The 57,671-nt window shown below is 34.3% G+C and carries 48 protein-coding genes (1 of these 48 running past the window's edge); 28 read left to right on the top strand and 20 right to left on the bottom strand.

Annotation, left to right across the window (positions count from 1 at the left end; all coding sequences use genetic code 11):
• On the top strand, nt 1-99 hold the 3' portion of the coding sequence (locus B0A81_RS19790) for a C40 family peptidase (RefSeq protein ID WP_089059613.1). 663 nt of this gene lie to the left of the window's left edge; the window shows 99 of its 762 coding nt (coding positions 664-762); the start codon falls outside the window, past its left edge; it ends in the stop codon at nt 97-99.
• Nucleotides 100-194: 95 nt separating this feature from the next.
• On the opposite strand, the gene B0A81_RS19785 is transcribed toward B0A81_RS19790, so the two are convergent.
• Entirely contained in the window at nt 195-1,040 is an 846-nt protein-coding gene (locus B0A81_RS19785) for an AraC family transcriptional regulator (protein ID WP_089052768.1), read from the bottom strand.
• Between the two features lie 120 nt (nt 1,041-1,160).
• Here B0A81_RS19785 and B0A81_RS19780 point away from each other — a divergent pair, with 120 nt between their 5' ends.
• From B0A81_RS19780 to B0A81_RS19765, 4 genes are all read left to right on the top strand, one after another.
• Nucleotides 1,161-2,147: an aldo/keto reductase gene (locus B0A81_RS19780; protein ID WP_089059612.1), complete on the top strand. Its 987-nt coding sequence runs from the start codon at nt 1,161-1,163 to the stop codon at nt 2,145-2,147.
• 335 nt (nt 2,148-2,482) lie between these two features.
• Nucleotides 2,483-3,085 (top strand): NAD(P)H-dependent oxidoreductase, encoded by a 603-nt coding sequence (locus B0A81_RS19775; RefSeq protein WP_089059611.1) that lies wholly within the window; start codon nt 2,483-2,485, stop codon nt 3,083-3,085.
• Between the two features lie 2 nt (nt 3,086-3,087).
• Nucleotides 3,088-3,366 carry a putative quinol monooxygenase gene (locus B0A81_RS19770; protein WP_089052765.1) on the top strand — a complete coding sequence of 93 codons (279 nt, stop codon included), beginning with the start codon at nt 3,088-3,090 and terminating at the stop codon, nt 3,364-3,366.
• A gap of 135 nt (nt 3,367-3,501) precedes the next feature.
• On the top strand, nt 3,502-3,960 hold the full coding sequence (locus B0A81_RS19765; RefSeq protein WP_089059610.1) for a DUF3291 domain-containing protein: 459 nt from the start codon (nt 3,502-3,504) through the stop codon (nt 3,958-3,960).
• Nucleotides 3,961-3,993: 33 nt separating this feature from the next.
• On the opposite strand, the gene B0A81_RS19760 is transcribed toward B0A81_RS19765, so the two are convergent.
• Nucleotides 3,994-4,701, bottom strand: a complete 708-nt coding sequence (locus B0A81_RS19760; RefSeq protein ID WP_089059609.1) for a class I SAM-dependent methyltransferase — start codon at nt 4,699-4,701, stop codon at nt 3,994-3,996.
• Nucleotides 4,702-4,964: 263 nt separating this feature from the next.
• Between B0A81_RS19760 and B0A81_RS19755 the strand changes: the two genes are divergently transcribed.
• Nucleotides 4,965-5,846, top strand: coding sequence for a LysR family transcriptional regulator (locus tag B0A81_RS19755; RefSeq protein ID WP_089059608.1), 882 nt, complete (start codon nt 4,965-4,967; stop codon nt 5,844-5,846).
• A gap of 369 nt (nt 5,847-6,215) precedes the next feature.
• Complete coding sequence (locus B0A81_RS19750) at nt 6,216-7,496, top strand: DUF2130 domain-containing protein (protein ID WP_089059607.1); 1,281 nt, start codon at nt 6,216-6,218, stop codon at nt 7,494-7,496.
• Between the two features lie 258 nt (nt 7,497-7,754).
• Here B0A81_RS19750 and B0A81_RS19745 read toward each other — a convergent pair whose 3' ends face one another.
• Nucleotides 7,755-8,534, bottom strand: a complete 780-nt coding sequence (locus B0A81_RS19745; RefSeq protein ID WP_089059606.1) for an META domain-containing protein — start codon at nt 8,532-8,534, stop codon at nt 7,755-7,757.
• Between the two features lie 267 nt (nt 8,535-8,801).
• On the opposite strand from B0A81_RS19745, the gene nirB reads away from it, so the two are divergent.
• The 9 genes from nirB to B0A81_RS19700 all read left to right on the top strand — a co-directional run bounded on the left by nirB (nt 8,802) and on the right by B0A81_RS19700 (nt 20,121).
• A complete protein-coding gene (gene nirB / locus B0A81_RS19740; RefSeq protein ID WP_089059605.1) occupies nt 8,802-11,315 on the top strand; it encodes a nitrite reductase large subunit NirB in 2,514 nt (837 codons plus the stop codon).
• A 366-nt stretch (nt 11,316-11,681) separates the two neighbouring features.
• Nucleotides 11,682-12,059, top strand: a complete 378-nt coding sequence (nirD, locus tag B0A81_RS19735; protein WP_089059604.1) for a nitrite reductase small subunit NirD — start codon at nt 11,682-11,684, stop codon at nt 12,057-12,059.
• Nucleotides 12,060-12,213: 154 nt separating this feature from the next.
• The gene (locus B0A81_RS19730) at nt 12,214-12,798 is read left to right on the top strand and encodes a DUF4202 domain-containing protein (RefSeq protein ID WP_089059603.1); all 585 of its coding nucleotides are present in this window, start codon (nt 12,214-12,216) and stop codon (nt 12,796-12,798) included.
• 9 nt (nt 12,799-12,807) lie between these two features.
• Nucleotides 12,808-14,625, top strand: a complete 1,818-nt coding sequence (locus tag B0A81_RS19725) for a PAS domain-containing sensor histidine kinase (RefSeq protein WP_089059602.1) — start codon at nt 12,808-12,810, stop codon at nt 14,623-14,625.
• 447 nt (nt 14,626-15,072) lie between these two features.
• A complete protein-coding gene (locus B0A81_RS19720; RefSeq protein ID WP_089059601.1) occupies nt 15,073-15,732 on the top strand; it encodes a response regulator transcription factor in 660 nt (219 codons plus the stop codon).
• Nucleotides 15,733-15,829: 97 nt separating this feature from the next.
• The gene (locus B0A81_RS19715) at nt 15,830-17,308 is read left to right on the top strand and encodes an MFS transporter (protein WP_089059600.1); all 1,479 of its coding nucleotides are present in this window, start codon (nt 15,830-15,832) and stop codon (nt 17,306-17,308) included.
• 99 nt (nt 17,309-17,407) lie between these two features.
• Entirely contained in the window at nt 17,408-18,667 is a 1,260-nt protein-coding gene (locus B0A81_RS19710) for an alginate export family protein (protein WP_089059599.1), read from the top strand.
• 148 nt (nt 18,668-18,815) lie between these two features.
• Nucleotides 18,816-19,412, top strand: coding sequence for a hypothetical protein (locus B0A81_RS19705; RefSeq protein WP_089059598.1), 597 nt, complete (start codon nt 18,816-18,818; stop codon nt 19,410-19,412).
• Between the two features lie 85 nt (nt 19,413-19,497).
• A complete protein-coding gene (locus tag B0A81_RS19700; protein ID WP_089059597.1) occupies nt 19,498-20,121 on the top strand; it encodes a class I SAM-dependent methyltransferase in 624 nt (207 codons plus the stop codon).
• Between the two features lie 125 nt (nt 20,122-20,246).
• On the opposite strand, the gene B0A81_RS19695 is transcribed toward B0A81_RS19700, so the two are convergent.
• Nucleotides 20,247-20,951, bottom strand: coding sequence for a Crp/Fnr family transcriptional regulator (locus B0A81_RS19695; RefSeq protein WP_089059596.1), 705 nt, complete (start codon nt 20,949-20,951; stop codon nt 20,247-20,249).
• Between the two features lie 176 nt (nt 20,952-21,127).
• On the opposite strand from B0A81_RS19695, the gene B0A81_RS19690 reads away from it, so the two are divergent.
• Nucleotides 21,128-24,646: a nitrate reductase gene (locus B0A81_RS19690; RefSeq protein WP_089059595.1), complete on the top strand. Its 3,519-nt coding sequence runs from the start codon at nt 21,128-21,130 to the stop codon at nt 24,644-24,646.
• Nucleotides 24,647-24,849: 203 nt separating this feature from the next.
• Nucleotides 24,850-26,280, top strand: coding sequence for a rubredoxin (locus B0A81_RS19685; protein WP_089059594.1), 1,431 nt, complete (start codon nt 24,850-24,852; stop codon nt 26,278-26,280).
• A gap of 338 nt (nt 26,281-26,618) precedes the next feature.
• On the opposite strand, the gene B0A81_RS21875 is transcribed toward B0A81_RS19685, so the two are convergent.
• On the bottom strand, nt 26,619-27,152 hold the full coding sequence (locus B0A81_RS21875) for a hypothetical protein (protein WP_244281443.1): 534 nt from the start codon (nt 27,150-27,152) through the stop codon (nt 26,619-26,621).
• 4 nt (nt 27,153-27,156) lie between these two features.
• Between B0A81_RS21875 and B0A81_RS21870 the strand changes: the two genes are divergently transcribed.
• Nucleotides 27,157-27,378 (top strand): hypothetical protein, encoded by a 222-nt coding sequence (locus B0A81_RS21870; protein WP_233207029.1) that lies wholly within the window; start codon nt 27,157-27,159, stop codon nt 27,376-27,378.
• 310 nt (nt 27,379-27,688) lie between these two features.
• Here the strand turns inward: B0A81_RS21870 and moaA are convergent, their stop codons facing one another.
• From moaA to B0A81_RS19605, 15 genes are all read right to left on the bottom strand, one after another.
• Nucleotides 27,689-28,696 (bottom strand): GTP 3',8-cyclase MoaA, encoded by a 1,008-nt coding sequence (gene moaA, locus B0A81_RS19675; protein WP_089059592.1) that lies wholly within the window; start codon nt 28,694-28,696, stop codon nt 27,689-27,691.
• On the bottom strand, nt 28,683-29,597 hold the full coding sequence (gene moaCB, locus B0A81_RS19670) for a bifunctional molybdenum cofactor biosynthesis protein MoaC/MoaB (protein WP_089059591.1): 915 nt from the start codon (nt 29,595-29,597) through the stop codon (nt 28,683-28,685). Before moaCB ends, moaA begins: the two co-directional genes overlap by 14 nt.
• On the bottom strand, nt 29,597-30,028 hold the full coding sequence (locus B0A81_RS19665) for a molybdenum cofactor biosynthesis protein MoaE (protein WP_089059590.1): 432 nt from the start codon (nt 30,026-30,028) through the stop codon (nt 29,597-29,599). Before B0A81_RS19665 ends, moaCB begins: the two co-directional genes overlap by 1 nt.
• Before the next feature lie 145 nt (nt 30,029-30,173).
• Entirely contained in the window at nt 30,174-31,244 is a 1,071-nt protein-coding gene (gene moeB / locus B0A81_RS19660; RefSeq protein ID WP_089059589.1) for a HesA/MoeB/ThiF family protein, read from the bottom strand.
• A gap of 4 nt (nt 31,245-31,248) precedes the next feature.
• Nucleotides 31,249-31,485: a MoaD/ThiS family protein gene (locus tag B0A81_RS19655; protein ID WP_089059588.1), complete on the bottom strand. Its 237-nt coding sequence runs from the start codon at nt 31,483-31,485 to the stop codon at nt 31,249-31,251.
• 2 nt (nt 31,486-31,487) lie between these two features.
• Nucleotides 31,488-32,276 (bottom strand): uroporphyrinogen-III C-methyltransferase, encoded by a 789-nt coding sequence (gene cobA, locus B0A81_RS19650; RefSeq protein WP_089052740.1) that lies wholly within the window; start codon nt 32,274-32,276, stop codon nt 31,488-31,490.
• Between the two features lie 5 nt (nt 32,277-32,281).
• The gene (locus B0A81_RS19645; RefSeq protein ID WP_089059587.1) at nt 32,282-32,854 is read right to left on the bottom strand and encodes a molybdenum cofactor guanylyltransferase; all 573 of its coding nucleotides are present in this window, start codon (nt 32,852-32,854) and stop codon (nt 32,282-32,284) included.
• 233 nt (nt 32,855-33,087) lie between these two features.
• Nucleotides 33,088-34,260 (bottom strand): molybdopterin molybdotransferase MoeA, encoded by a 1,173-nt coding sequence (locus tag B0A81_RS19640; protein WP_089059586.1) that lies wholly within the window; start codon nt 34,258-34,260, stop codon nt 33,088-33,090.
• A 165-nt stretch (nt 34,261-34,425) separates the two neighbouring features.
• On the bottom strand, nt 34,426-34,674 hold the full coding sequence (locus B0A81_RS19635; protein WP_089059585.1) for a DUF6755 family protein: 249 nt from the start codon (nt 34,672-34,674) through the stop codon (nt 34,426-34,428).
• 24 nt (nt 34,675-34,698) lie between these two features.
• On the bottom strand, nt 34,699-35,211 hold the full coding sequence (locus B0A81_RS19630; protein ID WP_089052736.1) for a Rieske (2Fe-2S) protein: 513 nt from the start codon (nt 35,209-35,211) through the stop codon (nt 34,699-34,701).
• A gap of 9 nt (nt 35,212-35,220) precedes the next feature.
• Nucleotides 35,221-35,790, bottom strand: a complete 570-nt coding sequence (locus tag B0A81_RS19625; protein WP_089059584.1) for a 4Fe-4S dicluster domain-containing protein — start codon at nt 35,788-35,790, stop codon at nt 35,221-35,223.
• 17 nt (nt 35,791-35,807) lie between these two features.
• Entirely contained in the window at nt 35,808-38,024 is a 2,217-nt protein-coding gene (locus B0A81_RS19620) for a molybdopterin oxidoreductase family protein (protein ID WP_089059583.1), read from the bottom strand.
• Nucleotides 38,025-38,122: 98 nt separating this feature from the next.
• Nucleotides 38,123-39,175, bottom strand: a complete 1,053-nt coding sequence (locus tag B0A81_RS19615) for an MFS transporter (protein WP_089059582.1) — start codon at nt 39,173-39,175, stop codon at nt 38,123-38,125.
• 28 nt (nt 39,176-39,203) lie between these two features.
• Nucleotides 39,204-40,796: a magnesium transporter MgtE N-terminal domain-containing protein gene (locus B0A81_RS19610; protein ID WP_089059581.1), complete on the bottom strand. Its 1,593-nt coding sequence runs from the start codon at nt 40,794-40,796 to the stop codon at nt 39,204-39,206.
• 26 nt (nt 40,797-40,822) lie between these two features.
• Nucleotides 40,823-42,298 (bottom strand): MFS transporter, encoded by a 1,476-nt coding sequence (locus tag B0A81_RS19605; protein WP_089059580.1) that lies wholly within the window; start codon nt 42,296-42,298, stop codon nt 40,823-40,825.
• A gap of 1,174 nt (nt 42,299-43,472) precedes the next feature.
• On the opposite strand from B0A81_RS19605, the gene B0A81_RS19600 reads away from it, so the two are divergent.
• The 9 genes from B0A81_RS19600 (at nt 43,473) to B0A81_RS19565 (ending at nt 57,278) form a co-directional block, all read left to right on the top strand.
• Nucleotides 43,473-46,604 (top strand): SusC/RagA family TonB-linked outer membrane protein, encoded by a 3,132-nt coding sequence (locus tag B0A81_RS19600; RefSeq protein WP_089059579.1) that lies wholly within the window; start codon nt 43,473-43,475, stop codon nt 46,602-46,604.
• A gap of 16 nt (nt 46,605-46,620) precedes the next feature.
• The gene (locus tag B0A81_RS19595) at nt 46,621-48,093 is read left to right on the top strand and encodes a RagB/SusD family nutrient uptake outer membrane protein (protein ID WP_089059578.1); all 1,473 of its coding nucleotides are present in this window, start codon (nt 46,621-46,623) and stop codon (nt 48,091-48,093) included.
• Between the two features lie 29 nt (nt 48,094-48,122).
• Nucleotides 48,123-50,048 carry an arylsulfatase gene (locus B0A81_RS19590; protein WP_089059577.1) on the top strand — a complete coding sequence of 642 codons (1,926 nt, stop codon included), beginning with the start codon at nt 48,123-48,125 and terminating at the stop codon, nt 50,046-50,048.
• Between the two features lie 195 nt (nt 50,049-50,243).
• Nucleotides 50,244-51,308 (top strand): sterol desaturase family protein, encoded by a 1,065-nt coding sequence (locus B0A81_RS19585; RefSeq protein ID WP_089059576.1) that lies wholly within the window; start codon nt 50,244-50,246, stop codon nt 51,306-51,308.
• Between the two features lie 69 nt (nt 51,309-51,377).
• Nucleotides 51,378-52,094, top strand: coding sequence for a thioredoxin domain-containing protein (locus B0A81_RS19580; protein WP_089059575.1), 717 nt, complete (start codon nt 51,378-51,380; stop codon nt 52,092-52,094).
• A 191-nt stretch (nt 52,095-52,285) separates the two neighbouring features.
• Entirely contained in the window at nt 52,286-53,905 is a 1,620-nt protein-coding gene (locus B0A81_RS19575; RefSeq protein ID WP_089059574.1) for a sulfatase-like hydrolase/transferase, read from the top strand.
• 83 nt (nt 53,906-53,988) lie between these two features.
• The gene (locus tag B0A81_RS21685) at nt 53,989-54,135 is read left to right on the top strand and encodes a hypothetical protein (protein WP_165768101.1); all 147 of its coding nucleotides are present in this window, start codon (nt 53,989-53,991) and stop codon (nt 54,133-54,135) included.
• Between the two features lie 11 nt (nt 54,136-54,146).
• Nucleotides 54,147-55,409: a YeiH family protein gene (locus tag B0A81_RS19570; RefSeq protein ID WP_089059573.1), complete on the top strand. Its 1,263-nt coding sequence runs from the start codon at nt 54,147-54,149 to the stop codon at nt 55,407-55,409.
• 213 nt (nt 55,410-55,622) lie between these two features.
• Nucleotides 55,623-57,278, top strand: coding sequence for an arylsulfatase (locus B0A81_RS19565; RefSeq protein WP_089059572.1), 1,656 nt, complete (start codon nt 55,623-55,625; stop codon nt 57,276-57,278).
• Nucleotides 57,279-57,671: the final 393 nt, after the last annotated feature.

The raw sequence follows: 57,671 nt of genomic DNA, 5'->3' as shown, positions 1-57,671 counted from the left end.
GGAAAAGTACGTATTGATCGTTTAGACCATACTGGAATTTACAATCCCGAAATAAACAAACACACACATAAATTACGTGTGATTAAGAAAATCATTTAAAAACACGAATTGCACTAATTATCACAAATTAAAAATCCTTTTAATCTGTGTAATCTTTGGCTAAAAAAATTCGTGCAAATTTGCGTAATCCTTGTTTAAGCACTCAATCGAATCGTCTTTCTAAACTCTGACGGACTATTACCCTTTTGCTTTTTAAAGAATTTATTGAAGTGACTTTCGTCCGTAAAACCAAATTCGTATGCAATTTCATTAATGCGCTTATCGCTGAATTGCAAACGATGCTCTATCAGTTTTGTTTTATAATTACTAATATATTGCTGCATCGTTTCATCGGCATGTTTCTTGAAATAACGTCCTAAATACGTATTCGAAATTCCGAAATAATCACTTATAGACTCCGCTTTAATTTTTTCTGGATAATAAATATTCGTTTGAATATATTGTAAAATATCCATTGCTTTAGCTTCAGTTCCCACATTTACTTGTTCCGGCAGATATTTAGCAATATTTCTGGCAACGATAATAATTAAGGTATTTACCAATTGTTGAATCAACTCCTGATTATAAACATCTTTGTCATTATGTTCTCGACAAATTGCTTCGATCATTACTTTGACTAAACATTTATCAGCATCATTTTTTAAAATACAACCTGGCTGATGATTTGCATTTTGCAGAATATATTCTAAACGCTGAATATTTTCATTTTGAAGACTCGAATTCTTCAAATAAATATCATTAAATCTCAAAAAGAAAAATTTCGTTTTCGTTTCAATAGTAAAATTATGACAATCCTCAGGTGTCAATAAAAACATATGTCCAGCATCATATTCAAAGATATTTTTATTGATACACTGCCTTCCTGTTCCGCTCAAAATGTAAACCAATTCAAAGAAATTATGACGATCTCCAACATCTGGATATTCATCCAATGTTTCAAAAGAAACAGTAAACGGTTCATATAAATTTTCTTTTTTCATAATCTTTAAAGAATCTATTGAAGTTGCAAATGTACCTAAAAAAGACAAAATTATACAATTTTACACTCATAAAAATGGTATAATTTTGTCAAAAATTTGTAAAACGTAATATTTAACATCATGGAATATAGAAAATTAGGCAACTCTGAACTAGAATTATCAACCATAACATACGGTGCATTTGCTATTGGCGGAAATATGTGGGGCGGAAACGAAAAGAAAGATTCAATCGACTCTGTTCGCGCTTCTATCGACCACGGCGTAACAACAATTGACACCGCTCCTTTTTACGGATTTAGCTTAAGCGAAGAAATGATTGGTGAAGCAATAAAATCTTACGATCGTTCAAAAGTACAATTGCTAACCAAATTTGGTCTAGTTTGGGACGGAAGCAACAACGGAAAAGGTGATTTCTTTTTTGATGCAGATGATAATGGTAAAAAAGTGCCAATTTATAAATACTCTTCAAAAAACAATGTCATAAAAGAAATTGAAGAAAGCTTAAAACGTCTTCAAACAGATTATATCGACTTATTGCAAATTCACTGGCCAGATTCAACAACACCAATTTCAGAAACAATGGAAGCCGTTGAAATCTTACTTCAGCAAGGAAAAATCAGAGCTTTTGGAGTAAGTAATTACAACGTTTCTCAAATTCAGGAAGCACAAAAAACAGTTCAAATCGCATCTAACCAAGTTGCATACAGCATGCTCAACAAAAGCATTGAAACAGATTTACTTCCATTTACAATTGCAGAAAATATCGGAATCATAGCATACAGCCCAATGGAAAGAGGTTTACTTACCGGGAAATATTTTACCGACGGTAAATTAAAAGAAAACGACCATCGTAATGGTTATTTTGGAAAATTTGATCTTCAACAAGTAAAAACTTTAGTAGAAGAACTAAGTTCATTAGCCAATTCAAAACACATTTCGATCTCACAATTAGTTTTACGCTGGACCACTTTACAAAAAGGAATCTCAATTGTTTTGGCTGGCGCAAGAAACGCAGAACAGGCCATTTCAAATGCAAAAGCGATGGATTTTGATTTATCTGTTTCAGAATTAGAATTTATTAATCAAGCAATTTCAAAATTAAAATAATATTTAAACACATAGAAACATAGTTTTAGCAATTTAAAAAAGGCGTTTCACTTGCATCAACAAGCACAATCAACGTAGTTTGTCATTCCAAGGAACGACAAACTTTGAGAACTATGTTTTAGAAACGAGTTTCTTTCCATTCTCTTTCCCAAAAAAGAAAAATCTATGTTTCTATGAGTTTCAAAATAAATTTCAAAAATTAAACAATAAGAATTTGGGTGTGTTCGCCGCGGCGAATCGGGCTTTCGGCTATATCTTTTATTCCGCTATCGCTTCATAAAAGGATACCGCCTCTATCCCTCACACATCACGAATTCATCAGAACAAAACGTAAAATGAAAAAAATATTTATAATCAACGGCAGTCAAAATTTCGCTCACTCAGGCGGAAAATTCAATGAAACCGTTACAGACTGGACAATTGAATTTTTAAAAAGTAAAAATTACGAAATAAAAACAACTGACATCAAACAAGAAATCGATCTTGAAGAAGAAGTAGAAAAATTCGTTTGGGCAGATGTAGTAGTGTATCACACTCCTGTTTGGTGGTTTCAATTACCAAATCTTTTCAAAAAATACATCGACGATGTTTTCACCGCAGGACACAACAAAGGAATTTACAAAAGTGACGGAAGAACCAGAACAAATCCAGACATTAATTACGGAACCGGCGGACTTTTACACGGACGTAAATATATGCTTACTACAAGTTGGAATGCGCCCGCAACTGCTTTTACACTTCCGGGAGAATTTTTCGAAGAAACTTCGGTAGACGATGGTGCTATGTTTGGTTTTCATAAAATGAACAAATTTGTGGGAATGCAAAAACTTGACGGATTTCATTTTCATGATGTCGAAAAAGGTGCTACATCTGAAAATATTAGTATCTTTAAATCTGAATACACAAACCATTTAGCACAAATTTTCAAAACCATATAACCATGATATCTATAACTGCCATTATAAAAAGCAAGAAAGAAAACACGCAGCAGCTTCACAGCTTATTAAATGATTTAGTTACCGAAACTAGAAAAGAAGCGGCATGCGTACGCTATGATCTTCATCATGCAGAAAATGTTTTTATTATTTGGGAAGAATGGAAAGATCAAACCGGCTTAGATCTTCATAACAACCAATCTCATTTGCAAGATTTCATCACTAAAAGCGAAACTTTTGTTGCCGCTCCAATTCAAGTTTACAAAACCGCACAAGTTTTATAAGTTGTTTTTTTATAACGCTAATTCACCAATTATTTTTAAAATTTATACTCAAAGTTTTTTAAAATAATTCGTGAATTTGCTGCTGAAAGATTATTCATAAAAAAATTAAATTGCCATTTCTTTATCCAATAAAATATGAGCCAATATCATCTTGCGGAAATTAACATCGCAAAAATGAAAGGTGTCGACATCAACGATCCTATCATGAAAGAATTTGTAGACAACTTAGATTTAGTAAATACTTTAGCCGAAAAAAGCGAAGGATTTGTCTGGCGTCTAAAAGATGACAGCTACAATGCGACAAACTTGAATCCTTATAATGACGAACAGATCATTGTAAACGTTTCGGTTTGGGAAAACATCGAAACGCTGGAACATTATATGTACAAAACCTTCCACAGCGAGTTTTTAAAACGCCGAAAAGAATGGTTTCTGAAATTCGGAAAAGCGCACACAGCAATGTGGTGGATTCCAATAGGGCATATTCCAACGCTTGAAGAAGCAGTTAAAAAATTAGATTACCTGCAACAAAACGGAGCATCAGAACTAGTTTTTGATTTAAGAACCAAATTTCCTATGCCAGTTATCGCATAAATTTTTTAAGCCATAAATTACAGTAATTTGTGGCTATTTAATTCCACCAAAAGCACCAAAACACATATTCTTGTGTAAAATTTCGACGCTTTTGAAACCTACTTTTTTCATTAAATCCAATTGATAATTCATTGATCTTGGCGTATCTTCTTTTGCAATATAATCAAAGACATTTTTACGATATTCCGCCCCTCCTATTCCTTCTAAATATTCTCCATAGCGCTGCCAAGTATATTCGTTCAACAATTCCGTGTCTTGTGTAATCAAATCCGAAATCATAAAACAGCCGCCCGGTTTTAATAATTTAAATATTTTAGCAAAAGTAGTTTCCCAATCCTGATCATCTCTTAAATGATGCAAAACAGCTCCTGCTAAAATGATATCAAAAGTATTTTCCTCCAAATCTACTTCGCGAATATCACCTTGTTTAATTTCGACTTTTCCATTTGTTTCAACTGAAACTCTTTCAAAAGCTTTATCCAGCATTGGCAAACTCAAATCGACCAAAGTGCAATTTAAATTCGGCACTTTAGACAACATCATTAAAGTGTAATTTCCCGCACCGCAGCCAATATCCAAAACATGAGTAGCATTTGGAACAATTCTTTTAGAAGCTTCCGTAATTAACTCCAACGAAATTTTAGCATCAATTGTAGACAATTGTCCCGTTTCTAAATTCGAAAATCGTTCGACATCATTATCAAATCGTTCTTTGATTTCTGCAATAGTTGATTTTTTCATAGTCAATGTTTTTTTAAATCTCTCGCAGTCCCGATAGCTATCGGGAGCAGATTAAGCGAATCTTTTTGCTATTATTGATCGGAATATTGTAGTTAAGATGATTATTTTATCTAAACTATAATCTGCTCAATCTGCAACCAAAGCGATAGCGAATTAGCAACGCAGATCTGCGAGAGAGTTCTTTTTACTTTTTTCAAAATTATCTCTTTCATAAATACTTTAAAAATACTATTTTTATCAATCAACAATACTTTAAAAGTATCATGGAATTACGTCACTTAAAATACTTTTTGGCTGTAGCCGAAGAACTGAACTTTACCAAAGCTTCTGAGAAACTTTTTATTTCACAGCCGCCGTTAAGCCGTCAGATAATTGAACTAGAAGAAGAACTTCAGGCAAAACTATTTATTCGGAACAATAAAAAAGTAGAACTAACGGAAGCTGGGAAATATTTCGAAAAGGAAGTGAAAGCACTCTTTCAGAATTTGGAACGCATTTCTATAAAAACAAAAAAGATTGCCGAGAATGTTTCGGGCGAATTCAGAATCGCCTACATCAGCTCGATTTACTCCTCTGTAATTTCCGAATTAATAAAACATCTGAAACTACAATTCCCTTATGTTAATTTCAAACTTTTTGAAGTATCTACGACCAAACAAATCGACGCTTTAGAACAAGGAAAAATCGAAATGGGAATTATTCGTTCACCAATAAAATCTCCAAAAATACAATCACATTTATGGTTTCAAGATGGATTTTCAATTGTCTATAATAAAAATAAAATTCAACTGAAATCCGAAAAAGAAATAGTGAATTTAAAAGATGAAACTTTCGTGTTCTTCAACAAAGATTATGCACCGCATTATCACGAAGTTTTATTGGAACTCTGCGCCTTTTATGGCTTTACGCCGAAGATCATTCACGAAGCCAATAATATTAATTCAATTGTACAATTAGTCAAAAATGGTTTAGGAATTTCGATTGTTCCGTCCAATATTGCAAAAAACAATCATGATCCTGAGATTGGTTTTATTGCACTAAAAAAAGTCAATTTACGAACAGATGTTTCTATTATCACTTTAAAAGAAGATGATTCTGAAATTACGAGATCTGCTGTTGAATTTTTGTTGACACAAAGTCGCTGAGACGCCAAGTTTTTTTTTAGTACGAATGAAGCGCATACAGTTTGTCATTTCGACGAAGGAGACCCGAGCGACAGCGAACAGGCGAAGCAAATCTCCACGAGAAGCTCCACAAAGATTGGCTTATTAGGAGCGGAGCTGCTTGCCGAGATTTCTCCTTCGTCGAAATGACAAAAATAAAAGGAAATCCTCTTAATCTTTTCAATCTGTGGCTAAAAAACTATGCGTCTCTGTGACTTTGCGAGATTATTTCAAAAACAATTAGTGGCAACCCAAAAAATCGTTACAATTTATCACGTCTTTCGCAATCATAAAAAGATAACTTTTAAATATCTTAGCAAATTATAATTTCAGTTAAAAAATCAAAATAAAATGGCAGAGCAATCTTCAATTCAGTGCCCGAACTGCGGAGAAAATATCGACGTAAACGACATCTTAAAACATCAGTTAGAAGATAGTATTCGTAAAGAATTTCAGCAAAAAGCTGCTTCTCAGGCAAAAGAACTGGAATTAAAAAACGAGCAATTCGAAAAAGCTAAAGCCGATTTTGAAGCCAAGAAAAAGCAGGAAAATGAACTCTTTGCAGAACGTTTGGAGCGTGAGAAAAAAACGGCCGAAAAAGAAATCGGAGAAAAACTAAAAGCCAAACTCGAAGAAGAAAATAAAGACCGCATGCTTTTGATGGAAAAAGAGCTATCTGAAAAATCTGAGAAACTTCGTGAATTGAATAAAATGACAGGCGAAATTGCAAAACTTCAGCGTGAAAAACTGGAGATGAAAGAGGCAATCGAAGCCGAAGCACAAAAGCAACTAAATGCAACTTTAGTTCTGGAACGCGATAAAATCCGCAAACAAGAAGAAGAGAAAAACGAACTAAAAATAAAAGAATACCAAAAACAATCTGACGATCAAAAAAAGCTGATCGAGGAAATGAAACGCAAGCAGGAACAAGGTTCTATGCAATTGCAAGGTGAAGTAATGGAATTAGCGATTGAAGAATGGCTGGCAAATAATTTTCCGCTTGACACTATCGACGAAATCAAAAAAGGCGCGAATGGTGCCGATTGTCTTCAAATTGTCAATACCCGCGAATTGCAAAACTGTGGTTCTATTTACTACGAAAGCAAAAGAACAAAAGCCTTTCAACCATCTTGGATTGAGAAATTCAAAAATGATATTAGAACCAAAAGAGCTAATATTGGTGTTTTGGTGACCGAAGTAATGCCAAACGGAATGGAAAGAATGGGAATGCGAGACGGAATCTGGATTTGTACTTATGAAGAATTTAAAGGTTTAACTGCTGTTTTACGTCAATCACTAATTCAGGTAAGTCAGGCAGTTCAGGCGCAGGAAAACAAAGGCGATAAAATGTCAATGCTGTATGATTTTTTAACCAGCAACGAATTTCGTTTACAGATTGAAGGAATTGTAGAAGGTTTTACACAAATGCAAAGCGACTTAGACTCAGAAAAAAGAGCTATGCAGAGAATCTGGAAACAACGCGAAAAACAAATCGAAAAAGTAGTTCACAATACTTTAGGAATGTACGGTTCGATTCGTGGTATTGCAGGAAATGCAGTTCAAACTGTTAGAGCTTTAGAATTAGATTTTGTAGAAGGTGACGATGAAGATCCTAAAGAATTATTGGAATAGATCTTCCTGAAAATGGTCAATTCATTGTGTTAAAGGGATTGAAATCCCTCTCTACAATATATTTCGAGCTTTCAGCTCTTAAAAAAACTCTGAAGGATAGATTTTTATAGCAACGGATTCCAATACTTTGAATACAAAAAATTCAACACAATCTTGTCATTCCGAGGAAGGATGAATCTCCACATGCTGAGCACGCAACGAGAATCCAATCTTTGTCGAGTTACTTGTGGAAATTCCTCCTTCCTCGAAATGACAAAATTAATCCACCTTTCTAAAAACCAACAGCTTCGCAGAAGGATTTGACAACGTTAATCTGTTATTTTCAATAGAATAAGTTGTTGTGCTTTGCAGTGCTTTTGTAAACTCGCTTTCCTTATTTCCTTGGGGACAAGCCATAAGTGTCGAAAGAACTCTCGTAAATCGCAGTATACCTTTTTCATAAAAAATTTGTCCGCTTATAGCATTACAGCCGCCGTAGCCTGAAAATCTATTTTCTGTTGAGTTGATTTCGATTCTAGGCATTTCTTTTTGAAAATCAGAAGCAAAAACTTTATAGCCATTCAGTTCTTCCAAAACCCAGATATCATGAAGACGATAATCAGTATTATACTTTCCGCAGCCTCCAATTTTTTCGGTTTGTAATTCCGTATTATTTTTAATTTCTACTGAAACTTTATAAGGAGAAATAGCGCCCGACATCGAATCCTGACAATCTACCTGCTGAATTGTAATAGTCGCTGATGTAGTTTCATTACTGACTTTATACATCTTAACATTCGCATCCATAGCTTTTATGGCATCAACAGGCGCAAAAACAAGTTTTTCCTTTCCTGGAATCAAAGAAGTAAATACAATATTATCATTTCCCATTTTTAATCCCCAAAATGGTTCGTTTCCGGTTGCTGTAAAATAGTACTTCATCTCATCTTCCTGAGATCCATATTCAGAAGTCGTTTGTTTATCCGAAGTTTTGCCCGCTGTAGATTTACAGCCTATCGTCAAAGAAAATATAAACACAAGCGAAAGTATCCTTTTCATAACATTTTTATTTGAAATATCGTTTTTAACTAAATACGAGTAAATTTCTTATGAATTTACGATTTTTTTCTGAATTACTTATTTAGAATCTTTTCAAATTTGAAATAATTATAAGTACTCCAATTTGCACACATTCCGCATTACGTAAAGGATTACGATAAAATACGTATTCAAAATAAACAACCAATACTTAAAAATTAACAATATTACGTACGTAAATAAGTATAAATACTTATATTTGCGTAATAATACTTAATTAAAGAAATCATGATTAGAGTAATAGTAGTTGGAAACGGCATGGTTGGTTATAAATTTTGTGAAAAGTTCATCGCAAAATCAGGACAAGAAAAGTATCAGATTACCGTATTTGGTGAAGAACCGCGACGTGCTTACGATCGTGTTCACTTAAGCGAATACTTTGGAGGAAAAACAGCAGATGATCTTTCATTATCAACAAACAGCTGGTACGCAGAAAACAATATTATTCTAAATACCTCTGAATTAATTACAGACATTAATCGGGAAGAAAAAACAATACATACGCATTTAGAAAAAACACATACGTACGACTACTTAGTTTTAGCCACAGGTTCTTCAGCTTTTGTGCCTCCAATTGACGGAGTCGAAAAAGAAGGCGTTTTTGTTTACAGAACTATCGAAGATCTTGATGCAATTATGGCTTATGCCAAAAAGATAAAAATAAAAGGCGCAACAGAAGCAGCTGTTTTAGGAGGCGGTTTATTAGGACTTGAAGCAGCAAAAGCTGTTAGAGATTTAGGACTGAATCCGCATGTGGTCGAATTTGCTCCACGTTTGATGCCAAGACAATTAGATCAAGGCGCAAGCGATATGCTTCAATCTAAAATTGAAGAATTAAACATTGGAATTCACCTTAATAAAGCAACGCAATATATTGACGGAAAGGAAAATATAACGGGAATGATGTTTGCTAATGAAGAATTGTTAAAAGTGGATATGTTGGTTATTTCTGCCGGAATAAAACCTCGCGACGAACTGGCAAGAGTTTCTGGACTTGAAGTTGGTGTGAGAGGCGGAATCGTGGTAAACAATCAAATGCAGACATCAGATCCTTCTATTTACGCGATTGGAGAAGCTGCACTATATAACCAAAACATTTACGGACTTGTTGCTCCAGGTTACGAAATGGCTGATGTTGCGGCTGAGCAAATCTTAAATGGTTCAAAAACCATGAGAGAAACCATCGATATGTCAACACAATTGAAATTAATTGGTGTTGAAGTTGCGAGTTTTGGTGATCCTTTTATCGAAAATGAAAATGTAACTGCCATTATTTATGAGAATAAACTAAGCGGTATTTACAAAAGAATCAACGTTACCAAAGATTCTAAAACGCTTTTAGGCGGAATTTTAGTTGGAGATTCAAGTGATTATAATTCGCTTTTCCAGATTTACAGCAACGCAATGGCATTACCTAAAAATCCAGAAGATTTGATTTTAGGTTCTCGCGACGGTTCCGAAGGTTCAAGCTTAGGAAGTGTTATGGATTTGCCAGATACAGCCGTAATTTGTTCTTGCGAAAATGTTACAAAAGGCGCTATCTGCTGCAAAATTTTAGATGAAAGCTGCGCTACATTTTCTGATGTTGTAAAAGCAACCAAAGCAACTTCTGGCTGTGGAGGTTGTAAACCAATGGTTTCTGATTTGGTAAAAGCCACTCAAAAATCTTTAGGAAAGGAAGTAAAAGAAGTGATCTGCGAACATTTTAATTATAATCGTCAAGAATTATTCGATTTGGTAAAAATCAATAAATATGAGAATTTCTACGATGTTTTAGATCACCATGGAAAAGGCGACGGCTGCGAAATCTGTAAACCAGTTGTAGCATCAATTTTTTCTAGTATTTACAACGATACCGCAAATAAACACGTTACAACTCAAGATACAAACGACAGATTTTTAGCCAACATTCAACGAAACGGAACTTATTCTGTTGTTCCAAGAGTTGCTGGAGGAGAAATTACTGCCGAGAAACTAATCGTAATTGGCGAAGTGGCAAAACAATTCGAATTATACACCAAAATAACGGGAGCACAAAGAGTTGATTTATTCGGAGCACATTTAAGTGATTTACCTAAAATCTGGAAAATTTTAATTGATAATGGTTTCGAAAGCGGTCACGCTTATGGAAAATCACTTCGTGCTGTAAAAAGCTGCGTTGGAAATGCTTGGTGCCGCTACGGAATGGACGATAGCGCCGGATTTGCCATAGAACTTGAAAACAGATATAAAGGAATTCGTTCTCCGCATAAACTAAAAGGCGGCGTTTCTGCCTGCATTCGTGAATGTGCTGAAGCTAGAGGAAAAGATTTCGGATTAATTGCAGTTGAAGGCGGATGGAATTTATACATCGCAGGAAATGGCGGAGCGAACCCAAAACATGCCGTTTTACTAGCTGAAAAAATTGACAAAGAAACAGTAATCAAATACATGGACAGATTTTTAATGTATTACATCAGAACTGCTGGTCCGCTGATTCGAACTTCAACTTGGTTAGAAAAACTAGACGGAGGCTTAGAATATTTAAAAGAAGTTATCATTGAAGACAGTTTAGGAATCTGCGAAACACTTGAAACAGAAATGCAGACTTTAGTAAACACTTTTGAATGCGAATGGAAACAGGTTTTAGAAAAACCAAGATTATTAAAACGTTTCAATCACTTTATAAACTCTGATGAAAAAGACGAAAATGCTGTTTTTGTTCCGCTAAGAGATCAAAAAATGCCTAAAGCGTGGACATAAACTCAAATTTTAACACATAGAGACATAGTCCAGAAGCTTCGGGATTGAACTCAAAAAAGGCGTTTCACTTGCATAAATACACATAGCTATGTGTTAGAAATTAGTTTCTTTTAATTCTATTTCTCAAACAAAAAAAAGTCTATGTTTCTATGTGTTTAAAAATAAAAGCCACAGATTAAAGGATTAAAAAGATTAAAAAAAATCGCCTAAATCTGCCAAATCTGCGGGAAAAAAAATTGCTCCAAAAAAAAAAGAAAAAAATCATTAAACGTTTGCTGTCCTTCTTACCCTCTTTTTTACTGCGCCATCAAACTCTATTGATCGTAAAAAGAGGGCTAAGAAACAGGAAATCAAAACTCAATCAAAATGGAAGAAATCTTAAATCAATACGAAACGGTTAGCGCGAGCGATGCAACAATTTGGTTCAAAGCAGGTAATGTAGAAGATTTTCCAACCAATCGCGGCGGCTGTATTAAATACAAAAACAAGCAGATTGCCATTTTTAATTTTGCCCGCCGAAACGAATGGTACGCTTGTCAAAATGCCTGCCCACACAAAATGGAAATGGTACTTTCAAGAGGAATGACAGGTTCTACAGATGATATTCCGAAAATCGCCTGTCCGATGCATAAAAAAACATTCTCATTAGTCGATGGTTCAAACCTAAACGGAGAAGATTTTAAAATTGCAACGTATCCTATTAAAGTTGTGGAGAATGAAGTTTTTGTTGGGTTTGTAGATTAGCGAATATGTAAGATGTGAGAAGTAAAATATGAAACATGAAATATGGAGATCATACTATTTTTCACATTTTAAAATATTACCTATTACATTTTATTTTTCACATTTCACATTTTCACAAATTCCGTATCTTTGAAATCTATTATCTAACCAAAAAATGACTACACCTTTTCAAAAAGCAAGCGAATGGATTGATGCTGAAAACGCACAAGATCCAAACATAGAAACTGACCAAAACAAAGAATATCCAAAAGAATTATTGTATTCAAACAGGATGTACGAAAGATTGATGCAGTTCGAACCAAATGCATCTGAAGAAATACAAATTGCGTCAAAAGCACAACACATCTGTCGATGGAAAGTTGCCCGCGAATCGTATCCAATGGATCGCGTTGGTTATTTGAAATGGAGAGAAGAACTGAAAAAATTCCATGCAAAAACAACTGCCGAAATTCTTGTAAAAGCAGGCTATGATGAAACTTTTATAGATCGCGTTTCATTTTTAATAGAGAAAAAACTACTTAAAAAAGATCACGAAACACAATTATTAGAAGATGTTATCTGTCTTGTATTTTTAGAATATTATTTAGATCCTTTCGTTCATAAACACGATGAAGAGAAACTAAAAAACATCATCAAAAAAACCTGGGATAAAATGTCGGATAAAGGACATCAGGAAGCCTTAAAAATCAACTATTCTGAAGAAAATCTAAATCTTATAAAAGCATCTTTAGGATTGTAAACTGACTTTATGAAGAAAAGCAATCAGGAAGAAGACAAAATCACTTTCAAAAATTTACGACGACTGTATTTTTTTGCGCTTCTTACTATCGCTGTAACTATAATTATCAGTCAGATTTTAGTACAATACAATCTAAATCAGCAGTTAAGTGATTCTAAAATCATAAATTTTTCAGGAAAACAACGAATGCTGAGTCAGAAAATCGTAAAAGAAGTTCTGATTCTGCAGTATGTTTCTAATAACGCTTCTGCAAAGCAAATTTCGCATTTAAATGACGTTTTATCACTTTGGAAAAAGAACCAAAATGCACTCGAAAATGGCAGTGACAGCTTAGCTTTTCCAAAAGAAAAATCAGAAACACTTTCTAAATTATATCTTGAAATAAACCCGATTTTCAATAAAATTGCAAATACAACCGATTCGTTTTTGTTGAATTTAAAGCAGAACAAACAAGCTGCAGAAAATCAAAAACTAGTAAATGTAATTTTAGAAAATGAAGGAATCTTTCTTTCTAAAATGAATCAGATTGTAACCCAATACGATCTCGAAGCGCACGAAAAAGTAACCGAACAACGCCGAATTGAATACTGGATTTTTGGGTTTACACTTTTGGTATTGCTTTTAGAATTCCTTTTCATTTTTAGACCAACTAATAAAAAAATTGAACGATTAATTGCCAAGCTTTTATCTTCTGAAAAGAAAGCTTTAAAGCTTGCATACGATACTGAAATACTTAGCGAAATCAAGGAAAATTCGGTTAAAGAATTAAAGTCACTCAATTATGCAATGGAAAACACACTGCTCTATTGCCGAATTGCACCTGATGGTTCTATTATTCATATTGGCGAAAAATTTGCCAAACTTCTTAATTATACCAAGTTTTTATCCAACAAAAAATTCTCTGAAGTATTAACTACAGACGAAAAAGAACAAACCAATTTTGATCGTTTGATATTTGAAAAACAACGAAGCGGCTGGCAAGGCGAAATTAAAATTGTTACCAAAGAAAGTGTTGAGATTTGGCTTGATCTTTCAATGGTTCCAGTTATGATCAAAAAAGACGAATTGGAACTTTTAATCGTTTGTTTCAATATCACTGAACGTAAAAAAGCGCAAAGAGAAGTCGAACGTTTGAATCTTGAAAATAGTACTGAAAAAATCAATCAGCAAAAGATTATTTCGAGTAAAATTGTTGAAAATCAAGAAAATGAACAAAACCGAATCGCTAAAGAAATTCATGACGGAATTGGTCAAATGCTGACTGGTTTAAAGTTTAGTTTGGAAAGCATCAATTTAGATGACAGAGAAAAATCAGAACAAAAAATTGAGTATCTAAAAAAGCTTTCACTAGACATTATAAAAGGTGTACGCACGGCAACTTTCAATTTAATGCCGCCCGAATTAAGCGATCACGGAATTGTTTCTTCTTTGGCAAAACTTACGCAGGAACTTTCAAAACTAACTGGAAAAGAAATTCTTTTCTACAATAAAACCGATTTCAATCAGCGATTAGATTCTTTAATCGAAATAAATATCTATCGCCTAACTCAGGAAGCGATCAACAACGCCATAAAATACGCCGAATCATCGCATATTATTGTACAGCTTTCACACAGCGAAACTTTACTAAGTATCATAATTGACGATAACGGAAAAGGTTTTGACATCAATGCCGTCGATAAAAAACGAAACAGTGAATCTGGAATGGGCTTATTGTTTATGAAAGAAAGAATTCAATACATTAACGGCCGTGTTTTCATCAAATCGATACCTGGCGAAGGAACCAGAATTACCTTCAATATCCCGATTCTCAAAGGAGAAAATTAGTCAATTAGATAATTTGATAATTACTTAAACGTCGAACTTCCATTTGTCAGGCCGAGCGAAGTCGAAGCCCACTCAAAGTAAATCGACAAAATCATCATCACATTTTTCTAATTGGCAAAATGGCTAATTATCTAATTTATCATCTCGACAAAGGAGACCCGGGCGATAGCGAACAAGCGGAGCAAATCTTCGCAAGTAGCGCTACAAAGAGTCCCGCTTTAGATTATGGAGCTGCTTTGCGCGAACTTCGACTCAACTCAGCCTGACAATACCGTAAGCAATTGAATTTGAGATTTGAATATTCTGAACTTAATTTTCTAATGATTTTTTAATATTGGACTGTAGAATTTCGCAAATCGGAATTTACTTTTAAAAAAAGTACGTATATTAGCGTCTTCTTTATAGATGAATATACGTAAAAAACCAAAAATCTAATTTAAGTAAACTATGAGTAATATCATTCGTGTAGTGCTGGCAGACGACCATGTTTTTGTAAGAGATGGAATTAAATCTTTACTTGAAAATGAAGCAAATATTGAGGTCGTTGGTGAAGCAATTGATGGTGCCGATGCACTTGATGTTGTTGCCGGAAGCAAACCAGATTTACTTATAGTAGATATTCGTATGCCAAATTTAACAGGCATCGAGGTAGTAGAAAAACTTAGAAGCGAAAATAACAACGTAAAGATTATTATGCTTTCTATGCATGAATCTGAAGAATATGTATTGAAATCTATAAAAGCGGGTGCCGATGGTTATTTGCTGAAAGGTTCTAGTAAAGAAGAATTCTTGAAAGCTTTACACACAGTGGCTGCCGGCGGAAAATACTTTAGCGGCGATATTTCTTCTATACTAATAAGTCAGCTTACAAATTCGTCAACATCACTAGAACCTAAACAAAATCTAAGTGAAGAAATGATGATTACCAAAAGAGAAAAAGAAATTCTGACTCTTTTATTATCTGGAAAAGGAAACAAAGAAATTGCTGAAGCGCTTGATATAAGTAAACGTACTGCTGAAGTGCACCGTTTTAATCTGATGAAAAAGTTGAAAGTTAAAAACTTAATGGAACTTTCTAACAAAGCTGCTGAATATTCATTGATTTAAAAATTACGTATTAATACGTAATTATTTTTCAAAAACTGCGTTTTAGCATCTTTTAACTAAGTTATAGTACTTATTTTTACATAAAAATATAAGTGCTATGAAAACTACAAACTCATTATCTCAATCACACAAAATTTTATTTTTGAACACATTGGCCTTTACAGTGTGTTTTGCCTGCTGGACATTAAACGGGGTTTTAGTAACCTTTTTGGTCGATAACGGAATTTTCCATTGGAGCGTTGTTCAAGTTGGATGGCTCTTAGGAATTCCAATTTTAACAGGCTCAATTATGCGCTTACCAATTGGCATGCTCACAGATAAATTTGGAGGAAAATATGTCTTTTCACTTTTACTGCTGCTTAGCTCAATTCCGCTGTTCCTCCTTCCCTATGCCGACAGTTTTTTTATGTTTGCTCTACTTAGTTTCTTCTTCGGAATGGTAGGAACTAGTTTTGCTGTAGGAATTGGTTATACTTCAATCTGGTATCCAAAAGAATGGCAGGGACGTGCTTTAGGAATCTTCGGAATGGGAAATGCGGGAGCTGCAATTACCACATTTTTAGCGCCTTCATTATTAAATCATTTCTCTTTAGAGGATCCGCAAAATGGTTGGAAAATACTTCCAATTATCTACGCCTTTTCTCTTGTTCTAATTGGAATTGCCTTTTTAATTTTTGCTAAAAACAAAAAAATAGAGAACCATACAAAAAGCGTTCGTCAAATGCTTGGTTCACTAAAATCAGCTAGAGTTTGGCGTTTTGGAGCTTATTACTTTTTAGTTTTTGGTTGTTTTGTTGCATACTCGCAATGGCTGCTGCCCAATTTTATGAACGTTTATCAAACCAGTTTAGTTATGGGCGGATTATTTGCCACAATGTTCAGTCTTCCTTCTGGTGTAATCAGAGCTTTTGGAGGTTATTTATCAGATAAATTTGGTGCGCGAAAAGTTATGTATTGGGTTTTGAGTTCTTCTGCTGTTTTAAGTGCTCTATTAATGGTTCCGAAAATGGAAATCACGACTACAGGTCCCGGAGTTCTTGCAACAAAAAAAGGAACTGTAACTTCTATTACAAAAGATAATATTAAAATAGGTGAAACCGAATTTGACATTACACAAAAACAGGAAAACAATTCTGAAAATACAATTCTCCCAACTCGAACATCTTGGCAGCAAGTTGTTGTAGCACAGAACCAAACCGTAAAGAAAAAAGAGCTGCTGGCAAAAGGAATTACAGTAATAAAATTCGATGCTAATATGTGGGTATTCTTAATTTTAGTAATTTTAATCGGAATTTCTTGGGGAATTGGCAAAGCAGCAGTTTACAAACATATCCCAGAATATTTCCCTACAGAGGTTGGTGTTGTTGGAGGTATGGTTGGAATGATTGGCGGTTTGGGAGGCTTTTTAGGCCCAATCATTTTTGGATACTTGCTGACCGCAACAGGAATTTGGTCAAGTTCATGGATTTTTATTTTACTATTCTCGACCATTTGTCTCGTTTGGATGCATTATACAGTAACTAAAATCATGAACGAAAAACAACTGGCTTTGGCAAAAGTAATAGACAGAAAATAAGCGCATTAAAAGTTTAAAAATAATTATCAAATATGATTAATATCACTAAAAATAAAATCATTATAAGATAAATTTGTCTTTTATTAAACCATCATAGATATGAAAAAAACTAGAATAATTCTATCCTTACTTTTTCTAGGATTTGGTGCTGCCATGCAAGCACAAGAATTTGATGCCAACTTACAATTAAGACCACGTTTTGAATATCGAAACGGATACAAAACTTTATTACCAGAAGGTCAAGAAGGAACTTCACAAATCTCACAGCGTTCTCGTCTAAATTTAAATTTTAAGCAAGATGATTTGATTGTTAAATTAACTTTTCAAAACATTAGAACCTGGGGAGATGTACCAACCACAACCACAGCTGATAAAAATGGAGTTGCCATTTTTGAAGCTTGGGCACAATACAACTTCACCGAGAAATGGAGCGCAAGAGTTGGGCGTCAAGTACTCTCTTATGACAATCAGCGTATAATGGGTGAAATCGATTGGTTGCAACAAGGGCAAAGTCACGATGCAGTACTGGTTACTTTTCGTCCAAAAAACCAGCAGCTTGATATGGGATTTGCATACAACTCAAATGCCGAAAATATAGTGCAAACTCCATACACTGTTGCCAATTACAAAGCTATGCAATATGCTTGGTACCATACATCTTTCAGTAATTTAGGTTTAAGTTTATTAGCCCTAAATACTGGCTATGAATATGCCAATGCCGACGCAAAATTATTGGTAGATTACAAACAGACTTTCGGAACCTATTTAACCTATAAAACAGGTAAATTAGATACTAATTTCTGGTTATATGGACAAACTGGTAAAAGTACAGACAAACAGGTAAGCGCATGGAATGCCGCTGGTTATTTAGGCTACAACATTTCTGATGCTTTTAAAGCTGGTTTAGGTTATGAATTTTTATCTGGAAAAGATACAAATGACGGCAGTACAGTAATTAAATCCTTCAATCCAATATTTGGAACCAATCATGCTTTTAATGGTTATATGGATTATTTTTATGTTGGAAATCACCAAAACAGCGTTGGTTTGCAAGACGCCTACTTAAAACTAAGTTATAATGTCAAAAAATGGCAGTTTGCATTAATGCCGCACGTATTTTTATCTGCCGCTGATGTTGTGACTCCAACAAATGAAAAACTTGATTCTTACTTAGGAACTGAGGTCGATTTTACTGCAGGCTACAATTTCAAAAAAGACATTACGCTAACTGGAGGTTATTCTCAAATGTTTGGTACAAAAACTTTAGAGTTCTTGAAAAGCGGAGATGCCGGTCATACTAACAATTGGGCTTGGTTAATGATTTCTGTAAATCCAAGGATTTTTAGCTGGAAGAAATAGATTTACCTTAAATAATATAAAAATACCCTTTTCTACTTTTAGAAAAGGGTATTTTTTTGCTAATTAATCACTAATTTTCTTTTTTATTATCTTTGAAATATTTTTTCCCTTTTTACGAAATCTCTTTTTTTCAAAAATTCCAAATCCGATGTTCAAAATTAAAACATTCTTAATTCTGTTTTTTATATGTTGTATTTCCTATTCTCAAGAACAATTAAAACTATATAAATCCATTTACGAAACCTCAGATTCTCTAAAAAAAGTCAACAAAATATTAGAGATAGATAAAACAGTTTTTAAAGAAGCGAAAAAGCTAGATCAAGAACATCCCTCAAAATATTTAGAAATAGCAGGAACATATATAGCGAAATCAAAATTCAACGAAGCTTCATTTTTTTATTTTCTAGGCGTAATGAGATATCAATATTACAATAAAGCAAGTCAAAATTACAGAGCAAGTAGTGATGGCGCATTACTTGGTTCACTATCCTATACCACTAGCCAATCAATACTCCCTTATTTAAAAACCGACATCAACAATTATATTTCGATTCTAAAAATGACAATACATTATTATAAAAAAAATGATTACCTTTTTTTTTCCAAATCGAATAATATTGAAAAATATAATCACGAACTAAATTTAATTTTAGAACAAAAAACGAATTTAGAGAATAATAAAACTAAATATACTAATCTTTGGGATCTGGAAATCAAAAAACAGAGAACAGCTTTAAAAATATAATAGTACCAAGAAGTAATTAAATTTAAAACTCTATTATTAATAGACATCAAGGATTTAATTTTACAATCAATTCAATACATATGCTATGAACAACAACTGGACCCAAAGATGGGATGACCGCTACAGCAACGAAGAATTTGCATATGGCGAAGAACCCAACAATTACTTAAAAGAACAAATTCAAAAATTAAAGCCCGGCGCTATTCTTTTTCCTGCCGAAGGCGAAGGACGAAATGCCATTTTTGCTGCAAAATTGGGTTGGAACGTTTCCGCTTTTGATATTAGTGAAGAAGGAAAAAACAAAGCTTTAAAACTTGCTGAAACTAACAATGTTTCAATTGATTATCAAGTTGGCGAATTAGAAACGCTGGATTTCAAAGAAGAACAATTTGATGTAATTGCCTTGATTTATGCTCATTTCCCTTCAGAAATTAAATCCGGAATTCACAAACAGCTTGATAAATTATTACGCAAAGACGGTATTATTATTTTTGAAGCTTTCAGCAAAAAACATTTAGAATATCTAGCAATAAATGATAAAGTTGGCGGACCAAAAGATATTGAATCTCTTTTTTCAATGGAAGAAATAAAAAGTGATTTTCCTAATTATGAAATCATTGAATTACAAGAAAAAGAAATCGAATTAAACGAAGGTTTATTCCATAACGGAACGGGTTCTGTAATTCGATTTATTGGCAGGAAAAAATAAGTATTTGTACGTAATCATTTTAACACATAGAAACATAGTTTACCCTTATTAAAAAAAGGCATTCCATTTGACAAAAAGAATATAGCTATGCTTAAAAATCCTATGTTTCTATGTGTTAGAAAGTTTTAAAAATATTTATGCTCCATAATTTCAGAGCGTAATTTTGAAACTTCCAAAATCCCAATTCGTTTTCCAACCGTTTTTATTAGAGCTTCTTTTTTAAGACTTGAAATAACCCTAATTGCTTGCTCTTCGGTTGTTCCCGCAAAATCCGCGATTTCTTTTCGAGAAAGATCAATATCAATTAAATCATTGATTTGTCCGAATTTGCGATGAATATAAAGCAATAAATCAACCACACGTTCACGAACATTCATATGTGCAATTTTGCGAATATTGTTTTCACTTTTATTCAATTCATCGGCATAAAAAAGCATTAAAGCATAAGTAAGTTCTGGAATATGCTTTAAAATTTCCAGCATCGTTTCATTGCTAAAATTGCACAAAACAGTATCTTCCAAGGCATAAGCGCCAATTAAATACTTTTTTCCAGTTCCAAATCCGCGAAAACCAATAATATCTCCACTTTTCGTTAACCGTACAATTTGCTCACGTCCGTTAATTCCCGTTTTTACCGTTTTTGCTTTTCCCTTGCAAATAAAATAAAGCCCTTGCAAAGAAGAACCTTCCACAATAAACTGATCCGATTTTTTGCAGACTATATTCTGTTTCTTAGAAACGTAAGTATTCATTTGTTCTAAATGTAAATGTTTCTTGATAAAACAATTTTCATTGGCACAAGAATAACAAAGAGTTTGTTCTTCTTTCATGAGTCCTAATTTTTATCGGATTAAAAACTAATTTGTTGCTGCTCATTTTATTGCATCAAAAATAAAAAAATAAATTCGAAAAATAAGTATTTATACGTAAAAATACTTATTTTTGTATAAGTGATTTATCTAGATCACTGCAGATTCAGGAAATAGTATATAAAAAAAGAACTGTAATGCAAAATACCAAAATCAAAACTACCTGTTCTTATTGCGGCGTTGGCTGCGGCATAATCGTAACCAACGATGCTAAAAACGGCGTTATGGTTGAAGGTGATAAAGATCATCCGGTAAATAAAGGAATGTTATGTTCTAAAGGAATGAATCTGCATTACGTAGTCAACGATACTTCTGACCGAATTCTATATCCTGAAATGCGAGGCAGCAAATCCTATCCGCTCGAACGTGTAAGCTGGGATACTGCTCTAGACCGAGCTGCGGCAGTTTTTTCTTCTATTATAAAAAAACATGGTCCAGACAGCGTTGGATTTTATATTTCGGGACAATGCTTAACTGAGGAATATTATCTGGTAAATAAACTTGTAAAAGGTTTCTTGAAAACCAATAATATCGATACTAATTCAAGACTCTGCATGAGTTCCGCCGTTGTGGGTTATAAAAAAACTTTTGGAGAAGATTCTGTACCAATTGCGTATGATGATATTGAATTGGCGGATACTTTTTTAATTACAGGGGCAAATCCCGCTTGGTGTCACCCTATTCTATTTAGACGGCTTGAAAAACATAAAGAGAAAAATCCAAAAACGAAGATAATAGTAATTGATCCGAGGCGCACTGATACAGCCGCTTTCGCCGATTTACATTTACAAATTCTTCCAGGATCTGACATTATTTTGTATCATGCTATTGCCAGACGTATTATTGAAAAAGGCCATGTTGACCACGATTTTGTCAAAAACAATGCTGAAAATTTCAAACAATATAAAGATTTAGTACTTAGTACGTCACTTGAAAAAGCATCAAAACTATGCGGAATATCAGTAAACGATATTAAACTTGCCGCAGATATTATTGGAAAAGCAAAAGGATTTATTTCACTTTGGGCTATGGGATTAAATCAAAGTGCAGTTGGCGTTGACAAAAATACGGCTTTACTGAATTTGTCTCTATTAACAGGACAAGTTGGGAAACCAGGTTCTGGTCCATTTTCATTAACCGGTCAGCCAAATGCTATGGGCGGACGTGAAGTGGGCGGAATGGCGACCCTTTTGGCAGCGCATAAAGACATTGCAAATCCAACACATCGCAAAGAAGTGGCTGATTTTTGGGGAGTTGACGAGATTTCAGACAAACCGGGTTTAACAGCAACAGAAATGTTTGAAGCTTTAGAATCGGGAAAAATGAAAGCTGTTTGGATTATTTGCACAAATCCATTGGTTAGTTTGCCAGATTCTCGTCGAATCGAAAAAGCACTTCAAAACGCTAAATTTGTGGTGGTTCAGGATATTTCGCATAATGCTGACACAGCAAAATTTGCCGATTTGCTTTTGCCGGCTGCCGGATGGTTAGAGAAAGATGGAACGATGACTAATTCTGAACGCCGTATTTCTTATTTACCAAAAGGAATTAATGCGTCTGGAGAAGCACTTCCTGATATTGAAATTTTAATTCGTTTTGCTAAAAAAATGAATTTCCATGGTTTTGATTTCAATAACGCCGAAGAAATTTACAAAGAGCATTGTGCGCTTACCAAAGGCACTAATATTGATATTTCATTTTTAAATTATAATCGTTTAAAAACCGAAGGCACTTTTCAATGGCCGGTTCCAGATTACGGACATCCGGGAACACCACGATTATTTACTGATAAAAAATTCTATACGCCTTCTGGAAAGGCGATTTTTAACCTGCCTGTTTCAATCGAAAATACATCGGTACAACCCAATTCCGAATTTCCTTTTATTTTAACTACGGGACGAATTCGCGATCAATGGCATACAATGACCAAAACGGGAAAAGTTTCGAGATTATTAACTCACATTCCAAGTCCGGTTTTAGAGATAAATCCAATTGACGCATTTAAAAATGAAATTAAAAATGGTGATATTATTACCGTTACAAGTAAAAATGGCGAAGTTCGAGTAAAAGCAAAAGTGACCGATTCTATTAAAGAAAAGGTGCTTTTTCTTCCAATGCATTGGGGAAAACAACTTGAAAATGATTTGAATAGAACAAACAATTTAACGAATACTGTTGTAGATCCGATTTCAAAAGAACCTGATTTCAAATACACGACGGTTTCGATTAAAAAATATGTAAAACCCTTTCAGAAAATAGCCATTGTTGGCGCCGGCGCAGCTTCATTCCGATTCATTCAAAATTATCGTGAATTTAATACTACAGATGAAATTATTGTTTTTTCGAATGAAATAAATCCGTTTTACAATCGCGTTTTATTGCCCGAATATATGACGGGAGAATTCACTTGGGAACAGCTTTTAAAGGTTAAAGACGGCGAAGCATTAAACAAGCTTAATATTACCATGAAAGCTGGAGTTGCTATTAATAAAATAGACACTAGTGCAAAAACTATAAAAGATAGTTTGGGCGAAATACACACTTTCGATTCTTTGATTTTAGCAACCGGAAGTCGTCCTTTTGTTCCAGAAAATGCACAACTGCATCTTTCAGGTCGATTTACCGTAAGAAGAAAAGAAGATGCTGACCGTTTAAAAAAACATCTTGACAGCACCAATCTTCCGCCGGAAGAACAGCATGTTGTTATTATTGGCGGCGGATTATTAGGGTTGGAATTGGCTGCTGCTTTAAAACATAAAAAAGTAAAAACTACTATAATTCAGAGAGCTTCACGTTTAATGGAACGTCAGCTGGATCGAATTTCTAGTAAATTATTAGCCGAAGAAGTACAACTCCGTGATATTCAGATTTATTTTGATAATGAAGTCAGCACCGTTTTTGAAACGGATAATGAAAACGAAATTGAAATTGCTTTAAAAAGCGGTAAAATCATAACTGCAAATGCAATTGTTTATACGATTGGAACAATTCCGAATATCGAAATTGCGAGAGAAAACGGTTTGGCTTGCGGGCGCGGCGTAAAAGTCAATCAATATTTACAAACTTCAAATCCTGATATTTTTGCAATTGGAGAAATAGCGGAATTCAATAATAAATTATTCGGAATTACTTCTGCCGCCGAAGAACAAGCAGATATTCTGGCAAACTTTTTAGCGGGCGATATCAGCAGTTATTACAAAGGTTCGATTTTAATGAATATTTTAAAATTAGAAGACATAAATCTGTGCAGTATTGGAGATATTACAATTCCAGAAAACGATGATTCGTATGAAGAAATTGTTTTTACTGATTTGAAAAAACGTTATTACAAAAAATGCATTGTAAAAGATGATCTCTTAGTTGGTGCTATTTTAATGGGAGATAAGAACGAATTTGCCGAATTCAAAACGATGATTGAAAGCAAAATCGAATTATCAGACAAGCGAAATATGCTTTTAAGAGGAAGTTCAACCGCAAAACCTGTTTTAGGAAAATTAGTTTGTTCCTGCAGTCAGGTTGGCGCAGGAAATATTGAAGAAACCATAAAAAGCGGTGTGAACGATTTTACCGATTTATGCAAAAACACGGGCGCAGGATTAGGATGCGGAAGCTGTAAAACGGAGGTTAAAGAGATATTGGCGAAATGTAAAGTTTGAAAAAATGTTTCAAGTTTTCTTTGTTTCATGTTTCAAGTTGCGTACAGTATGTCATTTCAATCCCGAGGCGTCGAGAGAAGGGCTACACGTAAAAGGCTTCGACTTCGCTCAGCCTGACAAGCTCGAGAAAAACCTGAAACCTGAAACTTGAAACCTGAAACAAAGAAAACCTGAAACAAAGAAAACTTGAAACAAATAAACAAATGGAATTGACAAGATTAATAGTAAAAGGCGGCGTTATTTCGCCGGGAGAACTACAAGAAGTAGTAAACATTGCTTTAGACGAAGGTCTGGATTCTATTTCTTTTGGTTCAAGACAGGATATTATTTTCCCAAAAGGTTTTAAATCTTTAGATAAAACAACTTTGGGGAAACATCATTTTGTTTATCCAGATCAAAAAAGCGGGAATAATATTGTTTCTTCTTATGTTTCGACGGATATTTTTAGAAATACCAATTGGCTGACAGGAAATCGATTTTTGTATGTTTTAGAAGAATTTAAAGAACAACCCAAACTAAAAGTAAACATTACAGATCCAAAACAACAGTTGGTTCCTTTATTTACCGGACATTTAAACTTTATAGCTTCAGAACATGAAGATTATTGGTATTTATATATCAGGCTTCCAAAATGGGAAAAGATGGAAGTTTATCCTGTCTTGATTTATACTTGGGATTTAGCGAAGACATATTACGAAATTGAGAAAATTACAGACGAAACCACACTTGATATCGAAATGCTTTTTACGCTGATAAGCGAAGCTTTAGACACTAATAATCGAACAATTGACAAGCCTTTAAATATTCCGTTTTATCCTTTTCCTTATTATGAAGGAATGAACAGAATGGGAATCGATCAATACTGGCTTGGGCTTTATTGGCGAAATAATTTATACGATTTAGATTTCCTGAAAGAAATGTGCGATTTGTGTTTTGAATGCAAAATTGGAAAAATATGTATCACGCCTTGGAAATCGTTCATCATAAAAGGAATTCCGAAAGACCGAAAACTAGAATGGGAAAAGTTCTTAGGCAAACGCGGAATTAATGTTCGTCATTCTTTATTAGAATTAAATTGGCATCTGCCTGTTGCTATGGAATGGGCTTTGAACTTGAAAACATTTTTAGTTCGTACACTTGATCAATTTGACATAAGCACTTATGGACTGAATTTTGGTATTTCAGAATACAATCGGGACGGACATTATTTTACTTCGATTGTTATCGAAAAAAATGAACTTCCAGCGGCTTTAGAATCCATTAAAATCAGAGATACTTACAATGTTTTGTTTGCTAAGAATTTTGATCCAAATACACGAGAATATATCGTTCACTCTCAAGATATTGACAAACTTGAACTGCCAACTATTCTAATCGAATTAAGCCGAAAATATTTTGATGAACTCGGAAATGCAACAACTGAAACTACTGAAAACCCACAAAAAAAGGAAAAACCACAATTGGATATTTACCAATGTCAAGAATGTTTAACGCTTTATAAACCCGAATATGGAGATGAAAGTCAAGGCATTCCGAAGGGAATTTTATTTACAGATTTAGGCGAAGATTATTGCTGTTCTTTATGTGAAGCTCCAAAAAGCAATTTTAAAATTTTAGAGATTATTACAAACTAATATCTTCACCAGCACTATTTAGAAGCAATTTACTTCGTTATTTCGCTAGTGCTCCTGCCCTGCTGTTCAATATGTCTTTTGGGATTCTTGATCGTTATTGAGAACAACACAATAGAATGTCTCTTTCTTCAGGAATAGAGCATTTGTTTTCACTTGACTTTATTTGAAGTTTCCTAATTCACAATTCATAATCACACCTCATTTTTTCATGTAGAATTGTTAAGAGATTTTGATTATAAATTTCAAGCAAAAAAACAAATAATTCACTTTCAGTTACTTAATATTAATTTTTATAGGAAAACTTAACATTGAGTAACTTGTTTTATAATTATCTTTACTTAACTGTGAATTAACAATTTAGTTACATTACTAACGATAAACTTACCTAAAAGCGCATTTAATATGGAAAACAAACCCGAAGAAAGTACCCCGGAAAAAATCGATTCTGTAAAACCTGAAGCTGTTAAACCAGTTGCAGAAAACGCAAAACCAGAAAATACTCCTGTTAAGAAAGCTCCAGTTCGCAAAGCTGCACCTGCAAAAACGACAGCAGCAAAACCAACTGCGACAAAAGCAACTGCGGCAAAACCTGCTGCATCAAAGCCTACAACAACCAAGGCTCCTGCTGCTTCTGTTACAAAAGCTGCCGCAACACCTACAGCAAAAGCACCTGCTAAAGCAGTTGTAAAATCTGCAGCAACGACTACGCCAAAACCGGCTGTACGAAAAGCACCAGCAAAAAAAGTATTAACTCCTGCAGCAAAGTCAGAAGAAAAAACGACAGTTGCTGCAACACCAATTACTGAACCTAAAAAAGAGAATACTAACCAAGCAGTTAAAACTGAAAAAGATAAAGCTGCTAAAAAAGCCAAAAAAGTGAAAGATAAAGAAAAGGAAAAAGAGAAAAAGAAAGCAGCTAAGAAAAAAGAAAAAGCTAAAAAAGATAAAAAGAAAGAGAAAGCTAAAAAAGCAAAACTAAAAGCGAAAGCCAAGAAAAAAGAAAAAGCTAAAAAAGCGAAAGAAAAAGCTAAAGCTAAAAAAATCGCAAAAAAGAAAGCGAAGTCTCAAAAAAAGGCAAAAGCTAAAAAGAAGAAATAATTATTGAGAAAGGTTTAGCTTTAAAAAAGTTGAACCTTTTTTTTATTTCTGAGCTCTTACACTCAGTTTGTCATTTCGACGAAGGAGAAATCTTCGCAAGTAGCTCCATAAATAAGATCGCCAATCTTTGTCGATTTACGAGTGTGATTTCTCTCCCGAAGCCTCGGGATCGAAATGACAAGATTGTGTAAAAAGACTTCGACTTCGCTCAGCCTGACAATTCACACTTCACACTTCACATTTCACAAGTAACATTTCACAATTCACAATTCACAATTCACATTTAACATTATAACATTTAACAATTAAACTATCCGCCAATTGCAATCATACTGCGATTATCAAAATGTTTAGCAGGATCATTCATTTCATCAATAGTCACCATTCCTGCTCTGACTTTCTTTTTACTTTGAATAGATGTTTCAATTAAATTCATAATTGATTCGCCATTTCTAAAAGGAGTCAATAAATCAGTTTCAGAATTTGAAAAAAGACAGTTTTTTATTTTACCGTCAGCAGTTAAACGAATTCGGTTGCAGCTGTCACAAAACGGATTTGTAATCGAACTTATGATTCCGAAATCGCCTTGAAAATCTTTTATTTTATAATTCCTGGAAGTAAAGTTTTTCTCGTCTTCTAATTTTTGCATTTGATCTGAAGAAAAAGTATTTCCAACCAAAGATAAAATCTCATTTTGTGAAACCATTTTACTTCTGTCCCACTCGTTTCCTGCAAAAGGCATAAACTCAATGAAGCGCACAGAAATAGGCAGAAACTGCGTTAATTTTACAAAATCAACAATTTCATTATCATTAAAACCTTTCATTAAAACCACATTTACTTTTACCTGAAAATCATTGTTTAAAAGTAAATGGAGATTATCAATAACTTTCTCAAACTGATTTCTAAGCGTTACAGCATGAAATTTAGACGAAATCAAAGTATCTAAACTCAAATTGATCTTTTTGATTTTAAATTGCTTTAAAACGGCAATATGACGGTCAATTAAAATTCCGTTTGTCGTAATAGAAAGCGAAATATCTAAAGAAACCAATTTTGAAATAATCTCAGGAAAGTCTTTTCGAAGAAGTGGTTCTCCTCCCGTTAATCTAATTTTATCAACACCATTTTTCACGAAAGTTTCGGCGATACTAAAAATCTCTTCAGCAGTCATTAAACTCGCTTTTGGAGAAAGCGCAATTCCGTCGGCTGGCATGCAGTATGTACAACGCAGATTGCATTTTTCCAACAGCGAAATGCGCAGATAATTGTGTCTGCGTCCAAAACCATCCGTCAAAATAGTATTAGAGGCTGTCATGATTTTTTCCTTTTAAAATATGAAAAACGTGCATTACATGCGGAAACACAGCATCCATCGATTCTCTCGCTCCGTTTGTAGAGCCTGGTAAAGCCAAAACTAAGCTTTTGCCCAAAGTTCCTGCAACAGTTCTAGACAACATTGCGTAAGGCATTCTTTGCTGTCCGTAATCACGAATGGCTTCCTCAATTCCTGGAATTCTGCTTTCTAATATTGGCGACAAAGCTTCTGGCGTTACATCTCTCGGTGATAATCCTGTTCCGCCCGTAAAAATTACCAGCTGATTTTCTTTGGCGTAAGCTTTTGTTCTTTCCTGAATAATATCTAATTCGTCAGGAATAATTTCATAATGCGAAGTTTCAACTCCGTATGAATCTAATTTTTCTACGATTATTTTTCCCGATCGATCTTCTTTATCGCCTGCAAAAATGGAATCAGAACAAACAAAAACAGCCGCTTTTATAACGTTTGGAAATTTATTTTTGAAAGAGGATTTTCCGCCTTCTTTAGTAATCAATTTGATAGTCGAAATCTCGATTTCTTTATCAATTGGTTTCAGCATATCGTACATCGTCAATGCTACGATTGATGCTCCGTGCATAGCTTCAACCTCAACTCCGGTTTTGTAAACGGTTTTTACATTAAAGATAATCTGAATTTCTAATCCTTCAATTTTATATTCTACCGAAGTAAATTCAATTGGAATCGGATGACAATCGGGAATGGATAAATGCGTGTTTTTTACCGCAAATAATCCAGCTGTTTTTGCCATTTCGAGAACATTTCCTTTTGGCACAAGATTATTTACCACAGCATCAATTGTTTCTTGTTTACTGACTTTTACAATTGCCGATGCTGTTGCTTTTCGTAATGTGCTTATTTTATGCGTAATATCTACCATTAACTATTTTGTTTCCAAGTGAATGTATCGTTTTCAAACATTTCTTTACCAAAAATTGGCACGTCGGTTTTTATCCAGTTTACGATGGTTTCTGTGGCTTCATAAACTTGTTTGCGTCGAGTTGCCGAAACAAACACAAACAAACAGATTTCACCTGCTTTTACAACGCCTAAACTGTGATAAATGTGCATGCAGGTTAAGTCGAATTTAGCAAAAGTTTTCTCGCGAATTGTGTGCAATGCCTCATTTGCCATATCGGTGTAAGCCGAATAATCAATTGCAACAACTGTATTATCGTGAATTACATCGGCACGAACTTGTCCTAAAAAAATATTGTGCGCCCCAATTGTATGTTTCGATTGGTGTTTTGCGATTGACTCAGCAATAAATTCAGGAGAAATTGGTCCTTCTACAAATACATTTTTACTCATTTTTTATATGTTTTTTTTTGCCACTGATTACAGAGATTAAAAGGATTTTTACTTGCTTTGTCAGGCTGAGCGGAGTCGAAGCCCGAGCCCAATTGGAACGCCCTTCGACTCTGCTCAGGGTGACAACCTAAACAATAATCTGTGACTATACTTTTATTTCTTCTTTCAATAAATTCTTCATTGCTAAAACGCCTCCAGCAATACTTTTCACATTCTTAAATTGAAGTTTTTGAAATACCTCAACTGCCATTTTACTTCTGATTCCGGATTGACAGAAAACGTAGATCATTTGGTTTTTGTCAATTTTTTCGATTTCATTTTCCAAAAGCATTAACGGAATCTGAACTTGATTTTTTAAACTGATTTTTGGCAATTCATCACTATTTCTAACATCTACAAATAAAACAGAATCATTGTTTATTTCCTCTAAAACTAAATCAAAACTTATTTCTGCAACCTCAGATTTATTATATTTTTCTTCGAATGATTCTCTGCTTATTGACTGAATATCACTTTTGTCAAAACCATATTTTTGCTGTTCGTTGTTCAAAATATTGTAAACCAATATTTTTCCGTTCAAAACTTCTCCGATTCCGAGAATCATTTTTAAAACTTCATTTGCTTGAAGCAGACCGATAATTCCAACTGAGATTCCAATTACTCCCGCATCTTCACAATTCAAAGCATTATTATTTTCATCGGGATACAAACATCTATACGTTGGTCCGTTTTGATAATTAAAAACAGAAACTTGTCCCTGAAATCTAAAAATAGATCCATAAACCATTGGTTTATTAACGACAAGACAAGCATCATTTATTAAATATTTTACTGCAATACTATCTGTTGCGTCAACAATAATATCATATTTTTCAAATAATGAAATAGCATTTTTTGCTGATAACTTTTCAGAAACTGCGTTTACTTTTACTTCAGAATTCAACTCAGAAATCATCAATTTGGCTTCTTCAGCTTTTGATTTTCCAACTGCTGAAGTTTTATAAATAACTTGTCGGTGCAGATTTGAAATTTCAATTGTATCATCATCCACAATCCCAATTTCACCAACTCCCGCGGAAGCCAAATATGGCAAAATCGCTGCGCCCAAACCACCGGCACCAACAACCAAAATTTTAGATTTCAGCAATTTGTACTGACCTTCGTCTCCAATCTCTGGAAGAATTATTTGTCTGTTATATCGGTTTGATGTATTCATTCTTTTATCCTCCTGCAAACGGCGGCAACAAAGCCACAACATCGCTTGTCTGTAATGTAAAATCTGTTGTTTTTGAAACTATTTTTTGGTTTACGGCAACGCTGAAAGTCAGAGATTCGAACTCATATTTTTCATTTAAGTCCTGCAATAGTTTTTGCAGTGAAACTTCAGAAAAAGATAACTTTTCGAATTCACATTTTGTCTTTTCGGCTACAGCTCCAAAATATTTAACTTCAATCATTCTTATAAATTTAAATTCTGAAAAATAAATTCATCATCAAAATGTTCCTGAAAATACGAAATCCAGCTTGAAGTATTTCGTACTACTTCGCCAATCACAATAATTGCAGGCGATGATATGTTTTTTTCAGATACCAATTTAGTAATTGTATCAATAGTTCCAATTACTTTTTGCTCTGAATTTTTCGTTCCATTTTGAATGATGGCAATTGGCAGATTGTCATTTCTATTTTCTTGATAAATAGAAATAATTTCGTCCAGTTTATGCATTCCCATTAAAATAACTACCGTTGCAGCTGATTTTGAAGCTAACTGAACATCTTTTGATAATTTATGATCTGAAGTTGTTCCGGTAATTACCCAAAAACTTTCGGCAACTTTTCTTTGTGTCAAACTAATTCCTACTGAAGCAGGAACACCTAAAGCTGATGAAATTCCAGGTACAATTGCGGTTTCAATTTCAAATCGCTCTGCAAATTCAATTTCCTCACTTCCTCGTCCAAAAATAAAAGGATCGCCTCCTTTTAATCGAACAACATGTCCGTGTTTTTTTGCCATTGAAACAATCAAATCATTAATCTGATCTTGTGTGTAAGCGTGACAGCCCAATCGTTTTCCAACAAAAACTATTTCGGCATTTGATGCATATTCTAGTAATTCCTCGTTAACCAAAGCATCATACAAAACAACATCGGCACTTTTTAAAGCTTTAATAGCTTTCATCGTAATCAATTCAACGTCTCCCGGACCTGCGCCAACAATCGTTAATTTTGGTGTTTTCAAGCTTTGCATAATCTTTAACTTAAATTGATATTCAGATCATTTAATTCGTCAGCCGAATTAATATTGGTTAAATGAAAGTTTTCACTTTCTTCTATATTTACAATTTGATGAGGAACTTTCGCAAGCAAATCCATCATTTTTAATTCATTAGAATCGACTGCATCTTTAATTATTGAAATAACTTTTTTTGAATAAATTCCAATTAATGGGTGTATTCTGCTCTCTGAAGCAAAAACAGTAATTCCGGCTTCTTCTGTATGCTTTGAAATTAATTCTTGTAATAATTCAGTTGAAATTAACGGAATATCGCAGCTTAAAATCAGATTAAACTCGGTTTCAGAATGTGATAATGCGGTATAAATTCCACCTAATGGACCTTTCTCTGCAATAACATCAGGTATTTTTTGGTATGGCAGATAATCATATTCTTTTGAAGCCGTAATCAATTTTATCTGATCTGTAATGGGTAAAATCGCCCGAATTATATGTTCAATAAATGGTTTTTCCTGAAACAGCACTAATCCTTTTTCAGACTGCATTCTGGAGCTTTTTCCGCCGCAAAGAATAAATACTGTTGGTGTTTCCATGATTAATTTTGTTTCAGGTTTTTCCTTTTTTCACGTTTCAGGTTGTTTTACTGCAAAGAGTGCTAAGAATTTTTATTCATTATTATCTTTAGAATTAAGTTCGCAAAGCTGAAAATTCAACAAGGTTTCAAACTTTAGCTGTGTGTTTTTATTTATACAGCGACCTTTATCTTTATTACTCAAAAATCTTTTTCTATGCTCTTTTCTATTTTCTGATTCTAAGAATCTAAAAATTAATCTATTGGTAATAAAGTAACTAATTGCCCTTTTTTATATTCTTCAATGTTCTCGGGAACTATTAGTAAACTGTTTGCAACGGCAAATGTGTTAAGCATTGCAGAGCTTTGACTGTTTAAAACTTCAACATTTGTTTCGTCGTATTTTGCCTTTAAAAACAATGTTTTCCCTGTATTATTTTTAAGATCTGAGTTTAATTTCCGAATTACTTTTGTTTTGTGAATCTCCGAAAATCCAATTCTGCTTTTTATTGCCGGAGCAACATAAATATAAAAATTAGTCAGCGATGAAGCTGGATTTCCAGGCAAAGCAAAAACTAAAGTTTCATCTTTAGAACCAAAAAACATTGGTTTTCCAGGTTTTTGATTGATTTTATAGAATAACTCTTTTACATCATTCTGCAACAAAGCTTCTTTTACAAAATCATAATCTCCAACGGATATTCCGCCAGAAATTAAAACTATATCATACTTTTTTAAAATACTTTTTAATGCTTTTTTCGTTGCTTTTAAATTATCTTTTACGCTGTAAACTTTCGTTTTTTTAATTCCGATAGTTTCAAGAGCGGCTTGAAGCATTACAGAATTACTTTCGTAAATTTTTCCTTTTTTCAGTTTTCCGCCAGGTTTTACTAATTCGTTTCCAGTAACTAAAACAGCAACTTTAGGCTTCTTATACACTTCAATTTCTGTGATTCCTAAACTGGCCAAAAAACCAATTGCAGCTGGAGTTATTAAAGTTCCTGCTTCAAAAACGATATCATCTTTAGCAATTTGCTCTCCTTTTGCGCGAATATTTGCATTCTTTACGGGCATTGCCGCTATAAGTATCGAATTTTTATTTGCAATTACATGCTCTTGCATTACAACAGTATCAGCATCATCAGGTACAAATGCGCCTGTAAATATCCTAATGGCTTCATTTGCATTCAATTTTAAATTTGAATGATCACCTGCTTGAGATGTACTTACTATATCATATTGATGCTTTATGCTATGTATAAAAGCGTATCCATCCATAGCCGATTGACGAAACGGAGGCATATGAATTGGAGAAATAACTTTCTCTGCCAAAACGTATCCTAATGCTTTATTAACGGCTATTTGCTGTTTAGGCATTTTGGCACTGTTTGCTTCAATTATTGTTAATGCTTCTTCAACTTTTATCATAAAACGCTATCCTTTATAAGCAAAAAAATACTTATTACAAATATAAGTATTTTTACTTAGTTTAAATCATTAGTACCTATTTTTTTGAATATAAATTTAGGGTAATTCTTTTGAATACTCTCAGAAAAAATCTAACAGCATTTTTTTATGGCAGAAGATCTTGCTTTATTTATTTCTAAAATTACCTTTTGGCAGATAATACAACCATGCAAAACCAATTAAAAATAGGATTGCTGATGCTATGAATGCAGGAATCAATATTTCTTTATTATTGTCTAATGCGTTATTTAATGAGGCATACAAAAGCCAAATTTGAATGCTGACATTTAATATTAAAATAAAAATAAGTGTCGAAAGTATATTATTCAGCTTATTAGGGTTTGCGCGATTTTGGCTGCGTCTAAAAGTACTCATACTTATAAAATTAAATTATACAAATTAGCTTTCTTTTTTTTCGATATAGGCTTTTACAAAAACAGCATTCTCTTTAAACACAACTTCTAGTTGCGGTAAAGCTCTTGGCGGCGGTCCAGCAATTACATCTCCAGTTTTTGCATCAAATGATCCTTCATGGCAAGGGCAATGTATAATTCCTGTTCCCGGCTTATAAAATACTGAGCACGATAAATGGGTACATTTTTGCTCGTAAGCTTTAAATTCGCCGCTTTCTAAGTGTATTAAAATATACGGAATTGTACTTCCTTCTAATACAAATCCTCTTGTTCCGCCCACGGGAACATCTTCTTTATTACAGATAAAATGTTCGCCCTGCACTTCTTCTTTTGGCAGTAAAAATGCTTTTGCGGTTACAAATCCGCTTCCTACCATTAATCCGCCAGAAACAAAAGTCAGGAATTTTGCAAAATCGCGTCGGCTGACTTGAGTTGATTCCTGTTTTTTTATGGGGAAGTCCTTTTTCCAGTTTTGATTTAAATTATCTTCTTTTGACATGATCTGGATTTAATATATTCTTAATTCATTAGCGCCTTTTGGCATCATAATATTGACTTTTGTAGTAACTCTTTCTTTTCCAAAAATAAAATTATTGATTGGTGTACTATTTGGTCTCATTTCTTCGATTTGTTCTCTTGTTCCGTAAAATAATGCTCCACTTGGACAGACTGTTGCACACATTGGTTTTTTTCCAACGCTGGTACGGTCATAGCACATTGTACATTTCATCATTAAATCGTATTCTTCCATTTTTTTAGGTACTCCAAACGGACAAGCCATTACGCAGTTTGAACAACCTATACATCTTTCTGTACTTGCGGTATGAACTACGCCAAATTCATCTTGCGAAATCGCATCAGCTGGGCATACATTGGCACAAACTGGGTCTTCACAATGCATACAAACTTGCACAGTAGTTTGGATTGTCGAGGAGCGTTCTACATAATTAACACTGATCAGAGATTCCTGTCCGTTTGTTTCGCATTCTGCACAAGCCATTTCACAGGCTTTACATCCAATACAGCGTTGCAGATCTACAAAAAACTCTTCGTTTCTATTAAAATTGGTTAAATTCATAAGTCTTCTTTTATAGATTAAACACTTGCAAAAGCATCAGATCCAGCAGAGGATGGTGCAATTTCGCCAAGCGGATTTAATGAACAGGCACAAACTTTAAATTCTGGCATTTTAGAAATAGGATCTAAAGTTCCAATTGTTAATTGATTAGCCGATTTAATTCCCGGCCAGTGGTATGGTATAAATACAGTATCTTTTCGGATGGTTTCAACTATGTTTGCAGGAAAAACTCCTTCTCCTCTTCGGGTTAAAACTTTTACCAATTCACGTTGCTTAATACCATATTTCAGAGCCAGCTCAGGATGAATTTCTAACAGCGGTTCAGGAAATTGATCTACCAGCTTACCAATTCGACGGGTTTGTGTTCCGCTCAAATATTGAGAAACCACACGACCTGTCGTTAATGTTATTGGAAATTCTTCATCAGTAACTTCTCCTGGAAGTTTATATGGAGCAGGATTAAAATGAGCTCTTTTATCTGGAGTTGCAAACACTTTGTCTTCCCACAATCTAGGTGTTCCGGGATGATCATCTGTTGGACAAGGCCAAAAAACGCCCATATTGTCTTCTATTTTTTTATATGATATTCCGAAATAATTTGCTGTTCCGCCATTAGATGCAACACGCAATTCATTAAATATAGCTTCACTATTTTCATAAGTAAACTTATCTTCTACTCCCAATCTTTTTGCTAATTCTAAAAATATTGAAGTATCTGTTCTAGCATCTCCAGGAGGTGTCACAGCTTGACGAATTCGGATAACTCTTCCTTCTGCCGATGTTGTAGTTCCTTCTTCTTCTTCTTGCAATGATCCAGCCAGAACAATATCTGCATGACGAGCGGTTTCATTTAAAAAGAAATCAATACAAACGTAAAACTCTAATTTTTCAAGTGCTTCTCGTACATAATTATTATTAGGCAATGATACTAGCGGATTAAAACAAATAGAAAGTAAACCTTTTATTTCTCCTCTGTGTATAGCATCAATAATTTCATAAGCCGATAAACCTTTTCCAGGCATGTCTTTTTCATCGATTCCCCAAACTTCTGATATGTATTTACGATGTTCTGGGTTTTCAATGTCTCTATTTCCAGGTAATTGATCACATTTATGACCATGCTCTCTTCCTCCCTGTCCATTTCCTTGTCCAGTAATTGTTGCATATCCGCAGTAAGGTCTGCCTAATCTTCCTGTTGCCAAAACTAAATTAATACAGCCTACTACATTATCAACACCTTTAGAGTGTTGCTCTATCCCGCGTGCGTGAAGTAAAAAGCTCGTTTTTGCTTTCCCCCATAACTCAGCAGCAGCTTTTATCTTTTCTTTATCAATTCCAGTAACTTCTTCCGCCCATTCTAAAGTATAATCTTTTACTGCATCAATTGTTTCTTGAAATCCTGAAGTATGATTGTCGATAAAATCATGATCTAACATATCATGATCTACCAGATATTTTAGCATTGCTCCATATAAAGCAGAATCTGTTCCGGGCTTTACATCTAAATGAATCTCTGCAGTCCTTGCTAACGGAATCATTCTTGGATCGATTACAATTAATTTAGCACCGCGATCACGAGCTTTCCAAATCCAGTGGGTTAAGGTTGGAAATGTTTCACTGATATTTGCACCGGCAACAATAATTACTTCTGCATACTCAAGGTCTGAATAATTATTTGAACCTCGATCTAAACCAAAGGCTTTTTTATTTCCTGCTCCTGCACTTACCATACAAAGTCTACCGTTGTAGTCTAAGTTTTTTGTTTTTAGGGCTACACGAGCAAACTTACCTACTAAATAACTTTTTTCATTTGATAATGACACACCAGATAACATTGAAAAAGCATCTTTACCATACTTTTCCTGAATTCTTTTAATTTCAGATACGGTTTTATCCATTGCTTCATCCCAAGTCGCCTTTTCAAAACCTTTTCCTTCTACTCTTTTCAAAGGATGTAATAAACGATCTGGGTGATTATTTTGTAAATAGCGTTGTACTCCTTTTGGACATAAACGCCCTTCGTTGAAAGGAAATTCCATCCAAGGTTCGAAGCCAACTACTTGATTATCTTTTACAGATAATTGAATACCACATTGCATGCCGCAAAAGCAGCAATGTGTTTTTACCAATTTATCTGGTTCGTCTCTACCTTCATAACCATCTTTAGGTGCATAATTTAAATGCGGACCGAACTCTTCAATAATTTTTTCAGCTGATACAGGTAATTTTGCCATTGTCTTTTTTTGTTTGTTTTGTTTCTGGCTTCAAGTTTCAGGTTTAAAGTTCTTTACGGAACTTGTAACCTGAAGCTTGAAACTTGAAACTATATTCTTTATCCAAATAAGCTTCCTCCGCTTTCTATTCTGGCTTTTAAATGTGCTTGCGCTAATCGTGATCTTTTTCCTTCTGGACTTAAATCCAAGTGAGAAGTTCCATCTTCATGTGTAAAATCAAAACCCAATTGTTTGGTTACAATTTTTAAGTCATTGATATGAAGTTTTGTTGCAAATTCTTCACCAGTGTGCGGGCAAACTGCCATTCCTTGTTTGATTCCTTCTTGTTTATAAATATGAGCTCCAATTTGTGCAGGACGCTGAATGATATGAAAGAATTTTCCAAACGGAATCCATATTAAAAACATGATTACGGTTACGGCATGAATTACGGCTAAGAAATCATATGCAAATCCTTTCATGAATTGATATGAATAGGTTAAGCATAAACCAGTAACCGATATTGCAATTAATAATATCAACGGCAATAAATCTCCTTCAAAGGTTTGAGTAGCAATTAATCCCGGATTTGTTAATCTTCGTCTTAAATAATATACAGACCCGATTATTACAAGCCATGATGACCAGTTTAGGGCATGAAAAATTAAAAAGGCAAGAAAAGATCCTATTTCGAAATCCATCATTTTAAATCCGAAGAAATGCGCTTCGTAAATGGAAATAGAATTAGGTGCCAATGAAAAATGTATCCATCCAAATGTCAACGGAATTGTGATTGCAAAAGCAGACAAGCAGCCTAATGCTATACAAAAATGGGCAAACCAGCGCCATTTACTTCTTGGATAAATAAACTTTTGAACAACAATATTTTGTACTGATTCTTTTCCTAAAAACCACAAATGAGAAAATATTTTTCCTGTAAAAAGAAATTTTATACTTCTTTTAAAATACATCCATGTTGGCGGACGCTGCAGCCAAACGGTATATCGATAAACGATTCCGAAGAAAGCAAATACAGTTCCGAATAAATAAGTAATTAATGCTGCATCGAAATTCTGCAATTGTCTGGAACCATAAAACACAAGTACGATAGTGAGTATTGAAACCAGCGAAGCAACAAGCAGGGCTTTGGTATTAAATGTTTTATCTTTCATCCTTAATTTTAATTTTAATGATTACTTACTAACTTGGTTTCTCGCATCCTTTACGATTGTAGAACCACCAATTGATACCTGTAGCTAATATAGTGAAAATAGCAACACCAATAAAAAATTGATTTACAGTGCCATTAGCTGAAAGATTATTTCCTATTAATTTTGAAAAAATAAATGGTCCAAATGCTGCTATTGCCGCTGTCCAACCAATAACTCCAGCTGCCTGACGTTGGTTTTCGGCAAAAATAATAGGGTATTGTCTGAACGTACCTGCATTTCCAATTCCTGTAAAAAAGAACATTGCTAAAATTACGGTTACAAAAAGAGGAAACTGCTCCATACTTGTTGGCGCTACTAATCCTTCTGTAACTAAAATAATTGATCCTGCCAAAATTCCTAAACCAGTAATTGTAGTAAGTATAGCTCCACCTACTTTATCGGCTACGAAACCAAAAGCAATACGGCTAGCAGAACCTATAAGCGGTCCATAAAAAGCATAAACTAATGGATCTGGCGCGTTTGGAAAATCACCATACAAGAACTTAATCATTAAAGGAAAAGCAGCAGATAAACCGGCAAATGTTCCAAAAGTCATGATGTAGGTAATCGTGCAATACCAAGTATGTTTATTAGAAAAAATATCTAATTGCTCTTTAATTGACGCTTTCATTGGAATACTTTTTAAGTAAAACCAACTTATAATAGACAATAATATTAGGAACGGAGCGTACCAAAATGCAGCTGATTGTAAATAAATTTCGGTGTTTTTGACTGCTGTATTTTTAGGACTGATATCATTTAATATTTTCTCAGCCATCTTTGGATTTGCATTTGCAATAGCCTTAGCTTTTGCTTTTAAAGGCAACGCCGTAAAAAGAGCCACTTTATCATCTGATTTGATTGATGCAGTTACTGAATCAGTGATCGTTTTCTTTACGTTAGTCAATATTCTAGCTTGTACGTCAGGATCTAAAGCAGAAAAAACCTCTTTTTGTTTTTCTATACTAGCATTCTGAAAAACAACAATTGCTTCTTTATGATCAATACTTGTAAATACCTGTGCGGCACCAAAAATACTAACACTTATAATAAGCGGCGTAACAAATTGTGCTACCGAAACACCAAAATTCCCAATTCCTGCCTGAATTCCAAGAGCTGTTCCTTTAAGTCTTTTAGGAAAAAACAAACTTGTACTTGGCATGTAAGAGGAGAAATCCCCGCCACCAAAACCTGTAGTAAAAGCTAAAAGTGCAAATACCCAAAATGGTGTATTTACATCCATCACAGCAAAACCAATTCCGATTACAGGAATTAATTTAATAAGTGTAGCAAACGAGACTATATGTCTTGTTCCAAAAATGGGTAATATAAAAGTATGTATAATTCTCAAAAATCCTGCTGCAAGTCCAGGAATTGCAGTCAGCCAAAAAAGTTGATCCTTAGTAAATCGAAATCCCAATCCTGGCAATTTTACGGCAATAACACTCATCATAAACCATGATGCGAACGATAATACTAAAGTGATCGTTGTTATTGTTAACGTTCTCCAAGCGATTTTACTTCCGGTAGAATTCCAAAATACTTCATCTTCTGGATCCCATTTATCTAACCAAGTTTTCATATATCTATTATTAAGTTATTTAAATTTTAATGATTGCTTTCAATATCTCTGGTGAAATCTGGAAGTTTAGATCGAGTTGCACTAATAATTGTTCGATGCATCCAAAGCAGACAAAGCACAGAAACTATAAAAATGAATATCCATGAACTAGTCCAAAGTCCTGTATAATTAAGAAGATAACCAAAGATTATTGGGCCGGCAAAACCGCCAAGTCCGCCAATTAAACCAACCATTCCACCCACTACTCCAACTTCATTTGGAAAATATTCTGGAATATGTTTATAAACAGCAGCCTTACCAATTCCCCAAGAAATTCCAATAAGAATTACTAAAACCACATATACCCAAAGATTAGCACTAAACTTAATTTGTGTAACTCCTTGCGCTAATAATTCTTTCTTTTTTACTTCTTGATTTTGTTTGACAAGGATTTCCTGCCAAGAATTTTTTACTGGAAAAATCGCAGCTTCATCATCATTTTGAACTTTCTTGGTATGTATGTTATGTACTTTTCCATCTACTACCACTTTATCAGCTGTAATTTCTGTAACCGTACCATTATTCATTGCCATAACTCCAGGCCCAGCGGTAAAAATTTCCATTTTTGGAAACATCAATAAAAAACTAATCACTATCGATGATCCTAAAACCCAATACATTACTTTTCTAGCGCCAAACTTATCTGATAAATAACCTCCAAAAGCTCTAATAACTCCAGATGGCAGACTAAACATAGTAGCAAACATACCTCCCATTACTAAAGTGGTATGGTACACATTCATAAAATTTGGAAGAAGCCATTGTGAATAGGCTACAAAAAAACCGAATACTAAAAAGTAATAAGCTCCAAAACGCCAAACTCGAACGTTTTTAAGAGGCGACATCAATTGTCCCATTGTTTTTGAAACTCCCTTGTTGACTTTATTTTTTGCAAAAACAATAAAAAGTATTCCAATTACAACAAGTGTTACAGCGTAAATAACTGGGAGTGTTTTCCACCCGTTTATCGGATCATTTTCTGATAAATTATTTAGCAAAGTGGGAGCAATAAAAGTAGTAATTGCTGCTCCGGCATTTCCCATTCCGAAAATTCCCAGTGCACGTCCCTGCCACTCTTTTGGATACCAGATTGAAGTATATCCTATTCCAACAGCGAAACTTGTTCCTACTAATCCGAAAAGAAAACTTAATACCGCAAAACTCCAAAATGAAGTTGCAAATGGCAATAAAAATAAAGGAATTGAGCACAATAATAATAAGACTGAAAATACAATTTTACCTCCGTATTTATCTGTTAAAATACCTATAGGCAAACGAAAGATAGAACCTGAAAGAATTGGAATTCCTAACAACCATCCAGTTTCTACAACCGTAAAATTAAATATCCCTTTATCAACTAAATAGGTAACTAAAACACCATTTAATGTCCAACATGCAAAACAAATTGTAAAGGCAAGTGTATTTAAAAATAAAATTCGGTGGGATTGAGACAGATTACTCATATAATAATTATTAAAATATTAGCGAACTATTATCAGTACTTAATATGACAACAAAATTAAAACAGTTAACCTCTGCAAAAAATGACATATGTCATATTAAAGATAATCTTGTCTTTAATATGACATAAATCGAATATAGATAAATCACTTTTTTTTTTGCAGCAACAGCAACATCTTCATTAGAACTGAAATTCCACCTTAATTACAGTAGAAATAAATGCTCTTATTTCCTATCCATCTATCTTTCAACAATCTAAAATTACTAAAAAATATGAAACTACATATGAGTTAACAGTAATTAATTTGTTAAATCATCTTCCTATAATTATACTCTGGCATTTTTTTGATAAAAGCGCTGCATTCAAAATCGCTTTATTACTAGTCACTTAAAATTAAAAAGCCAGCATGTTTTACTAATAAAAATCAAAATTGATCGTCGGTTTGTCAAAATATGTTGTTTTTCTCCTTTTAAAAAAAATATTCCTCTCGTAAATTAAGTGTAAAATACTACATTTCTGTATTTGATAAATCTGATTTCAGACAAATTCCTGTAGACATAAAACAAACTTAAACCACTACAAAACAATACCTTAGACACTTCAAAAACACTTCATTTTTTACTTTTTTTAAAAAACTTAATCTTTTTTTTGGTTTTTATTATATTAAAATTAACTTTGTCTATAGGATTAGTAGAGTTTAAAATAATATTTGAAACCAAAAAAATTATATTTTGAAAACAACCGAAAGCATATCGTATTACATTCTTCCTAAAAAATATACCTATAACACATTTTGTTATATGTGCTTCTGTTGCTAATTCTCAACGCAAATTATTCGTTTACAATAGATTGCTTTTAAAATCTAATATAAAACGAGACTTTTAAATTTCACCACCACATTACATTTTATATTTCAAACCTCTATTTGCGGCACTAAACTGCTTCGGAAAGATCTTTGAACATACCTCAATTTTAAAAAAGAAAATAATTAACAACTAAAAAAAACTAAAATGAAAATGATGCAAACCTGCTGCTGTAAATAAAAAAAGCCATTTCTGCGGCAACAGAAATGGCGAGGCTTAAAGAATATTTATCACTAGATCAAGGACACATTAGAGAGTTGAAAAATCAACTTTCAGGGCGCCTTGTTAATTACTAAAAACCATTACAAAGAAATGAAAAAAAATATAAATCTCATTTTATGGGTTACTTTTTTGTTAACATCCCTGCAATTTCAGGCACAAAATACGAAACCATTAATACAATCTAAACTCGACGGAACTGTAGTTGACGACATTACAAATCAACCCATCATTGGGGCATCAATAAATATTAAAGGCACAACTCACGGAGTTGTAACAGATGCTGAAGGAAAATTCTACTTTCAAACTGGTCAAAAATTACCTTACACTTTAATTATAACCTACATTGGATATAAAAAAACTGAAATAATTGTAGATAAAAATCCTGTAATTATTCATTTAAAAGAGGAACGACAAGAGCTGGACGAACTGGTAGTTGTTGGATACGGAACTCAAAAAAGAAAAGATATTACGGGTTCTGTCGCTTCTGTACCAAAAGCAAATCTATCTCAAGTAACCTCATCTGCAGATAATTTATTAAGAGGTGCTGTTGCAGGAGTTGTTGTAACGCAAAGCTCAGGAAGACCCGGCGCATCATCAAGTGTACGAATTAGAGGTGGAAACTCAATTACAGCGGGTAACGAACCTCTTTATGTTGTAGATGGAATTTTAATTTACAATGACAACAGCAACAGTTCAGCAGGAGTATCTTTTGCAGGCGCCAGTTTAAATGTAATGTCTACTATAAACCCTGCTGATATAGAATCTATTGAAGTTCTAAAAGATGCTTCGGCTACAGCTATTTATGGTTCTAGAGGTGCAAATGGTGTCGTTATAATTACAACCAAAAAAGGAACAAAAGGACAAGACAATATCTCGTATCAAGGTTATTTTGGATTTCAAAATGTTTCGAAAAAACTTAACGTAATGAACGCCAGCGAATGGGCTAGCTTACGAAATGATGTTCAAGCAAGTATTGGACAAGCACCTTCGTTCTCTCCTGCACAAATCGAAGCTTTTAAAAACTCCGGAAGTTACGATTGGCAATCAGCAGCTTTTAGAACCGCGGCTCCAGTACAAAACCATCAATTGTCATTTTCTGGAGGCGATGAAAAGTCAAGATATGCAGTTTCTGCAGGATATTTTGATCAAGAAGGTATTGTTTTGGGATCAGATTTTAAACGTATATCGCTTCGTATAAACTATGAAAAAAACTATTCTCAGAATTTTAAATTTGGAGTAAACGCAAATTATAGTAATTCGGTTTCAAATGGCGTTGGTACAAATGGCGGTGCAGGTGCAGGAAGAAACCCAAATCCTATTGTAAGCGTTTTATTAACTGCTCCTGTTGTTCCTATTAAAAATGCTGATGGAAGTTATAATGTAACGAATAATCCTTATGCAACTTCTGTAAATGGTTTTGTTCCAAATCCAATTAATGATTTAGAAAACACAACTAATGAAACTAAAATCAATAGAATTTTAACCAGCTTATTTGGTGAATATAAAATAACTAAAAAATTGACAGCGAAAGTTGCAGTGAGCGGTGACGTAATTGACACTAAACAAAATTACTACGCATCAGCCAATACAACAACCGGCGCTGGAACAAAAGGGTTAGCTTCTGTTGGTGACAGATTGGTAAGTTCGGTATTAAATGAAAATACCGTGAACTACAACACCAACTTTGGAGAAAACCATAAATTTTCGGTTTTAGGCGGATACACACTTCAATACACTAAAGGAGAAGTAGTTAATGCAGGTGCAAATACTTTTGTAAATGATGCTAACACTTATAATGCGCTTCAAGATGGTGTAGCTGTAAAACCATATAGTGATGCTTTTGAAAGTGTTTTAAAATCATGGCTGACGAGAGTAAATTATTCTTATAGAGGAAAATACAATTTTACATTATCAGCTCGTGCAGATGGTTCCTCTAGATTTGGTTCTGAATCTCTTTGGGGTTACTTTCCTTCTGCAGGATTCTCTTGGAATATTACTGATGAAGAATTTGCAAATAATATTAAAGGCGTAACTGAAGCCAAATTAAGAATTACAGCAGGAACAACAGGGAATCAAGAAATTGGAAACTACCTTTCGTTAGCTTCAATGGGTTCTGTAAATTATGCTTTTGGAGGTACATTACAAACTGGTTTAGCTCCTACCCGATTGGCAAATCCTGATTTGAAATGGGAAAAAACAAATCAATACAATGTTGGTTTAGATTTATCCTTATTAGATCGAAAAATCAACTTTGTCTTTGATGTTTATTATAAAAAGACAAACGATTTGTTAATCAACGTTCCAATTCCGTTAACATCAGGATATGCAACAGTATTACAAAACATTGGCGGGGTTGAAAATAAAGGTATCGAAATTGGTTTAACTACTGAAAATATAAAAACGGAGAACTTTTCATGGAATTCAAACATTGTATTTTCTGCCAATAAAAATAAAGTAACTGCCATAGGAAATGGTGTTGACCAATTTTTTCCAGTTGTGCCAAATGGTTCTTTATTGCAGCAGCAGCCTGTAATTGTAAAAGTTGGAAAGCCTCTGGGAACTTTCTGGGGATACAAGACAAACGGTATTTTTCAAACGCAGGAAGAGGTAAATACACAGCCAAAAATAAACAGTTTAGCCAATACAAAAGTGGGAGACAGAAGATATGTTGATACTAATGGCGACGGCGTTATTACAGCTCTTGACAAAGGAGATCTTGGAACATCACAGCCAAAATTTGTTGGAAGTTTCAGCAATACAATTTCATACAATGACTTCGATTTGAACTTCTCTTTTCAAGGATCGTATGGCGGAAAAGTATTTAATGCTTTAAACCAACAATTAGAAATTTCGACTCTTGGTACAAACGCGGCTACAACTTTAGTCGATCGCTGGACACCAACAAATCCAAGCAACGAAATACCTAGAGCGTCAAGTTCTCCTTTAGGAATAGTTTCTGAACGTTACGTTGAAGACGCTTCTTTCTTACGATTAAAACTAATCACTCTTGGCTACACTTTACCAAAAAGTGTTTCTAAAAAATTGGGAACAAAAAGCGTAAAGTTTTATGTCTCTGCCGAAAATCTAATTACATGGACAAAATACACTGGTTATGATCCAGAGGTAAGTTCATACGAACAAAACAACTTATATCCGGGAATTGACTTTGGGTCTTATCCAAACTCAAAAACATTCATCTCGGGCTTGAACGTAACTTTCTAAGTAAAAAAAATATAAAATGAAAAAGATCATTATAACATTCCTTTTAAGTGCCGGACTACTGGTATCGTGCACTGAGCTGGAGGTAACACCAACCTCCTTTGTAACCGAAGATAACTATTTTAAAACCCAAGACGATGCCATTGCAAGTGTAACCGCAGTTTATGCTTCTTTAAGCCTTGATCCAGGAGAACAAAGTTTATTTGGTCGAAACCTTTACTTCCTGACTGATATGGCTTCAGATTATGCTGCTGCAGGAGTTTCAGCAACAAATCCGCAAGTTCGAGCATTAAGCAGTTTAACTCACGATGCCACTTCAGATCGTGTTCAAGTAGCTTGGCGACAAATTTATGCCGGAATAAACAGAGCCAATGTTTCAATCGATAACATTTCGAAAGTATCAGGTTCAGAAGTTGTTAAAACGAGATTAATCAACGAATCTAAATTTATTAGAGCCTTATTATATTTTCAAGCAGTTCGTCTTTGGGGCGCAGTTCCAATCGTTTTGCACGAACCAACTTCGATTCAGTTACAAAGTTTAAAAGCTAACAGAGCACCGGTTGAAGAAGTATATGCACAAATCATTGCGGATTTAAAAGATGCCGAAAGTCTGCCGCCAACTTACCCAGCTTCTGATGCCGGACGTGCAACTTCTGGAGCTGCAAAAGCTATTTTGGCTAAAGTTTATCTAACTCGAAAAGATTGGCCAAATGCTGTTTTAAAAGCAAGAGAAGTTATAAACGGCGGTTATGGATATGCTTTATTCGAAAGCTTTCAAGACATCTTTACGAAAACTAAAAAGAACGGAAAAGAACATATTTTCTCTGTTCAGTTTGAACCAAATCAAGCAGGAAACGGATCAAGCGGAAGTACATTTCAAGCCACTTCTTTTACGGGATTTACTGCTACAGAACCTGCTGATATTATTTCGGATGTAGCATTGTTCTATGATATTTATGCTGCCGGAGATACACGAAGAGATGTCAGCTATGCGAAACAGCTGCCAAATCCAGCAACGGGAACTTTGTACACTTTTCCTAAACCAATTTTCAAAAAGTATTTGGACTTAACCAATTTGGCAACTCCGGGTAACGTAGCAATCAACTTTCCTGTAATTCGCTATGCCGATATTTTATTATCTCTGGCAGAAGCAATCAATGAGCAGGGAACGCCAACTCCTGAAGCTTACGAATTAATTAATCAAGTAAGACGAAGAGCTTTTGGTAAACCAATTACGACTCCTGATGCAACAGTAGATTTAAAAGGTTTGACGCAAACAACTTTTAGAGTTGCCATACAAGAAGAGCGCAAAAAAGAATTTGTTCAAGAAGGACAGCGCTGGTTTGATCTGGTACGTTGGGGAACACTGGTTACCGAAGTTAAAAAAGTAACCGCCAAAAACTCCGTTTCAGAAAGAAATAACCTCTATCCGATTCCGCAAAGCGAGCGAAATATTAACCCTGACGGCTTACCACAAAACCCTGGATATTAATTAACATATAACCAAAAAACGAAGTAAAAATGAAAAATTCAAAAAATAACATCACAATCAAAAGTCCTAAAAAAGGGCTTTTGATTACCGCATTACTTATCGCACAATTCGGCTTTAGCCAAACAAATCCTAATACAGAATTTAAAGGTGTAATTGGCAAAACTTTAGCCGAATCTAAAGAATACTGGCCAGATCCAGTAAAAGCCCCTAAAGGCGCGCCAAACATTGTTTGGATATTATTAGACGATGTAGGTTTTGGAGCGTCAAGTGCTTTTGGCGGATTAATTCAAACTCCAACGTTTGACAATCTGGCTAATAATGGTTTGCGTTACACCAACTTTCACACTACAGCAATTTGTGCTCCTACCCGTGCAGCATTGTTAACTGGAAGAAACTCTGCAAGAGTTCACGTAAGCGGTTTTTCTCATACCGTAATGTCAGCAGGATTCCCAGGCTGGGACGGACGTATTCCATCTGATAAAGGAACGATCGCAGAGATTTTACGCGACAATGGTTACAACACATTTGCAGTTGGTAAATATGGCGTTACTCCAGATGAAGAAGCTACAGATGCAGGACCGTTTGACAGATGGCCGACAGGAAAAGGTTTCGAACATTTTTACGGATTCTTAGGTTCGCAAACCGATCAATACAATCCTGATTTAGTAGAAGATCAGGTTCATGTTAAACCTGATGGACGTCATTTAAGTGAGTTAATTACTGATAAAGCGATCAGCTATATTCAAAAACAACAAAAAGCAGCACCTGGAAAGCCATTCTTTTTATACTATGCACCAGGCGCAGTTCATGCACCACATCAAGTTGCTGAAAAATGGAGCGATGCTTACAAAGGAAAATTTGATGAAGGTTACGACGCTTACCGCGAAAAAGTATTGGCTAACCAAAAGAAACTGGGCGTAGTTCCTGCAAATGCCGTTTTGCCAGAGCGCAACCCGTTAATTACAGATTGGAAAAAACTAACACCAGATCAAAAGAAAGTATATGCTAGATTCATGGAAGTATATGCAGGTTATTTAACCTATACGGATTATGAAATTGGAAGGGTTGTAAATTATTTAAAAGAGAGCAACCAATTAGACAATACTTTGATTTTTGTTGCCATTGGAGATAATGGAGCTAGTAAAGAAGGGACTTTGCAAGGTACTATTAATCAAAGTTTATTCTCTCAAGGAAAATCTGATGAGCAAAATCTGCAAAGCAATTTAGATAATATTGGAGAAATTGGAACCGCAAAAGGTTTAAATACCAATTATCCTTTAGGATGGGCACAAGCAACAAATGTTCCTTTTAAAAACTGGAAACAAGACGCACATTCTGAAGGAGGAACTCGTAATCCATTGATTGTATTTTATCCAAACGGAATTAAAGACAAAGGCGGTATTAGAAATCAATACAGCCACGTAACCGATTTGCTTCCTACAGCTTTAGACATTGCCGGGATAAAAGCGCCAGAATATATTCGCGAAATTAAACAGGATATTATCCAAGGTTCATCATTTCAAGCTTCTTTAGACAATCCAAAAGCTGAGTCGCTGCACAAAGTTCAATATTATTACATTTTTGGAAACAGAGCCATTTATAAAGATGGATGGAAAGCTGCCGCAGCGCATTTACCAGATTCATTTGCTTTGAAAAGCTCTTTAGGCAAAAATGAAAAACCAGAACCAAGCAATTTCGACAATGATGTTTGGGAATTATACAATCTGAACGAAGATTTTAATGAGCGTAATAATTTGGCAAAAAAATACCCAGAAAAATTAGCCGAGCTTAAAAAACTATTTGATGAGCAGGCAAAAGAAAATAATCTTTATCCGCTGATTGACTGGCAGGATGTTTTTAACCGCAGAATTCATAATAATGGTCAAGACAAAGGTAAAACCTTGCAGGAACTTGCTAGAAAAGCAACACAATCAGGTTCTGGAGCAACACACTAAAAATAGTAATCAGGTCTTTTCCAATCTAAAAGACCTGATTCAATTTTGAAATCAAAAAAATAAAACAGCATGAAACGAGTAGATTATATCATTATAGGAAAAAAGATTGTCGTAGGCACAATCCTATTTTTAGTTCCGCTGGCCATATTAGCTGGAGGACTGGCAGTAATTAATCAATTTTTAAAATAAAAAATCATGGCAGCAGTACAAAACTCAAAACTAACAAGAGATTTAGCCATCAGCCTTTTGTTATACACATTGCCCGTTTTGGCAATATATTTATATTTCAAATTAAGTAATAATCCAGTAACAGAATCGCATCTTACTGTACCTTCTTTTTTAGAATTTGCAAAACCGGCATTCGCCAATATCAGAACTTGGGGATTAACTGTTTTCATGCTTGTTCTGGGAGTTATAGAATTTACAGCGGGTTTATATGACGATCAATGGACGGGTGAAGAACGTAAAATAGATATTGTTTCTTTCTTGGCGCCAAAACTACTTTTACCACCCATTATTGCCTTTTTCAGCTTAACCGTTTTGCCTTTTTTAATTCCTAATCTTGAAAACTCATTATCATGGGTTCCGTTTTGGGGAGCATTTTTCTTAATTGCCGTAGCCGATGATTTAACGCAGTATTGGTACCACAGACTTCATCATCAAGTGCCTTTTTTGTGGCGTTTTCATAGAACACATCATTCCGCTCCTTATATGGGAATGGCAATGCTTTCGAGACAAAACTTCATCTATACAGTGTTTTTTTCTCAGATATATTTAACCGCAACTTTAACCTATTTAGGTTTAGGTTTACCCGCTTTGTTTGTCTTAGTAATAAAAAGTTTTATCACACTTGGCGCACACTCAAGTATTGCTTGGGATAAGCCGCTTTACAAATACAAAATGCTTCATCCTATTGCTTGGGTTTTAGAACGTTTAATTTCTACACCTGCTACACATCATGCGCATCATGCAGATACGAGCGGAGACGGTATTGGACATTTTAAAGGAAACTTTGGAAATATGTTTTTCATTTGGGATGTGATTTTTGGAACTGGTTTAATTACCCGAAAGTTTCCAAAATCGTACGGAATCAAATCCTATAAACAAGAAGAATGGTATGCACAGTTTTTATGGCCGATATTCAAATCTAAAAAAGAAGGAAGCGCTTTGGCAGAAGGAGTTTTATCCGTTCCGTTAAAACCGAAACCAGTTTTAGCTGCAGATACTCCTGCTCCAATTTTAGAACAAGTTCAATCTTAAAAAACAAAGTTAAGCAGTGTATTCAAAAATTAACTTGAATACACTGCTTACTTTTTAAAACTACTAATTATGAAAAATAAAACATTAAGGCACAGCATTGTAACTCTATTACTACTTTTTACCTTTATAGGGTTTTCACAAAATAAAAGTTCAAACACTATTTCGTTAGAACAGTTTTACACAAAAATTAAAGCCGAAAAAAATCCACAGATAATTGATGCCAGAGGTTCTGATGAATTTGCTTTAAATCATATTATTGGTGCCGTAAATTTTAATCTGGAATCAAAAGATTATGCTGAACAAATAGCAAAACTAGATAAAACGAAACCAGTATTTACCTATTCTATTGGTGCAGGAAGAAGCGTTTGGCTCGCTGATGATTTATTAAAAAAAGGTTTTAAAGAAGCTTATAGTTTGGAAGGCGGAATTGCGAACTGGATTGGTAACGGAAAACCTTTCTTTTCTAATTCTAAAAGCAAATTAACGCTTGCAGAATACAAAAAAATTATTGCCGAAAACAAAGATGTTTTAGTTGATATTGGTTCCGTTTATTGTGGTGCCTGCAAAAAAGTAAAACCAGTTTTAGAAACTATTAAAGCACAATATGGCAATACTTTAAAAATCGTAGAAATCGATCTTGAAGATAGTCCGCAGGTAATTGCCGACTTAAAAACAATAAAAGTTTTCCCGACTTTGATTTTATACAAAAACGGAAAAATTGTATTTAAAAAAGAAGGTTCAGCTGATTTAAGAAACGATGTTGATGCGGCTTTAGCTTCTAGATAATATTTTTTACACATAGAAACATCGATTTAAAATTCAGCTTAAAGAATCATTTAAAGAAATCACGATTTCTTCACATAATGCTATGCGTTTTATTTTAAGTGAAGCGTCTTTTTCCAGCACTCTAAATACTATGTTTCTATGTGTTTAAAAACAATGTTTTCAAACTTCAAACAGCATTAAAAACTAACCTTATGGCAGCCTATAAAAAAACAACCAAGATTATAATATCCATTTTAATAGTGCTTCTTATTTTCGCAGCATTTTTATTCTGGCCCATCAATACGGATGGAACTCTAATTCAACCAGACAAAAAACTGCTTGAAGGAAAAGCAGCATTTCTAGCTGAAAAAGTTTCAGCAGACAGTTCCTTCAAAAAACCAAATATCATTATTCTCCTTGCCGATGATTTAGGAAAATATGATATTTCGTTGTACGGAGGAAAATCTACACCAACTCCAAATATCGATTCTCTGGCAGCATCGGGAGTTACATTTCAAGACGGTTATGTTTCGGCTTCTATTTGTTCGCCGTCGCGTGCGGGAATTTTAACGGGGCGTTATCAGGAACGTTTCGGACATGAATATCAACCCGGAGATCGTTATCCTAAAAACAACTTAGAATATTATGGTTTTAAATATTTAATCAATACCAATAACTGGCGGTTAAATCCAAAAATAAATTATCCAAATGAAGCTTCGATAGCCTCTCAAGGTTTACCACAATCTGAAATTACATTTGCTGATCTTGCCAAAAAACAAGGTTACAGCACCGCAATAATTGGAAAATGGCATCTTGGACACAATAAAGGATTTTTTCCTTTAGATCGTGGTTTCGATTACCATTACGGATTTTATCAAGCGTTTTCACTTTACACTCCCGAAGATGACAATCCAGATATTATTAACCATCATCACAAAGATTTTACCGACAAAATGATTTGGGGAAAAGGCCGAGTTGGCATTGGACAAATTCGTCGTGATACTACAATAGTTCATAATAAAGCGTATTTAACTGAAACTTTTGCAGATGAAGCCGAAGCTTTTATTGATAAAAATAAAACGAAACCTTTCTTGCTTTATGTTCCATTCAATGCGCCGCACACGCCATTTCAAGTTCGTAAAAAATACTACGATCGTTTCCCAAATGTGAAAGACGAAAACAAACGGGTTTATTTTGCTATGATCAGTGCGCTTGATGATGCCATAGGAAGAATTAGAGCAAAAGTAAAAAAAGAAGGTCTGGAAGATAATACACTAATCTTTTTTGCCAGCGATAATGGCGGAGCCGATTATACTTTTGCCACTACAAACGCCCCATTAAAAGCAGGAAAGTTTTCTCATTTTGAAGGCGGAGTTAATGTTCCGTTTTCACTTTCGTGGAAGGGAAAAATCAAACCGAACACGATCTATAAAACACCTGTAAGCACATTGGATATTTTTAGCACGATTGCCGCAGCCATACATTCAGATTTACCAAAAGACCGAGTTTATGATGGTGTTGATCTTGTAAGTACTGTAAATGAAAATAAAAAAGCACATCAAAATTTATATTGGCGTTCCGGCGATGCAAAAGCCATAAGAAGCGGCGATTGGAAATTAATCATAAGCGGAAAAACGCATGAAAAATGGCTTTATAATTTATCAAAAGACAAATCTGAAACAACAGATTTAGCAGTAAAAAATCCTGAAAAAGTAAAGGAACTGCAGCTTGCTTTACAAAACTGGGAAAAGGGTTTGATAAAACCTTTATGGCCAAATCTAACTTATTATGAATTTGATTTTGACAAACAAAAATACTTTGTCGATTTGTAATTCTATTCCTGTATAATCCTATAAAATCATACAAGAAAATCAATAATTATCAATTGCCTACTGCTTTAGCTGGAGGTTCAAAATTGGAAAAAGAGAAGGCTTTAGCCAAACTTTCTATTCGGCTAAAGCCTTTTATCCATAAACTTATACTTCCAGCTAAAGCTGCAGGCAATTCAAAAAAAGCAACAACAAATAAACACCTGACAAGTTTTGAAAACCTGTTAGGATAATAAAATAAACAATGTCAATCCAAAACAAAACATTCACCATTCACGAAGATTGGACCGTCGTTATTCTCGGATTTATAATAATCGGAGTTTCGCTATTTGTTTTTCTACCCGAAGTTCCCGTTTTCAAATGGTCAAATCAAACGGATTTGTTCGCTGATGTCTTCAATTCTGCAAACCTCAAAATCCTCTTATTACAATTTTTATATCTTATTATCATTGGAGCATTCGGAGCATTTTTAATCGGAAAATCAGTAAAACATTTTCTGTTAGGATTTCCAATAGTTTACCTATTAACAGTTGTTGCGCTCATTATTGCTGGAAATACCGAAGTAAAAGGGCTTAATCTCGAAGCCGTAATTTTTAGTTTAATTATTGGTTTAGCCATAGGTAATTTTTTCAAACTTCCCGATTGGTTCAAATCGGCACTTTCTACCGAAGTATTTGTCAAAATCGGATTGGTTTTATTAGGAACCAGTGTTATTTTTTCAGACATTTTAAAAGCAGGTTCTTTAGGATTAATTCAGGCTCTCGTAGTCGTTTTATCCGTTTGGTATTTTGCTTTTTGGCTTTGTAAAAAACTAAAAGTCGACGACGAATTAACGATGATGATTTCGAGTGCTGTTTCGATTTGCGGAGTTTCTGCTGCGATCGCGACCTCGGGCGCCATCAAAGGCGATTCAAAAAAGCTGTCTTATGTTATTTCGATTGTATTGGTGACCGCAATTCCCATGATGATTTTTATGCCCATAATTGCTAAATATTTCAATTTTCCCGAAGAAGTTACTGGAGCATGGCTCGGCGGAAGCATTGATACTTCGGGCGCAGTTGTCGCTTCGGGTTCATTAGTTGGCGAAACCGCTTTAAAAATCAGCACCATTGTAAAATTCTCTCAAAACGTATTATTAGGAATTGCTGCTTTTGCTATATCGGTTTATTGGACTTATTCGCATAATTCTTCGGCTGAAGCTGTCGAATCTAAACCAACATTAAAAGTAATCTGGGAACGTTTTCCTAAATTCGTAATTGGTTTTATTGCAGCCTCTTTACTCTTTTCTTTCCTGCTTACAGCTGAAACTAGAGATGAAGTAAAAGACAGTTTAAAAAATCTGCAGGGAATTTGGTTTGCCTTAGCTTTTACAAGTATTGGTCTCGAAACCAATTTTAAAGATTTATTAAATAACAACAGCCGAAAACCTTTATATGCCTTTTTAATCGCACAATTATTCAATGTGATTATTACGCTGCTTATTGCTTTTTTACTGTTTAGTAAATGATTAAATCCTAAATACCATTTTTTTTAAACAGATAGAAACATAGTTTGAATTGTTTATAAAAGTCGTTTCACTCAAAATAAAACATATATCCAATAATAAAAATAATATCCATTATTGTCATCACCAAGCATAACAGAATGAGCTAACTAACATGAATATAACCATTATCAAAATTTCGCCTGCCATTTCCAATGCATTAAAATATCAACTCAAATGAAAAAAACACTTATTACATTAAACCTGCTGTTCGTCGCAGCAGCTTTAGTTTCGGCACAAAACAAAACAACTCAAGAAACCACAAAACCCAATATTATTTTAATAATGGTTGATGATATGGGATATTCTGATTTAGGAAATTATGGTTCCGAAATTAAAACACCCAATCTCGATAAACTCGCGGGCGAAGGTTTGCGTTTACGCGAATTTTACAATAACTCTATTTGTGCGCCAACGCGTGGTTCCTTACTTACGGGGCAATATCAGCATAAAGCGGGAATGGGATTTTTTGATGTCAATTTAGGACTTCCTGCTTACCAAGGTTATCTAAATAAAGAGTCTTTGACTTTAGGAGAAGTTTTCCGTTCAGGTGGTTATAGTACTTTACTTTCTGGAAAATGGCACGTGGGATCTGAAGATCAATCGCAATGGCCAAATCAAAGAGGTTTTGATAAATTTTATGGTATTTTAAAAGGCGCTTCAAACTATTTTGATACCAAACCGCTGCCTTTTGGAAAAACGCCATATCCTGTAAAATTGATTCGCAATAATGAAGAATTACATCCAAAAGATGATTCGTATTATTTTACAGATGAAATAGGAAATAATGCCGTTACTTTTCTTGACGAGCAAAACAAAGAGAACAAACCCTTCTTTTTGTATCTCGCTTTTACAGCTCCGCATTGGCCTTTACAGGCAAAACCGGTTGATATTGCCAAATACAGAGGAAAATTTGACGAGGGCTGGGATGTTTTAAGAGAAAAAAGAATTGAAAAACTCAAAGCAAACGGAATTTTACCTGCCAATCAAACCGTTGCTCCTAGAGATCCAGAAGTTCCTGAATGGAGTAAATTGTCGTATGATGAAAAACAATTTTGGAAAGCAAAAATGGAAGTTTACGCCGCTATGGTTGACAACATGGATCAAAACGTTGGGAAAGTTTTAAACAAATTGAAAGCTTTAAAAAAGGATAAAAACACTTTAATTATTTTTATTTCAGACAATGGTGCACAAGGCGGTTTTAATACTTACAATCCGTTAGGGCGAGGTTTAGTTCGAAATGACGGGCCGGTTGGAACTTCGGGATCGTTTGATTATCAAGAGCAAAACTGGGCTTACTTGTCGAACACTCCACTGCAGCAGTATAAAAACAATATGCACGAAGGTAGTTTTAGTTCGCCGTTTATCGCTTGGTATCCATCAAAAATAAAAGCGGGACGAATCGATAAAGGAACAGGACATATTATTGACCTTGCTCCTACTTTTTATGAATTGGCAGGAATTACTTATCCGACTGCTTATAATGGCGTCAACTCAAATCCGTTAGCGGGGAAAAGTTTGCTGCCTGTTTTGTTCGACAATGTTTCTGAAGTAAATCGCGGTGCTCCATTATTTTGGGAAAGAGCTGGAAACAGAGCGGTAAGAGAAGGAAAATGGAAACTGGTTTCGACATATCCTGCTTATCAATGGGAACTTTATGACCTTGAAACAGATCGCGGCGAAACAAATAATGTAGCACAGCAAAACCCTGGAATTGTAAATGATCTCTCCGCAAAATATTTTGACTGGGCTGATAAAACAGGTGTTGTTGAATACAGTAAGTTTAAATTAAAAACGGAAGTTATGCCCGGCGGTGCTTCATTAAAAAAATGACTTTTAAAATTAAAAGCAGATTAAGTCTGATTCTAGTAACTCCTAGAACTTTCATTAACTAATTTAAAAATCAAAACAGCAGTTTTCGCATTTCCTAAAACATTAAAAGACAGAAAAATAAGTAAAAATAAATCTCCAAAACTTATTTTTTTGTCTTTTTTTATTTTAAATATTTCATTTTTAAAAAGCTATAAATCAGATAATTAAACACAAACTTCTGTCATTTTATAAGTATCTGTTTTCTAAATATTTAAATAAAAATTAAAAAACTTTTGGTTTTTATTATATTAAATTTAACTTTGTCTATAGAATTAGTAGAGTTTAAAACTATAAACAACTGTATTTTGAAAACAACCGTTAGCATATCATCTTTTATTCTTCCTAAAAAGTATA

The sequence above is a fragment of the Flavobacterium plurextorum genome (assembly GCF_002217395.1).
GTDB lineage: Bacteria > Bacteroidota > Bacteroidia > Flavobacteriales > Flavobacteriaceae > Flavobacterium > Flavobacterium plurextorum.
Note: the sequence above shows the minus strand (reverse complement) of the source record. Positions and strands in the feature narration are given on the sequence as shown.

Excerpts from the sequence above, each read along its gene's own strand:
- B0A81_RS19705 (WP_089059598.1), top strand. The coding sequence starts at position 18,816 with ATGTTCAAAATTAAAACATTCTTAATTCTGTTTTTTATATGTTGTATT.
- B0A81_RS19775 (WP_089059611.1), top strand. The coding sequence starts at position 2,483 with ATGAAAAAAATATTTATAATCAACGGCAGTCAAAATTTCGCTCACTCA.
- nirD (WP_089059604.1), top strand. The coding sequence starts at position 11,682 with ATGGAAGAAATCTTAAATCAATACGAAACGGTTAGCGCGAGCGATGCA.
- B0A81_RS19565 (WP_089059572.1), top strand. The coding sequence starts at position 55,623 with ATGAAAAAAACACTTATTACATTAAACCTGCTGTTCGTCGCAGCAGCT.
- B0A81_RS19625 (WP_089059584.1), bottom strand. The coding sequence starts at position 35,790 with ATGAATTTAACCAATTTTAATAGAAACGAAGAGTTTTTTGTAGATCTG.
- B0A81_RS19590 (WP_089059577.1), top strand. The coding sequence starts at position 48,123 with ATGAAAAATTCAAAAAATAACATCACAATCAAAAGTCCTAAAAAAGGG.
- B0A81_RS19615 (WP_089059582.1), bottom strand. The coding sequence starts at position 39,175 with ATGAAAGATAAAACATTTAATACCAAAGCCCTGCTTGTTGCTTCGCTG.
- B0A81_RS19605 (WP_089059580.1), bottom strand. The coding sequence starts at position 42,298 with ATGAGTAATCTGTCTCAATCCCACCGAATTTTATTTTTAAATACACTT.
- moeB (WP_089059589.1), bottom strand. The coding sequence starts at position 31,244 with ATGAATACATCAAACCGATATAACAGACAAATAATTCTTCCAGAGATT.
- B0A81_RS19575 (WP_089059574.1), top strand. The coding sequence starts at position 52,286 with ATGGCAGCCTATAAAAAAACAACCAAGATTATAATATCCATTTTAATA.
- B0A81_RS19635 (WP_089059585.1), bottom strand. The coding sequence starts at position 34,674 with ATGAGTACTTTTAGACGCAGCCAAAATCGCGCAAACCCTAATAAGCTG.
- cobA (WP_089052740.1), bottom strand. The coding sequence starts at position 32,276 with ATGCAAAGCTTGAAAACACCAAAATTAACGATTGTTGGCGCAGGTCCG.
- B0A81_RS19690 (WP_089059595.1), top strand. The coding sequence starts at position 21,128 with ATGCAAAATACCAAAATCAAAACTACCTGTTCTTATTGCGGCGTTGGC.
- B0A81_RS19640 (WP_089059586.1), bottom strand. The coding sequence starts at position 34,260 with ATGATAAAAGTTGAAGAAGCATTAACAATAATTGAAGCAAACAGTGCC.
- B0A81_RS19765 (WP_089059610.1), top strand. The coding sequence starts at position 3,502 with ATGAGCCAATATCATCTTGCGGAAATTAACATCGCAAAAATGAAAGGT.
- B0A81_RS19785 (WP_089052768.1), bottom strand. The coding sequence starts at position 1,040 with ATGAAAAAAGAAAATTTATATGAACCGTTTACTGTTTCTTTTGAAACA.
- nirB (WP_089059605.1), top strand. The coding sequence starts at position 8,802 with ATGATTAGAGTAATAGTAGTTGGAAACGGCATGGTTGGTTATAAATTT.
- B0A81_RS19665 (WP_089059590.1), bottom strand. The coding sequence starts at position 30,028 with ATGAGTAAAAATGTATTTGTAGAAGGACCAATTTCTCCTGAATTTATT.
- B0A81_RS19580 (WP_089059575.1), top strand. The coding sequence starts at position 51,378 with ATGAAAAATAAAACATTAAGGCACAGCATTGTAACTCTATTACTACTT.
- B0A81_RS19760 (WP_089059609.1), bottom strand. The coding sequence starts at position 4,701 with ATGAAAAAATCAACTATTGCAGAAATCAAAGAACGATTTGATAATGAT.
- B0A81_RS19750 (WP_089059607.1), top strand. The coding sequence starts at position 6,216 with ATGGCAGAGCAATCTTCAATTCAGTGCCCGAACTGCGGAGAAAATATC.
- B0A81_RS19780 (WP_089059612.1), top strand. The coding sequence starts at position 1,161 with ATGGAATATAGAAAATTAGGCAACTCTGAACTAGAATTATCAACCATA.
- B0A81_RS19630 (WP_089052736.1), bottom strand. The coding sequence starts at position 35,211 with ATGTCAAAAGAAGATAATTTAAATCAAAACTGGAAAAAGGACTTCCCC.
- B0A81_RS19770 (WP_089052765.1), top strand. The coding sequence starts at position 3,088 with ATGATATCTATAACTGCCATTATAAAAAGCAAGAAAGAAAACACGCAG.
- B0A81_RS19745 (WP_089059606.1), bottom strand. The coding sequence starts at position 8,534 with ATGAAAAGGATACTTTCGCTTGTGTTTATATTTTCTTTGACGATAGGC.
- moaA (WP_089059592.1), bottom strand. The coding sequence starts at position 28,696 with ATGACAGCCTCTAATACTATTTTGACGGATGGTTTTGGACGCAGACAC.
- moaCB (WP_089059591.1), bottom strand. The coding sequence starts at position 29,597 with ATGGTAGATATTACGCATAAAATAAGCACATTACGAAAAGCAACAGCA.
- B0A81_RS19585 (WP_089059576.1), top strand. The coding sequence starts at position 50,244 with ATGGCAGCAGTACAAAACTCAAAACTAACAAGAGATTTAGCCATCAGC.
- B0A81_RS19710 (WP_089059599.1), top strand. The coding sequence starts at position 17,408 with ATGAAAAAAACTAGAATAATTCTATCCTTACTTTTTCTAGGATTTGGT.
- B0A81_RS19700 (WP_089059597.1), top strand. The coding sequence starts at position 19,498 with ATGAACAACAACTGGACCCAAAGATGGGATGACCGCTACAGCAACGAA.
- B0A81_RS19600 (WP_089059579.1), top strand. The coding sequence starts at position 43,473 with ATGAAAAAAAATATAAATCTCATTTTATGGGTTACTTTTTTGTTAACA.
- B0A81_RS19720 (WP_089059601.1), top strand. The coding sequence starts at position 15,073 with ATGAGTAATATCATTCGTGTAGTGCTGGCAGACGACCATGTTTTTGTA.
- B0A81_RS19645 (WP_089059587.1), bottom strand. The coding sequence starts at position 32,854 with ATGGAAACACCAACAGTATTTATTCTTTGCGGCGGAAAAAGCTCCAGA.
- B0A81_RS19725 (WP_089059602.1), top strand. The coding sequence starts at position 12,808 with ATGAAGAAAAGCAATCAGGAAGAAGACAAAATCACTTTCAAAAATTTA.
- B0A81_RS19595 (WP_089059578.1), top strand. The coding sequence starts at position 46,621 with ATGAAAAAGATCATTATAACATTCCTTTTAAGTGCCGGACTACTGGTA.
- B0A81_RS19685 (WP_089059594.1), top strand. The coding sequence starts at position 24,850 with ATGGAATTGACAAGATTAATAGTAAAAGGCGGCGTTATTTCGCCGGGA.
- B0A81_RS19620 (WP_089059583.1), bottom strand. The coding sequence starts at position 38,024 with ATGGCAAAATTACCTGTATCAGCTGAAAAAATTATTGAAGAGTTCGGT.
- B0A81_RS19730 (WP_089059603.1), top strand. The coding sequence starts at position 12,214 with ATGACTACACCTTTTCAAAAAGCAAGCGAATGGATTGATGCTGAAAAC.
- B0A81_RS19610 (WP_089059581.1), bottom strand. The coding sequence starts at position 40,796 with ATGAAAACTTGGTTAGATAAATGGGATCCAGAAGATGAAGTATTTTGG.
- B0A81_RS19755 (WP_089059608.1), top strand. The coding sequence starts at position 4,965 with ATGGAATTACGTCACTTAAAATACTTTTTGGCTGTAGCCGAAGAACTG.
- B0A81_RS19695 (WP_089059596.1), bottom strand. The coding sequence starts at position 20,951 with ATGAAAGAAGAACAAACTCTTTGTTATTCTTGTGCCAATGAAAATTGT.
- B0A81_RS19715 (WP_089059600.1), top strand. The coding sequence starts at position 15,830 with ATGAAAACTACAAACTCATTATCTCAATCACACAAAATTTTATTTTTG.
- B0A81_RS19570 (WP_089059573.1), top strand. The coding sequence starts at position 54,147 with ATGTCAATCCAAAACAAAACATTCACCATTCACGAAGATTGGACCGTC.
- B0A81_RS19655 (WP_089059588.1), bottom strand. The coding sequence starts at position 31,485 with ATGATTGAAGTTAAATATTTTGGAGCTGTAGCCGAAAAGACAAAATGT.